Below are 57,671 nucleotides of genomic sequence, written 5' to 3'. Positions count from 1 at the left end.
ACTTTCCCAACCGCTAGAATATCTTTTACGTCTAAAATTTCTTGGTTACGCTCACGTAAGTCAGCTGACAAGTCTAGAGGTTGCTCAAAATACAAACCCTCAGGCTGCTTACGAACTTCTTGAATATTTAATTTCATACTTCCTCCATAAAGATTTACTCACTTGATTATACCATGAAAGGAGGTCAAGTAAAGCCTCTAAACTTTTAAAACATCTTTCTGTGTTTTTTGATATATTTATTATGACAAATTTATTTTTTGTGCTATACTATAGGCATCAATACATGAGCAAAGGAGGACGCTCATATGGAAGACAAAGCTCTTTTAACAGAAGCCTATCAACTCGTTACAGAATTAAACCAAACAATACAAAGCTGTAAACAGGGACTACCAGATGACCTACGCTTACAGCAAAATATAGACGAAATTCTCAGAGCACTTAAAAAAACTGAGAAACTAGATAACGCCATCTTAATTGAGCTGGAAGCCTTTTACCAACGTACTAGTCTTTTGATTGGACTCGGTAGCTTAAAACTAAACGACCAGGCTCGCACTGCTTGGCGAAACTATGATAAGTTCCACTACGATCACGTTAAACATACGCTGACGCTTTATGGACCTGTTTTCGGTCTTTAAAAAGTACAATCTCGTGCACTAAACTCATAAAAGAAACATCCAGAGAAAACCTCTGGATGTTTTTTACATATGTTTCAAACGCTCAATCCGTTCTGAAATGGGTGGATGCGTGTAAAATAGTTTTTTCAAGAAACCTGGTTTTTGAGGGTCATTGATATAAAGTGCACTACTAGCATCATCCACATGGTGAGTCATTGGTTGACTATTTTCTAGCTTAAGGAGGGCATTGATCATCCCTTGAGGATTGCGTGTTAATTCCACGCTTGAAGCATCTGCTAGAAATTCTCGTTGGCGAGAAATGGCTAACTGTACCAAAGTTGCTGCAAGAGGTGCCAAAACTATGGCTAGGAGAGAAATAACTAACATAATCACTTCAAGTCCTCCACTGTCACGGTCACTATTTCTTCTACTACGGGATGCACCTCCCCACCACATCATACGACCAGCCATACTCGATAAAAGTGTAATGGCACTGGCAAGAGCAACAGCAATCGTAGAGATTCGAATATCCAAGTTGCGTATGTGACTCACTTCATGGCCGATTACAGCTTCTAACTCCTCACGGTTCATAATATCTAGAAGCCCTGAAGTTACTGCTACAGCCGCATTTTGAGGATTTGAACCTGTTGCGAATGCATTTAAACCTGGGTCATCAATCACATAAACACGAGGCATAGGAATTTGGGCTACCATGGCCATATCTTCCACAACATGATAAAGAACTGGTTCTTCATTCCTGTCAACTTCACGCGCACCATTCATGCTCATGACGATCTCTGTAGATTGAAAAATCATCGTCAAGGCATAGATGAAGCCAATAATCATAGCTATCGTCACGCCCCCAAATCCTGAGTTCATGAACAGAAATCCAAACGCATAACCAACTATGGCTAACAAAAGAAAGAAAACAATTAATAGAAGCCAAGTTTTACGTTTATTACTAGCGATTTGTTTGTACAACATCTTAATCACCTAAACCACTAAAATCAACTTTAGGAACAGCCTTTTCTTCTTCAGGAGTTTGAAGGAAATCAGCTGCTTTAAAGCCAAATATAGCCGCAATCAGATTACTAGGGAAGGTTTCTAATTTAAGATTGTAGTTGCTAACGACGCTATTATAGAGCTGACGTGCATAAGAAATTTTATTTTCTGTGTTAGTCAATTCTTCTTGTAATTGTGCAAAGTTACTGCTAGCCTTCAAATCAGGGTAGTTCTCTGCAACCGCAAAGATACCTGATACTTGACGAGTCAGTGCATCACTAGCCTTCATAGCTTCTGCGGGTGTGGTTGCTGCTGCCACTTGTCTACGAAGTTCTGTTACTTTTTCAAGTGTAGAACTTTCATATTTTGCGTAGCCTTTAACCGTTTCAATCAAGTTTGGTAAGAGGTCATTTCGACGCTTCAACTGAACATCAATCTGACTCCAAGCTTCCTTGGTCTGCATACGATTTCTCACCAATTTATTATAGCAGTCAATCACCAAGAAAATAAATAGAGCAAGAACTCCAAAAAACATCCATTGCATCATAAAGCTCCTTTCTGCTTTTAGATTAGTACAAGTATATCAAATTTCCATGTTTTTGTGGTAAAATAAGATGATATACAAGAAGGACAGAACTATGAAACCAGAAACTTTTTACTCACTACTTGCTAAACAGAATATTAATCTTACTGACCAGCAAAAAGCACAATTTGAGCGCTATTTCGAACTCTTAGTCGAGTGGAACCAAAAAATCAACCTGACTGCCATTACTGAAAAGGAAGAGGTTTACCTTAAGCACTTTTATGATTCCATCGCTCCTATTCTACAAGGGTTGATAGAAAACCAAGAAATTAAGTTACTTGATATTGGCGCTGGTGCAGGATTCCCAAGTCTCCCTATGAAGATTCTCTACCCTCAGCTAGATGTGACCATCATTGATTCTCTGAACAAGCGCATTAACTTCCTTCAGCTTCTGGCTGAGGAGCTTGATTTAGAAGGGGTTCATTTCTACCATGGACGCGCCGAAGACTTTGCCCAAGACAAGAACTTCCGTGCCCAATTCGACATTGTGACAGCTCGTGCAGTTGCTCGCATGCAAGTTCTCTCAGAGTTAACCATTCCCTACCTTAAAGTTGGTGGAAAACTTTTAGCTCTTAAGGCCAGTAATGCTCCTGAGGAATTGACAGAAGCCAAAAATGCTCTCAACCTTCTCTTTAGTAAGGTTGAAGATAATATAAGCTACACACTTCCTAATGGAGACCCTCGCTACATCACCATTGTAGAAAAGAAAAAAGAAACTCCAAACAAATATCCACGTAAGGCCGGTATGCCAAATAAACGACCACTTTAGGATATTTTAAATAAATACTCACAAGATTATACCTCGCTTTTTTGTTTCTTGGCTCGGGAAAAAATGATTTACAAAATCAAACCTCGCTCTCTTATTTCTAGGCTCAGGAAAAATTCGTTTACAAAACGAATTTTTTCTGCTATACTATCCTAAGCAAAGGTTTTTAATGTCATCCCGTGAGGTGACGAAGACGCAGATATATATGAAATTCTTTAAATATTGGGATAACCATGTTTTAAAGATGTCTTACTCTGAGAGCCTATTGCTGTAAAATAATGGGCTCTTTTTTGATGCCCAAAAAGTGAGGTATTTATGAAACAAGAATCAACTGTTGATTTGTTACTCGACGTTGACCAACGTCCTTCTTTTGGTAAGGGAATTCTACTCAGCTTCCAGCACGTGTTTGCCATGTTTGGTGCTACCATCTTGGTGCCATTGATTTTGGGAATGCCTGTATCTGTTGCCCTGTTTGCATCAGGTGTCGGAACACTGATTTACATGGTATCTACTGGCTTTAAAGTTCCGGTCTATCTCGGTTCTTCTTTTGCCTTCATCACTGCAATGTCTCTTGCTATGAAGGAAATGGGTGGCGATGTTTCTGCCGCTCAAACAGGGGTTATCTTAACTGGTTTAATCTACGTTCTTGTTTCAACTAGCATCCGCTTTGCTGGTACAAAATGGATTGATAAACTTTTACCACCAATCGTTATCGGACCTATGATTATCGTAATTGGTCTTGGTCTTGCAGGTTCAGCTGTAACAAATGCTGGTCTTGTTGCTGATGGCAATTGGAAAAATGCTCTTGTAGCTGTGGTTACCTTCCTCATCGCTGCCTTTATCAATACAAAAGGAAAAGGATTCCTTCGTATCATTCCTTTCTTATTTGCCATTATCGGTGGATATATTTTTGCAGTCTTTCTTGGTCTAGTAGACTTCACACCTGTTCTTCAAGCTAACTGGTTCGAAATTCCAGGCTTCTACCTTCCATTTAGCACAGGTGGTTCCTTCAAAGAATACAACCTTTACTTTGGTCCAGAGACAATCGCAATATTACCAATCGCGATCGTAACAATCTCAGAACACATTGGAGACCACACGGTCTTGAGCCAAATCTGTGGCCGTCAATTCTTGAAAGATCCAGGTCTTCACCGTACCCTTCTTGGTGACGGTATTGCAACATCTGTATCTGCCTTCCTTGGTGGTCCTGCTAATACTACCTACGGTGAAAATACAGGGGTGATTGGTATGACTCGTATCGCTTCTGTCTCAGTTATCCGTAACGCAGCCTTTATCGCAATTGCCCTTAGCTTCCTTGGTAAATTCACTGCTTTGATTTCTACAATCCCTAGCGCCGTACTTGGTGGTATGTCAATCCTTCTTTATGGGGTTATCGCTAGCAACGGTTTGAAAGTTTTGATCAAAGAACGTGTTGACTTCGGACAAATGCGTAACCTTATCATTGCAAGTGCAATGTTGGTACTTGGACTTGGTGGAGCAATCCTTAAACTTGGTCCAGTTACACTTTCAGGTACTGCCCTATCAGCAATGACAGGTATCCTTTTGAACTTGATCTTGCCATACGAAAATAAAGACTAAAAGCATTCATAAAAAAATCCACTCAAATGAGTGGATTTTTTGCTTAAGTTCTCCAAGTAATCAAGAGGTACAAGAGACTTGAACCAAACATATCTGCAAGAGCGTGCATGAGAAAGAATGGCAGTAAATTCTTGACTACATACTTGTACAAGAAATAATAGAATAGTCCGTATACAAGACCAATAACCAAGGCCCAGAGTAATCCTTGGTAGGTATGGAAAGAAATCCGTATGATTACCGAGTATACTAGAACCAGCCACTGATGCTTTTCTTTTACTGAAGTCAGTAAACCCAAGAAGAAAAATTCTTCGTAAAAACCATTTAAAAGCGCATAGCCAATAGCCATTGGCGTTAAGGACATGAATTTTCTAATGATTTCCATTGGGTCTATAAAAGGAATCAACTGAGGATTAAAGTAATTGTACTCACCACTAAGGGTTGTTACAATATCACCAAAAATACCAACAGTAGCAAAGATAAGGGGAACCCAGATGAAAACAGACCAGGAAAAACGTATAGGAAGTTGTTTAAAATCATAATTTCGAATCAAGAGATAAAGGAAAGTAATCCCTAACATCATCAGTTGAAAAGTAAAATTACTAGAATAAGCTGCTCCATCACTTGCAACATTTGTTGTAGTTTCCGCAACACTAGCAAGAGTTGAAGGTGATAAACTCTCCATAAATTGTTGAGTAGAACGGATGATAAACTCTCCAAACATTAAAACAGTGATGATTAAGATGTCGAACCATTTTAAGTATCTTAAAGGTTTAGCAGGATGAATACTTTGTATAAAATTCATATTTCCTCCGTTTAGCTTATTTTTGTACCTTTATTATAAACTTTTAATCTTAAAATTAATTAAATTGATACTAGAGTATAAAAAAACAACCTCTTTATAAGGTTGTTCTGTTCTTAAATGGACTTGTGTTTCTTTTCTAGCATTAAATCCTTTAAAGAAATAATAGTCACAGCCAATAAAATCATTGCCATACCAAGAAAATCTACAGGATAAAAGATATCTCCCATAATTATGAAAGCAAAAAATACAGCAGAGATTGGTTCAATAGAGGCCAAGAGACTAGATTTGACTGGCCCAACCAGACTTGCCCCCTTAAGAAAAGCCGTGTAGGCAAAAACAGTCCCGATGAGAATAATTCCAGCAAATGCTAAGAAAATATCAAAAGACATAGGAATACTGGCGCCAATAATCCCAGCAAACGGCACTGCTACCAACCCAGAGATGGTCATACCGACACCAATGACCAGAATGCTCCCCCATTTTTGAATGAGTTTAATGGGTAAAATAATATAAAGAGCATAGGTTAAAGCAGAGAACAAGCCCCAAAAGAGACCTGCTGGTGTCATAGAGAGCTGATCCATTTGACCGTGAGTCGCAATTAAAAATGTTCCACCTATTGCTAAAATCATAGAAAGGATTTCGGCTATAGTAGGTGCTACCTTATCCTTTATACATGTGTAAGCCAAGATTCCAACAGGACAGACATACTGAAGCACTGTAGCTGTCCCTGCATTTGTCTCCTGAATAGCCGATAAATAAGCCAATTGATTCAGAAAGAGACCAAATAAAGAAAATAGTAAGAGAGAAAACAGACTTGATTTATCTTTTAGAAAAGCCAAAAATTGTTCCTTAGACTTTATATAGGACAAGAGAACTAAGAGCAAACCTGCAACAATTAAACGAATATTGGTTAGGACTAGAGCCGATATCCCATGAACCATTAGGTACTGACCACTGGTCCCAGACAAGCCCCAAGCAATACCAGCAATCATTGTAAAAAGAGTTCCTTTAAGAGCTTTTGACATACTTCCTCCCTAGTCTGCTTCACGAATTAGGTCCATGACCTGATTACGGTCTATGATCCACTGCGCACGCTCGTCTTTTTCGTAGGTTCTATTGGACAAGAAAATCGCAGCTTTCTGCTTCTTACGATTCCACATGATAAAGGTTCCAGTATAGCCTGTATGGTCTAGCCAATCACCTTCAAGGTTCCAGGCTAAGGAGCGTTCCTTATCACTCAAATCTGAAAAATTTTGACTTAATCCTGCAGCAAAATCATCCTGTAAATAATGCTCAAGGAAGATTTTTAAATCTTTTACGGTTGAAAACAAGCCTGCACTCCCAGCATGTTTGCCTAGTAAACGTGCCTTAGGATCATGCACCACTCCTACCTTCTGTCCCCGAACTGTAGGAACAGCACTGCAAACTGGTCCAAACTGAGTTTCCTTCATCTTCCATGGATCGAAAACTTGCTCTTGTAAAATCTGGTCTAAGTCTTTTTCAAAGTAGTTCTCTAAGAGAAAACCGAGCAAGAGAAAGTGCACATCCGAGTATAGAAAAGCCCTCTTCTCTTGTCGATTCAAATGAAACATAGCTTCTTTCAATTCTTCGGCATTCAACTGGTCTCTATTGATGATAAACGGGTCCAAGTCCGTAGAATGTGTGAGGAGTTGACGAATGGTAATATCTGGATAATCAGAGTCAGGTAATAATTCCGTCACTGACTTTTCTATATCTAATTCACCTTGATGCCATAAAAAAGTTAAGACAGTTCCAACTCCGACGACTTTGCTCACACTTGCCAAATCATAGACTAAACCTTGACAAGTCTGCTCTCCAATTTCTGGATCTGCTTCTCCGATGTACCATTCAGACCATTCACCATCCCGATAATACGCAAAAGAGGCACCAGGATAAATCCCTGCCTCAATTTGTTGCTTTATTTTTTGAATGATTTCTTGTTTCATACTTCTTCAAACCACAATTCGATATTGTTGGCATCCTTGGTTAGGAAAAACTTCTCAGACTTAGGAATAAAGTAACCTGCAGTTTCAAAACGTTGACAGAGACTAGCCAATTCAAGTTCTTTTACTTGGAATTTCAACATAGACAAATCCCAAGTTACATTATTTTCAACAAGCAAATCACTACCTTGAGCTTGTTTAAAAGTAAGGCTAGTTTCGATTTCCTCTTTTTCAAGCAGGCTTGTCGTTTCTTCAGGCAAGTTAATCTCTACTGAAATATCAAATGCTGACAAATATTGCACTTTCTCATCTTTTGGGAAAGTAACAGTTTCATCAAACTTTCTCAAATCTTTGATGTCATCTTCCGCATGGATTAGGACAAGATCTCCTTCTGGTGAAAGGATTTCAAAAGCATATCCCTTGTTTCCTTTATAGAGTTGAGGAAGTTTTTCCATTCTAGCTAGTAAGGCTTCAATCTCGGATGGATTCGCTACTTTTACAATCAATCTAGCTAATTTTTTGATCCCTTCAACCTTACGGCTTCTCATACTTGGCGATTCTTCTAAAACCAATTTTTCAATGCCTGACTGGTCTCCTAGTGATAAGAAAGCAGACTCTTCAAGCAAGGGTTTCATACCCAAGGTTTGGATATAAAACAATTCGTTTAATCTTCTATTATTTATCTTTAGCGTCGGGATCATACGCACAATTTGATTTACATTCATAAATTCCTCCAACACATTTTATTTTAAAGGATTTTATTTCATTTTACAAGTTATTCAACTAAAAACTTTAACTATATTAACCCCTTGAATAAGGAACCCCCCTCGCATAAACGAAGGGGGACTCGTTTTATTTTAGTAAAATTCTTTGTTAGTTCTTCCAAGAAAGTTCTGCTTGAAGACCATAGTGATCACTGACATGCGGTCTTGCTTGTCCATCAAAGACAACATGCAACTTTTCTACCTGGATATCCTTAGTCGTAAAGACATAATCAATTCGAAGCGGTTCTGTATTTCCCTTCCAACCATCAATTTCTGGAGGAACAGTGTAGCTTCCACTTCTCTCTTTTGCAACTTCATAGGCATCCTGTAAGCCTAGCGGACTAGTTAGGATAGCTTGATATCCTTCCTGACCTGCAGGGTTATTAAAATCTCCTGCTAGTAAGAGCGGTTTATTCAACTCTTTTAAAACTGCTTCAAATCGTGCCCACTCCTCTTGGAAACCTTTATCCCACCAAGAGAGATGTACACTCGCAACTGCAAGCTCTTTACCTTCTACTACTGTTTCTACTAGTGCAACTCGACGAGTGTGATAATCAGTTGGATCATCTACATCTGAAACTAAAATCTCACGCGCCTCAATCGGTGTTCTAGATAGAATAGCCACACCCTCATGATAACGGTCATAACCGATATGATTGTAGGCCCAAGTCCAATAATATTCCAGACCTTTTTCAGCTAGTTTTTCTACCAAAAGACGCACATAATGGTCTTGGTGAATAGGTTCTGCTGAAGGTAAAGGATGATATAGCGGACCTGCTTCTACTTGTGTTGAAGTGATTTCTTGGTTGATTTCTTGAAAACAAATCAAATCATAGCTATTTTCAAGTATATCTTGTAACAAGAGCTGAAATTTTTCTTCGGGATTTTTTTCCATCCAACTATGAGTATTGAGTGTTAAAAACTTCATACTTTTCTCCTATAAACAAGAGGTTGGAAATAGATTCCAACCCCTAATCGATTACAATTCTACTTTCGCAACTGCTGTGTTAGCTGCAAGAGAACCGGTTTGTTCCAATTTAACTGACTTGATTGCGTCTCCATTTGTAAAGACAACTACAGTTGTAGTTTCACGACCTGCTGCTTGAATAGCACCAAGGTCAGCTTTAACTAAGAGATCACCAGCAGCTACTGCTTGCCCTTCTGAAACCTTCACATCGAATGGTTTTCCTTCCAAGCTTACAGTATCAAGACCGATGTGAACAAGAACTTCAAGACCATCTGCAGTCACAAGCCCAAGAGCATGTTTAGTTGGGAAGATACTTGATACAGTACCTGAAACTGGAGATACAATGTTTCCATTTGATGGTTCCACTGCAAATCCATCACCCATCATTTTTTGTGAGAAGACAGGATCCTTAACTTGTTCCAATTCGATAACTTGACCATCAGCAACTGAGTAAACTTCTTCAGTCACCCCTTTGTATACAACAGCATCTTGTTGAGCTGCTGCCATTTGACTTGGAAGAGTTTCAGGAATCACTTCTCCAGAATCAAGAATATCTTGAATATCTGATTTCAAAACGTCAGCTTTAGGTCCGTAGATAGCTTGAACCCCTTGTCCTTTCATGACAAGTCCCATAGCTCCTTCTGCTTTCCATTGTTCTTCTGTTCCAACTTTTTCAGCATCTTTTACAGTAACGCGAAGACGAGTCATACATGCATCCACATCGACAATGTTCGCACGTCCACCAAGAAGGTTGATGATGTTAACTGCTTGAGAAGCTTCTGCAACTTTAGTTTCACCGGCAGCTGAAGATTCAGAAGAACCATCTGCATTTTCGTAGTTACCGTTACGTCCTGGAGTAGCGTAGTTGAATTTCTTAATCATGAAGTTAGCGATAAAGTACATGATAAATCCAAAGAGCACTGTCACCCAGATAAAGTTAACAATATCCATACCAATACCAGCGTTGATAGCTAGCGGAGTACGAGTCAAGAATTCGATTGAACCGAATGAGTGCACACGAAGGTTCACAATATCAGCCATTGCAAAGGCAGCACCTTGAACAAGAGCGTAAACAAGGTAAAGAGGTGTTGCGATGAACATGAACATGTACTCAATTGGTTCAGTTACCCCTGTCAAGAATGTTGCAAGAGCAGTTGCGATCATCATACCTTTGTATTGGTGTTTCTTATCTGGATCAACGTTACGGTAAATCGCAACGATGACACCCATCAAGATACCAAACGAACCAATCATTTGTCCAACTTTGAAACGAGCTGGATGTACTGTATCTAACAAGTGTTGGTATTGGGCTGCGTCAGTACCTTTAAGGTTTACAAGGTCTGTTACCCATGCAAGCCAAAGTGGATCTTGACCAAATACTTGCGTTCCTTTTGCTGCACCAGTCATCACATCATAAGTACCACCAAGAGCTGTGTAGTTCATTGGGATTGTCAACATATGGTGAAGTCCAAATGGCAAGAGCAAGCGTTCCAAAGTACCATACAGGAATGGTGCTAGGACTGGAGCTGTTTCTTGAGAGTTAGCGATCCAGATACCAAAGCTGTTAATACCTGTTTGAACAAGTGGCCAGAAAATTGAAAGCAAGATTGCCGCAATTACTGAACGTAGAATAACTACAAACGGTACAAAACGTTTTCCGTTAAAGAATGAAAGTGCATCAGGAAGCTTACGGAAATTGTAGTATTTGTTAAAGGCAGTCGCCCCAATAAAACCAGAAATAATCCCTACGAAGACACCCATGTTCAATGCTGGAGCTTCAAACACACTGATGAAGTAATCAGAAACTTTGATAGAGTTACCAAAGATTGTTGAAACCATAGCATTAGGATCTTTCAACATATCACCACTAACACTAAAGATAGCACCAGTGATACGGTTGATCAAGATAAAGGCAAGTCCTGCTGCAAAGGCACCACCTGCACGTTCTTTAGCCCAGCTTCCTCCGATAGCTAGAGCAAATAAAATGTGAAGGTTAACGATAACTCCCCAACCGATTTGCTCAAGAATTCCACCTGTAACAACAAGTGGCGCAAAGTTAGGATTAATCATTGCAAGCGTCTTACCGATTGAAATCATCAAACCAGCAGCCGGCATAACAGCGATAACCACCATTAGAGCCTTACCGAATTTTTGCCAAAACTCGAAAGACAAAACATTTTTGAATGTATCTTTCATCATTCAAATCTCCTTATTTTTATTTTAATGCAAACGATTTACGAAAACGTTTGCACCAATCACACCTCTATTATACCACTTTAATTTTTTTTGTAAAGGATTTATATAAGATTTTTTGATTTTAAAAATTTCTTACTTCTCTTCAATTGTTTACTAACTTTGAGTTTACTGGGGTTTTCTGATATAATATTAGCTATGAAATCCTATAATACCTTGAATGATTATTATCGAAATTTATTCGGAGAAAAAACTTTCAAAGTTCCTATCGATGCCGGATTTGATTGTCCAAATCGTGATGGTACAGTGGCTCATGGGGGCTGTACATTCTGTACGGTTTCTGGCTCTGGAGATGCTATCGTCGCTCCTGACGCACCAATCCGCGAGCAATTTTACAAGGAAATTGACTTTATGCACCGCAAATGGCCAGACGTTAGAAAATATCTGGTTTATTTCCAAAATTTTACCAATACACACGAAAAATTGGAAGTGATTCGCGAACGCTATGAACAGGCCATCAATGAACCTGGTGTCGTTGGCATTAATATCGGTACACGACCAGACTGTCTTCCTGATGAGACTATTGAATATTTGGCAGAACTCGCTGAACGAATGCACGTTACTGTAGAGTTAGGCTTACAAACCACATATGAAGCAACTTCTGACTTGATCAATCGTGCTCACTCCTATGAACTCTACGTGGAAACAGTCAAGCGCTTGAGAAAGTATCCAAAAATTGAGATTGTCGCCCATTTAATCAATGGCTTGCCAGGTGAAACTCATGAAATGATGGTGGAAAATGTTCGCCGTTGTGTGACTGACAATGATATTCAAGGGATTAAACTTCACCTACTTCATCTCATGACCAATACTCGGATGCAACGTGACTTTCATGAGGGTCGTTTGCAATTAATGAGCCAAGATGACTATGTCAAGGTCATCTGTGACCAACTAGAAATCATTCCCAAACATATCGTCATCCATAGGATTACAGGAGATGCACCTAGAGATATGTTGATTGGTCCTATGTGGAGTCTCAATAAATGGGAAGTTCTAAATAGCATTGAATCTGAAATGAGACGTCGAGGTAGTGTTCAAGGATGCAAGGCTGTAAAACAGGAGTTTATGAATGAAAAGACCACTTGAAATGGCGCATGATTTTCTTGCCCAAGTCATCACTCGAGAAGATATTGTCGTTGATGCGACCATGGGAAATGGTTATGATACCCTTTTTCTCGCTAGATTAGCTAAACAAGTCTATGCTTTTGACATACAGGAACAAGCTCTGGAAAAGACTAGTCAACGCCTACTAGAAGCTGGCTTGACCAATGTTGAGTTAATTCTACAAGGTCATGAAACAGTGGATCAGTTTGTAACAGAAGCTAAGGCAGGTATTTTTAATCTCGGTTATTTACCATCTGCTGATAAGTCTATCATTACTAAACCTCAAACAACCATCGAAGCACTTGAAAAACTCTGTCAGTTACTTGTCAAGGGAGGACGAATAGCCATCATGATTTATTACGGGCATGAAGGTGGAGATATAGAACGGGATGCAGTCCTAGATTATGTCAGTCAGTTACCGCAACAAGAATATACCGCTACTATCTATCGCACCCTCAACCAAATTAACAATCCACCATTTTTAGTTATGATTGAAAAATTAGAAAGGTATCGACATGGATAAACAATACCTAAAAGATAAAATCGAAGCTCTTCGTCACAACTTTGTCGAATCAACCCAACACGAACGTGCAGTTGGTGTTTTGGATGAAGCCCATATGAGCAAAAAAATGCTGAAAATCAAGAAGAAAATGATATCACTTGAAATGGAGCGTTCTCAGAAGAAAATCGAGCATAGGGACTGCTCAAAAATTGATCAAAAAATCCAAGAACAAAAGGAACTTTTTGAAAATTATCGTAAACAAAAATAGGGAGGTGGAAAATGAATTTACTTTTTTATCTCTTGGTATTTTTACTAGTTCTCATTGTTTCTAGTACAACCAACAAGCTGCTTCCTTTTTTACCCATGCCTCTGATTCAGATTTTGCTGGGAATTGGACTTGGCCTTTGTTTACCCAACAACCAATATCACTTAGATACTGAGTTATTTCTAGCTTTAGTCATTGGCCCACTACTCTTTCGCGAGGCTCAAGAAGCAGACATTACTTCTATCCTAAAACACTGGCGGATTGTCCTCTACTTGATTTTCCCAGTTATCTTTATCTCAGCGCTGAGCATGGGAGGAGTCGCTCATGTCCTTTGGGCTAGCCTTCCATTAGCCGCCTGCGTAGCAGTTGGTGCCGCCTTAGGTCCTACTGACCTAGTCGCCTTCGCATCCCTTTCTCAACGCTTTTCCTTCCCAAAGCGGGTCTCTAATATCCTAAAAGGGGAAGGCCTTCTTAATGATGCTTCTGGACTCGTAGCTTTTCGGATGGCTCTCATCGCTTGGACAACAGGAACATTCTCCCTTACCCAAGCCGGAACTTCATTAGCCATTTCCATCGTTGGGGGATTTGCAGTCGGCTGTATAACAGCCTTAATCAATCGCTTCCTTCATACCTTTCTACTCAGCGTTCGTGCAACAGATATCGCAAGTGAGCTCTTGCTGGAACTAAGTTTACCTCTCTTGACTTTTTTCATAGCCGAAGAGATCCATGTTTCAGGCATCATCGCCGTTGTTGTTGCTGGGATTTTGAAAGCCAGTCGTTTCAAGAAAATAAATCTCCTTGAAGCACAAGTTGATACAGTTACTGAGTCTGTTTGGAATACTGTAACCTTTATGCTCAATGGTTCTGTCTTTGTCGTTCTTGGAATGGAACTGGAAATGATTGCAGAACCAATTCTCAAGAGTGCTTTCTACAACAAAGTGCTTCTCTTACTCAGTGTGTTCCTCTTGACCTTCCTGCTTTTTGCGATCCGATTTGTCATGATCTATGGATTTTACGCTTTTCGGATTAAGAAGCTTCATAAAAGTTTAGACAAGTATGTCAAAGACATGCTCCTCCTTACATTTTCTGGTGTCAAAGGAACTGTATCCATTGCCACTATTCTCTTGATACCGTCTGATTTAGAGCAGGAATACTCTCTCCTTCTCTTCCTCGTAGCTGGTGTCACCCTGGTCAGTTTCCTTACAGGATTACTCGTACTCCCGCACCTTTCTGAAGAGAAAGAACCCTCTAAGGATCAGCTCATGCACATCGCTATCTTAAACGATGTCGCCATGGAACTAGAGAAGGATTTAGAGCACACCAAAAACAAGGTTCCACTCTATGCAGCTATTGACAACTACCATGGTCGTATTGAAAATCTTATTCTTAGTCAAGAAAACAAAGAAATTCAGGAAGACTGGGAAGCTCTTAAACTCTTGATTCTTAGTATTGAAAGCGATGGTTTGGAGCAAGCCTATGAAGAAGGAAAGATTGGAGATCGTGCTTATCGTGTCTACCAACGCTATCTGAAAAACATGGAGAAAAATATTAAGCGAAACTTTGCTTCTCGACTAACCTACTACTTCCTTGTTTCCATACGCATTCTTCGTTTTCTACTTCATGAATTGCTCACATTTGGAAAAACATTGCGTTCATGGAAAGACAAGGAAAAACAAAGACTTCAGGCTATTGACTATGATCAGATTGCAGAACTCTATCTCGCCAACACTGAAATTATTATCGAAAGTTTAGAAAACCTCAAAGGGATTTATAAAAGTTCTCTAATCAGCTTTATGCAGGAATCTCGTCTTTGCGAAACCAGTCAGATTACTAGTGGAGCCTTTGTGGAACGGGTTATCAATCGTATCAAACCCAATAACATTGATGAAATGCTCAGAGGTTACTACCTTGAGCGTAAATGTATTTTTGAATACGAAGCACTAAAACTCATCTCAGCTCAGTATGCTAAAAAGCTTCGCCAAAATGTCAATAATTTAGAAACCTATTCCTTAAAAGAATCAGCTAATACCTTACCTTATGATATGATGGAATTAGTTCGAAGAAATTAAAATCTATACTAAACAAGAAAGAAACTTGGAGGATTGTAACATGAAAAAGTTGTGGAAACAGCTGATTGATAGACCCTTATTAAAAGCTTTTATGCACTACTATCAAGCCTCTGATAGTGAGTTAACCAGCGTTGCTGTTGCCTACTATTGGTTGATTTCAATCTTCCCCTTACTCATGATAGTGGTCAACATCTTACCCTACTTTCAAATTCCAATCTCCAACTTTCTATTAACAATCAAGGAATTTTTACCAGATACAATCTATGAAGTGGTTGCAAAAATTGCCAGAGAAGTTCTGACTCAACCATCGACAGGTTTACTAAGTTTTGCTATCTTATCAGCCCTCTGGACCTTTTCAAAATCCATGGATTTTCTTCAAAAAGCCTTTAATAAGGCTTATGGCGTGGCAAAAAACAGAGGCATCATCTCTCATCAACTGATGAGCCTCTTAGTCAGCTTTGGTCTTCAAATTCTCTTTGCTTTGGCCCTCTTCTTAAGTATGTTTGGTCATATGTTACTGAACTTTCTTAAAAGCCACTGGCAAGTTGAGCATTCAATATTGAGTTATCTTCAGGACTTTACGGGTCCACTCATCTATGCTCTCCTTTTTGCAATCTTGATCATGCTCTATTACTTCCTTCCCAATGTTAAAGTAACTCGTATTCGTTACATTCTACCAGGAAGTACTTTTGTAGTCTTAACCATCATCAGTTTATTAAATATCTTTTCAGCCTATTTCAATAATTATGTCAACTACTTAGTAGACGTCCGTTTTTTCAGTTCTATTATCGTAGTCGTCATGATGTTCTGGTTCATTCTGATTGCTAAGATATTGATTCTTGGTGCAGTGATTAATGCTAGTGTTCAAAGCTTGAAGGATCCAAACTTTATAGCAAATCATTAATTTTTTATCGATTCATACTCAATGAAAATCAAAGAGCAAACTAGGACGCAAGCCGCAGGCATTACTTGAGTACGGCAAGGCGAAGCTGACGTGGTTTGAAGAGATTTTCGAAGAGTATAAACAAATCAATCCCCCAGTCATTTGATACTGGGGGATTTTTTGAATTTCGTACTTTATTGTCCACTAGTGAGGGCTTGCAATTCTGTTTTTAGATACTGAGCCAAATGTTTGTGTGCAAAGATATTGGCATTTTTTTCTGCAGTAGGGTTGTAGTTGGTGTTGGTATTTACATCATAAACATAAATGTCTCCACTCTCTGACTGAACCCATTCAATAGCAGCAACTTCAATCTGAGCATTTTTGAGGAATTTTTCATAGGCCTCTCTTCGAGAATCTGGTAGAGGTTCTGTAATCTGGAATTTCTCAGACGTTTCCAGTTGTTCTGGTCTCTTGCCGATTTGACAACCATCTGCGGGACAAAGTTGGAAACCATCAGAAGAATCAATCGAAACAGTATAGAGGAACTTTTGATTGATAAACTCTGAACGACGGATACGTCCATCACTTGGTTTGATGTAGGCTTGTAACAAAGTAATCCCATCCACCGAAGGTTCAAAGAGAGGACTATTGACATAAGCTTCCAGTTCCTCTTCATTTTGGAAGAGTTGAACTCCTAATCCTTTTCCTGCTCGATTATGCTTGGTAATCAAAGGATAGATATTTAACTTTCTTGCTGCCTCAATGATATTTTCTTGACCCAAAACTGCAACTGTCGCAGGCGTTTCAATACCAGACTCGTTTAACTTCAAATATTGTTTGACTTTACTAATTTCAAGGTTGATAGCACCGGTACCATTCACAACTTTGCGTCCGTGGGCTTCTAACCAAGTAATCACTTGCTCTGTAAATTCTGGCGCATAACGATGTCCTCTTGTGTGAGAAGAGGCAGACATGCGATTGTAAAAGATACCTTGCGGCGGTGGGCTTTGCAAATCTAAAATCCCACTAGACAGATCCCATAGTTCATAAGGGACTTCTAATTCTTCCAACCACTCCACTAAATGTTGAGTCCATTCTAGATTCTCATGAATCACATAAACTTTTGCTTCACTCATTACTTATAAACTCCTTAAGAAAAGCTGACTGATAATTGGCTTTCCTTTTCTTCTTCTAAAATATATCCTTCTGTTTTTTCAATAACGCTGACTGTTAAGATTTGTCCCAAAACATTGATCATAGTACGACCAGCATTAACAAAGAAATCAACTGCAAAAATCAAGGCCACTCCTTCAACTGGCAAGCCCAATTGAGGTGCTGCAGCTAATAAAACTACAATAGCTCCTGATGGCACAGTTGCCGCAGTTTTTCCAATCAAGGTCAAGAGTAAAACAGTAAACAAGAGACTTGATAAAGAAAATTGAATACCATAGGCGTGGGCGATAAAGATTGTCGCTACTGAGAAATAAACCGCTGCTCCTTCTAAGTTAAAAGTATATCCTAAAGGAACAACTAAATCAATTGTATGCTCGTCATGCCCCTGTTTTTTCAAATCTTTAAGAAGTGATGGCAAGACAACACTAGAACTACCCGTAATAAAAGCCAAAGTCAAAAGACTCCAATTTTCACGAAAGGCTGATAAATACGGAACTTTAAAGAATACAGCAATCAAAGGAAAAATAAGGAGAACCAAAACAGCATAAGCCAGATAAGTTCCAATTACAAACTGACCAAGCCCAATCAATTTGTCAACACCAGTAGTAGCAACATCTTTAGCGATAAATCCAAAAATTCCAATCGGTGATAGTTTGATAATTACTGCAACAATCTTGTAAATGGCTTCAATCCAGATTTGGAAACCTTCGATAATCTTCTGAGATTTATCAGACTTAAGATTCCCAATTCCGTAACCAAGAAAGATGGCAAAAACGATAATTGGCAATAGAGCACCATCTGAAAGAGATTTAACGATATTTGATGGAATGAAACCAAGCAAAAATTCGCTGAATTTGACATTGTTAGCAATCCCATCAAGGTTTCCACCAAATTGACCTATATTCACTCCTTGACCAAATCCTAAATAGTAACTAGCAAATACAAACAAGAGGGTAATAGCAGTTGTGACTGCGAAAAAGTAAACCAAACTCTTGGTCAAGATTTTTCCAAAAGATTTTTTTCCGATAACTCCAGCTACTGCAACAACGATGGTTGGGAAGATTAGCGGAATGATAACCATATTGATCAATTTAATAAAGGCTTGACCTAAAAATTGATAAAAGCCTGCAAATTGTGGCCAGATAAGGGCAGCGATAACACCCAAGACCAAAGCCACCAATAATTGAATGCCTAGTGAGAGTTTTGACCATAAAGTAACTAATTTCATAAGAAACTCCTTTGTTTTATTTGCTACTCATTCTACTACTATTCTTCTCTCCTGACTAATATATATTTTTTATTGTCACCATAAAAAAGATTTATCATGAAGGTTCAAACTACTCCAACTTTACAAAGTAAATCACATTGATGTTTGATATAGTATAAAAAATCAGTTTCTAAACAAAAATTTTTAGAAAAACACTGTTAAATCAAGGAATATGCTTTTCTTTTATTCAAATTTTATGATACAATATTGTTATGATTTTAATGAAACTCGCTTCCGTCTTGCTTTTGGTACTAACCTTGGCTTTGGCTATTATCTTCAGTAGATTTTTTAAGTTAAAGAAAAAGGGGATTAACTTTGCAGATTTGGCTTTTCCTTTTCTGATTTTTGAATACTATTTAATCAGTGCAAAGGTTTTTACCCATAATCAACTTCCCATTTTGGGGGCAGCCCTATCTTTGCTAGCCATTATTCTAACTTTTTACTTCCTGAGCAAAAAACGCAGCTTTTATTATCCAAAATTCCTTAAATTCTTTTGGAGAGCTGGTTTTCTACTCACATTGCTCATATACATCGTTATGATTGTTCAAATCTTCATGATGAAATAAAAATAAATCATGCCAGCACCTCAACAGTTGGCGACTAGTTCTTCCACATGAGGTGCTTTTCTAATGACATTTAAAAAAGAGATTATTAATAAAATAGGAGATCAAATAAGTGAAAAAAACGCTCTTGGCAAGTGCCATCACGCTTACTTTTCTAGGATTTGCAACAAATTCAGCTTTTGCTGAAGAAAAACACCTACAGACTACTTCAGCAGAAAAGACACAAGAAACTACAACTACAGAAAAAGAAAAAAAGAGCACCCCTTCAACCAAGGAAATTGCTCCTTCTACTGAAACAAGTTCAAGCCTCCCTACAACATCTACTACAACTACAAGTTCAGACAAGAAAGAAGAGACAAAAGCTCCAGAAGTCAAAAAGAATGGTTGGGTATTTGAAGAAAATATCTGGCGCTTCTATGAAGCAAACAAACCTGCTCTAAACTGGAAAAAAATTCACGGCAAATGGTACTATTTCGATAAAAATGGAATCATGCTTGATAATACTATTTTCAATGGATACATTCTAACTTCTAGCGGTGCTATGGTCGATAGTGGCTGGGGTAAAGTCAAAGATAAATGGTATTATGCAAAGCCATCTGGTAAAATCTCTCAGCAAAAATGGGAAAAAGTTGGTGGTGTATGGTACTACTTTGATAAAGACGGTATCATGCTCAGCAACACAATTTTCAATGGATATCTCTTTTCTAACAGTGGTGCTATGGCTGAAAATTCTTGGGTAAAACATGGTGGAAAATCATATTATGCCCTCTCTTCTGGTAAAGCTGCACAACAAAAATGGGAAAAAATTGGTGGTGCATGGTACTACTTTAACAAAGATGCCAGCATGACAAATAACCAATGGCAAGGGAACTACTACCTAAAAGCTAATGGTGTTATGGCTGAAAAAGAATGGATTTTCGATAAAGGCTATAACAGCTGGTTCTACTTGAAATCTAGTGGTACTTATGCTGCGCGTGAATGGATTGGCTCATACTACCTCAAGTCAGGTGGTTACATGGCTAAGAGTGAATGGATTGACGACAGTTACTACAATGCCCGTTACTATGTGGATGAAAATGGTATCTATGTCACAGGAACTCGCAAAATCGACGGAAAAGCACAGCAATTTCAAAGTAATGGGAAATGGATTGGCGAAATTCCTGTAAGTCGTGGATTTGAAAAAGGAAAATACACGAAGACTGTTTTCTTAGATCCAGGACACGGTGGTAGAGATCCTGGTGCTGTATACTATAACACGAATGAAAAAGACCTCACTATGCAAGTATACAAGAAACTTCGCAAGGAACTCGAGGGGCTTGGTTATACCGTTCTTTCTTCGAGAGATAGTGATGTCTATGTCGACTTTATCACTGAGCGTTCAAAAATGGTGAATAGTACAAACTCAGATATTTTCATTAGTATCCACTTCAATGCTAGTGGCAACCCTGCTTCTAACCGATCTGGTATCCAAACTTATTCTTACGAAGAAGATTCGGGCTATCGCGCTAAGATCAATCCTTACTGGCATAACCATCCTGATCGTATCAGTGAAAGTAATCGCCTTGCTGCTGATATCCACTCTTCACTCCTAGCTGAAACTGGTGCTAAGGATGCAGGTCTCCTCCAAAGTAGCTTTGCTGTCCTTCGAGAAACTGATAAACCAGCAGTTCTATTAGAGCTTGGTTACATTGACAATTTCAACGAAAACCAACAAATTCGTAGCGATGCTTACCAAAATAGATTGGTGGCTGGTATTGTCAAAGGAATTCAAAAATATTACGCAGGCAAATAAAGCAAAAACCTCGAGAAATCTCGAGGCTTTTTTATTATGCTTCTTTCTTATTAGCGTCAGGAAAGAGAAATCCAATTCCCACGCAAGCTAGCACTCCTGCACCGATAACCAAACCACTTGAAAGTGGCAAGATGTCAAAAATAGCATTTGCAATGATAAAGGCAATAATCAAGCTCATGAGACTAGCCTTATAATCTTTTTTAACCAAATTCTCAAGAGTAAAGAATAAGAAAAGACCTACTGGAAAAAGTGCCCAGATGTTAACATCCAAACTTGGCCATCCAACTAAACCAAAATACAAGACTGCTACTGCAAGGACTAAAAATCCGATACCTACTACTTTTTTCATGATATAACCTCATTTTCTATTTTGTTAGGAAGTTTTATCTCCCTTTGACAATTACTACTATAACAGAAATAAAAAACACAAACAATAGGTTTTGCCTATGTGGTAGACATGGCAGACTATGTGGTCAGAAAACGGATAGAAAGAGAAAAGAAGTCCGATTGGACTTCTTTCACACTGCCGATTGCAGGGATCGAACCTGTGACCTTCGCGTTACGAGTGCGGTGCTCTACCAACTGAGCTAAATCGGCGTTTACCCTTATAGTATAGCACTATCAGGAAGGATGTCAAGAAATTTTCATCACCAATAAAAAAGCCTGTCCTAAGACAAGGCTTTGAGATTCTTGCTCTTAGGATCCAGCACTTTCGTAAGCATCCAAACCCCTATCCCAGAGTTTGAGGGAAATAACAAAGAAGACAAGTGAAATCAGAATCAAACCACCGATATTAAATAAGACATCCTTGCCCTGCAAGAAATAGCTAGCTGGATAATAAGCCGTAAAGGCAAAAGGCACGATAAAGCTAATCAACCAACGAAGGAGCGAATTGTAAATAGAAATAGGATACTTGGCAAAATCATTGAACATATAGAAAATGTATATCATGGCGCCTGACTGCTTGGTCCAAAAAGCGATGCTAGCTGTCGCAATTTTCAAGGAAGTATAAATTAAGGTCGCAAAAGGAATACAAACTAGAAAAATCAGGAATTTTGGAAGAGTCCAAGCTATGCTAGTCGCCGTTGTTGCCAGTAAGATTCCACCAACCAAGAGTTCGCCCAAGGCATCAATCTGGAAGGTCTCAACGAGGATGTGAAAGAGAGGATTGATAGGACGAGTCAGATATTTATCAAACTCCCCTTTTCGGACTAGGCGTTGACCTAAAGCCCAGAGATTGTCAAAAAAGAGATGATCTAATCCCTTTGGAATTAAAGAAAAACCATAGATAAAGGCTATCTCTTGAAAAGTCCATCCTTCTAGGGATGGAATGTGTTGAAAGATGACATTGAGAAACAAGAGGTTCAGACCTTGAGTCAGAAAGACTCCCAAGACACCAACCACAAAATCCACCTTGTATTCCATGATTTGCTTGATGTATTGCCTGATAAAAATCAGATGCATGCGTTGATATTTTTTCATACTAACCTCCTTGAATGGTGATGAATGACTGGACTCGTTTCCAAATTAACTGAGACAAGCCCACCATCACTAACAGCCAGAAAAGCTGAAGCAAAAACGCTTGAAGAATCTGACTAGCATCGTATTTCCCAACGATAATCATGACAGGAGTATAAATCAAGGATGAAAATGGCAAGAAGGACAGAATATCTGAAACCACCTTCGGAAAGAAAGCCAAGGGAATTAAACTTCCAGACATAAAGGATACTAGTGAAGCCTTAAGTACTTGAGAACCCCATAAATTTTTAAACACAAAGGCTGTAAAACCAAAACAGATATTAAAGAAAAAGTTAATTAGATAAGCCAGAGTTAAGCTAAAGAGATAAAGAATCGTTAATCCCAGCGCTTCTACAATACCTTGCCCAGATAAGATTTTCATCAAAACAATGACACTTAAAAATGGCAGGCCAACAGAGATAAAAATCAACCACTTGGAACCAAGCTCAGTGAAAAGATACGAAGCCGCAAAATGCACCGGTCGCAACAAACGCATGATAATGGAACCTTCCTTGACCTCATCACCGATCATAAAGGAGCTATCTGACTCAGTTAATAAATTAGTCACAAAACTCATGATGATGTAGAGTGTGATATCTGCCATACTGAAGCCCTGAATCAAAGACTCCTGCGAGGAATCAAAGACAGCCTTCCAGAGATAAAATTCCACAAAAGCCCCCATGACATCACCAATCCGATAGAGAATAAAGTTGACTCGATAGGTAATCAACTCCTGAATCCCTGCATTGATAAAGGGTTTATACCGTCTCCACAATTTGACCATCTTAGAGCTCCTTTCGGTAGAAGCGACGGATAATATCCTCAATATCCGTATCTACCATCTTCAAATCGCGGATTTCAAAATCAGACAGGGTTTGTTTGATAATATCAGCTGATTGGTAGCGGGAACTATCAAACTCAATAGTCAGGTTATTTCCTTGTCTATCAATGGATATATCTGGAAGGCCTTCATAGTGAGAAAGGAGATGACTTTGACCTGGTAGCAGTTCAAAGGAGAGAGTCTTCATCTTGCCAAAGGTCTCCTTGAGCTGGCTAACCGTCCCATCAAAAATCTCCTGCCCTTTGTCAATCATAAAAATCCGATCACAGAGTTGCTCAATGTCGCTCAGATCGTGAGTGGTCAAGAGAATAGTAGTCTCTTCTTCTTGGTTAATCTGAGTAATAGCCCGACGAATGTTATCCTTGACCGAAACGTCCAAACCAATAGTTGGCTCATCTAAAAAGAGAACTTTGGGATTGTGAAGCAAGGAAGCCGCAATATCCGCCCGCATCCGTTGGCCTAGTGAAAGAGTCCGCACAGGATCCTTGATAAATTCCTTCAAATCCAAAACTTCATTCAAAAAGTCCATGCGTTTATGGAAAAGCGAGTCTGGCACATCGTAAATCTCCTTCAAGACCGTGTAAGTCTCTTGCAGTGCCAAATCCCACCATAGCTGGGTACGTTGTCCGAAAACGACCCCAATATCCTTGACATAATCTTGGCGATTATCCTGTGGAATCTTGCCGTTAATCCGACAAAAACCAGATGTCGGTTTTAAAATCCCTGTCAGCATTTTGATAGTGGTTGACTTCCCAGCACCATTTGCCCCTATAAATCCTAAAATCTGCCCTTTTGGAACTTCAAAAGTTAAATCCTTGACCGCTTCAAAGGTCTGCTTTTCAGGATGAATAAAGGAACGCAAAGCCCCCTTCAAGCCCGGTTCCTTAACAGTCTTCACAAAATTTTTCTGAAGATGTTGCACTTCTATCATTGCCATATTTATCTCCCTTTAATAAGAAGCAACATTGTATTTTTGACTACAAAAATTCTAAATCCTTACTTTCTACACCTTCTCAATATTATTACAGAAGGCTTTATACCAACCTATTATAATCTAATAAAAAAAGGAATGCAAGCGTTTGCTTATAGATTATGAAATTAGAGATTTCTCTCTTAAAATAATACTTTTGAATCAGAAATTCTGGTTTAATAGTTTCCTTAAGACACCAAAAAACCTGCCCCTAATGGCAGGTTACGAATTGTAAAAAGGCAAACTATTTTGATCCATATGAATCACTATTTAATCAAAGAACTAATCTTTCATAATTCTTTTCACAATCCCATTTCTATCAATTAGAAAACAATCTGGAAAGGTCATCTGCTCCCATTTTTCATAATCAAAACTGGAATCAAAGTGATGTAGTAGTATTCCTATCAAATTCCCGTGTGAACTAAGTAAAATCGTTTTTTCTGAGTATCTCTCTTCCAATTCCATTAAAAAATTTAGTACTCTAGCTAGTGCATCTTGATTTGATTCCCCTCCTGAAAGAGATTCACTGGGATTTTGCCATAAATATTTAATACTGTCTTCAAACTCCGAATCTTTTATAAAGGTTGAAGATAATTTTCGCTCTCGTAACCGATTATCAAGAACTATTTTATCAAATTGAATTGGCGAGCTATTAATCGTTTCAAATGCTCGTTTATAAGGACTAGAAAAATAATGATCAATATTAAAAGAATTCAAAAACTCTAACTGGTCAAGAGATGAAAATCCTTTTTCTGACAAAGTTCTATTAAAATCATCACTTGAAAATCTTGAATGAGCATGTCTAAGTAAAATATAAGTGTTCTTCATAAATTGTCACCCTTCAATTATTGTCATCAGTCTAAAATGATTTTTATCCCCTCAATTACTCTTTAAAAAATCTTCAATCTGAGAAACTATTTCATGACTTTGATAATGATAAAGTTCGTGTGGTACATCCATATAGATAACTTTCACATTAGACTGTTCTCTAGCAAACTTCTCTGCATAGCGCTGCCACTCGGATTGACTAAAACTTGTACCTTGACCGTTAGAAACTAGTAGCAAGGTAGGGATTTTTGGATTGATGCTAGAGGGAACTTTCTTAGCATTTTCCTTTACCATACGAGATTCATGAAGCATGGCTTGCGACATCAACTGCTTGTAAGCTAGGAGTTTATATTGTTGTCGTTCACTTTCGGTCAGAGTTGGATTTTTTATATAAAAAGACTCTGGGAAATAGCGTAACAAACCAATCTTGCTGCTCCAATAGGCCACGGTAAGCAAGGCCTGATTGACCTTTAAATTCTCATAACTTGACGGCAGTGCCCAATCCAGGCCAATCAAGGCTTTCACTTCATCAGGATATTTTTCCTGCCAAGCCAGACTCTCAAGACTAGCCATGGAATGAGATAGAATAATAAAAGGCCCCGTGACATTAGCCTGAGAAAGAGCTTGACGAGTCTCAGACAATACCTCCATCACGTTTCTTGAATGATTGCTATCATCACTATAACCATAGCCAGCTCGCTCCACGATGACTATCTTATATTTTTTCGATAAGGAATCCGACACATTCTTAAAGTCCAAGATTGGAGAGGCAATTCCAGCACCCGAGAGAACGACTATAGTTTCTGGACCATCCCCCTCAACGTACACATTCATTTCATGCCCATTAACGAGAACTCTTTGACCCATAGGGGTTAGGGAGGCTTGTTCCTTTTCTAGACTAATACAGTGAAAGATAAATGTAGCCACTAAAAACAAGATAAGGAAAGTAAGAATGACAAGGGCTGATTTTTTCAGTGTTTTCATAGCATTATTGTACAAAAATTAAACTCTTTTAGCAACTTAAGTTAAAGAATTTTCCAGTATAATCTGTATATATCCAGAAACCAAAAAACCCACCCTCAGGGCAGGTTTCTTATTATATGGTTAAGCTAGATTAAGCTTTACCTTCTGAACCGAATACGTCGATACGTTCTTCAACAGCTGCAGTAATTGCTTCGAAACCTGGTTTCAAGAATTTACGTGGGTCGAAGAGTTTCTTCTTGTCGTATTCTGCTTCGTTTGCATCGTATTCACGTACGAATTGACGAGTTGCATTTGCAAATGCGATTTGGCACTCAGTGTTAACGTTAACTTTCGCAACACCAAGTTTGATCGCTGCTTGAATTTGAACATCAGGGATACCTGAACCACCGTGCAATACGATTGGGAAGCCTGGAAGAGCTTCTGTCAATTTTTGCAAGTGTTCAAGGTCAAGACCTTCCCAGTTTGCTGGGTAAGGACCGTGGATGTTACCGATACCAGCTGCCAAGAAGTCGATACCAGTTGCAACCATTGCTTTAGCGTCTTCGATTGGAGCCAATTCACCTTTACCGATGATTCCGTCTTCTTCACCACCGATAGTACCAACTTCAGCTTCTACTGAGATACCTTTAGCGTGTGCTTTTTCAACAACTTCTTTAGCCAATTTAAGGTTTTCTTCAACTGGAAGGTGTGAACCGTCAAACATGATTGAAGTGTAACCAACTTCGATACACTCAAGTGCATCTTCGTAATGACCGTGGTCAAGGTGGATAGCTACTGGTACAGTGATACCCATTGATTCTACAAGGTTAGCGATCAAGTTGCGAGCAACTTTGTAACCACCCATGTATTTAGCAGCACCCATTGAAGTTTGGATCAAAACTGGAGCTTTTTTAGCTTCTGCTGCACGCAAGATAGCTTGAGTCCACTCAAGGTTGTTTGTGTTAAATCCACCAACTGCATAACCGTTGTCACGAGCTGCTTGGACAAATTTTTCTGCTGAAACGATTGCCATTTTATCAGGCCTCCTGTATATTTTTATGGGTCATCCCATTTACATTGTTCATTTTATCACTTTTTAACAAAAAAAGCTAGTTTTTCCTGTAGTTTGAATTGAATTTCTTCTATCTTAAAATATGTAACTTTCCTCAAAGTCCTATTCTTACAGGTCTTTAGGTAGGTTCATATAAAAGACTAAGTGATCTTCATAGCGTTCAAATCGATAGTCAATTTCTTCGCTTTCCAATAAACTTTTGACTACAAATAGTCCCAAGCCAGCTCCCTTACTTTGTCGACTAGAAGCTGTGAAGGACTGTTCAAATTTATCTTGTTCATCAGGTGTACAGGCGTTCTCTATAAATATCCAACCATCTTTTTCTCCGATTTTCAGATAGCTACCTTGAACAGAGTGTTTCACCGCATTGCTGATAAGATTGGAAAGAATCAGCTTGAGTACTGAAGGATTTAGATAAGTTTGTTGAACAGTGAGTTGATTCACTACTGATATTTCTCTCTCTTTTGCTAATAAGTTATAATCCTTTAATAGAAGATCTGTCATTTCAAGAAGGTTGATTTGTTCTTTCTTATCTCGCAATTCTTGCACTGAAGAAAGGGATAAGATTTGCTGAACGTGGTGAGTCAAATCATCCACAATACCCAAAGAAACTCCCAGATAATGGTCTCTATCTTTGTAGCGTCCAATATTTGCTTGCATATTTTCCAAAAGAATCTTTAGACTAGCAAGAGGTGTTTTCAGTTCGTGGGAAGCTCCTCGCAAAAACTCAACCTTCATCTTTTCTAGTTGGAGGATGGCCTCGTTTTTCTCATGCAAATCTGCAATCACAGTCAAGAGATGCTGATAAAGGCTGTTGATTTGTTCTTTAAGATCGCCAATTTCATCCTTAGAATCCACGTGCAACCTCACTTCTGCATCCAAATCCATCATACGTCGAGTCACTCGTTTGATTTCCAAAATAGGAGCAACAATGGTTCTAGCATAGATAAAGGCGATGAGGAGCGAAATGATGAAGGAAGCTAATAGCGTATAAGGCAAAAATTGCAGACTGATGTCTTCTGCTTCTTTCTGCAAATCCATAGAAGCTAAAAACTGTAAGGTCATCGTCTGACCATCCTTAGTTTGAACCTCTCTTTCTTCAATGACCAAGGAAGCCGTCTGTCGTTCTTTATTAATGGGAAGATTATCATTGACTTCCAACTTATCCTGAGTCATCTCTCCCTTAACAGCTCCCTTAATATCACTGCTTTGAGAATAAAGTTCAAGGACTTCCTGAATATCTTGACTGTCCTTTCCTTGGAGAGACTGGGCAATTTCTGTAGCCTTTTGCCCGATGCTTTCCTGACGGTGACTGAGATAGGTCAGGGGAAAGAGGAAATAGATGGCCAAATGCAAACAAATGACCAAGGTAGAAAATACCGAGAAGGTATAGATAAAAATTTTTTTAAATAAACCTGAACGTCTCATTTTCTCTCCAATTTATAACCAACATTGCGCACGGTAAGAATACAGTCTAAATCCAATTTTTTCCGTAGTTCCTTGATATAGACATCAATCACTCTGTCAAAAGGGATCTCATCTGTCATCTTCCATACAGCATCGATAATCTGCGACCGTGTTAAGGCTCGACCTTCATTTTTAACCAGATAGTCTAAAATTTCCAGTTCTTTTGCATTCACTGCAACTTCTTGACCAGCCACTTTGGCGCTATAGCTGTCAAAGTCTACCTCGGTGTCTCTATAGGTAAAAATACGACCAGTATCATAATAACGTTTAAAGATGGCATCCACTCGTACTTTTAACAAAGATAGAGAAAAAGGCTTTTCCAAATAACCATCTGCTAATGCAGCAAAGGCACTCATCTTATATTCTTCGTCCTGAAAGGCTGTCAACATGAGGACTGGAACTTGACTACTTTTACGGATTTCTGACAAAACCTCTAAACCATTGAGTTTAGGCATTTGAATATCTAAGAGAATCAAGGCAACTTGGTGATTGGAAAATTGTTCTAAGGCCTCAAGACCATCTGCAGCCTGAATCGTTTCATAGCCACAATCCGTCAAATAATCACTGATTCCCTCGCGAATCATATCTTCATCTTCTACAATTAGAATTTTCATATAAATCCTTTTCTATCAAAAATGCTACCTATATTATATCTCATTTGAATGAGAATAGGTAGCAGGTTTTTTTATTCACTATCTATCAAAAGTTCTTTTGGTTGTTTAAAGAGGAGATTGCTTGAAGCAAGCGCCATAACTAGTACTACTAGAACCAAGCCAAGTACAAAGATGATAGCAAAGTCAGAAGGTTGAATGGAAATATCCAGACTTGAAAGAGTCTTACTAAAGCCGTCAACTTCTGCACCACCACCAAGATTAGAGGCTTGTGCTGCCTTACTAGCTTGCTTAGCCACATCTGATGTGACATTTGCAAGAACTGTATTTCCAATAGTACGAGCAGTATAGTTGGCTAGGAAGTAAGCTGAAATTAGTGCTGGAATTGCAATCATAACTGCTTCTGTGATAAATTGTCCTAGAATACTTGCTTGTTTTAGACCAATTGAAAGGAGGATTCCAACCTCTTTACGACGGGCGTTAATCCATAGTGTCAGTAAGAGAGCCAGTAGAAGAACAGAGAAGCTCAAGCTACCCCAGAAGAGAAGATTAGCCATCTTGTACATTCCTGAGATAGATTGTTCAAGGGCAGGATAGTTAGATGAACTCTTAATCAAGCTATACATCTTCCAGTTGATGCCGTTGATAGACCCTAGTTCTTGCATGACAGTATCTAGGTTCTTATCTCCAGCCACAAAGAAGGTAGCATCTCCATAAATAGCTGTATCTTCTGTATAACCATAGAGTTGGGCTGCTGTGTGAATATCTGTGATAGCTGTATTCTCATAAAGTTCTTGTGAGTAGGTTACAGCAGATTTGTTGTGTCCATCAAAAAGTCCTTTGATCGTTACTTCTACTGTTTCCTTGGCTCCTTTTTCATTATCTGCATCGTAGATATTGGAGTTCAGTTTGACCTTGTCCCCTACCTTCCAGCCATGTTTAGCAGCCAAGTCTTTGTGCATGAGAATCTGGTATTTGTCATCGTTTGTTAAATGTTCTCCTTCAACCAGTTTGTAAGAGCCTGACACAAACTTGTCTTCTTTAGAAGAGTCATTGACACCTGTTATCATCAAGCTACTTCCAAAACGTTGAGCACGATCTGGAGTTAGATTTTTCTTGGTTTCAGGCGTTTCAATCAGTTCATAGCCTGTCAAATCACCGATAGCATTAATCCGTTTGATGTAGGATTCAATGGCCTTGTTCTCCGTAATTTTTTTGATATCTTCACCCTTGATATTCCCAGCACCACGTGGAGTTCCTTGATTGACCCTACGGTTGATTTGCATGGAGAAACTATTGGTGATATTTTTAAAGGTTTCTTGGGAAGCCTTGGCTGTCGCTCCCTTGATAGACAAGCCGACCAAACTCAAACTAGCCATCAAGAGAATGATAAGAAAGATCACAATAGACTTGAAAAATTTTCTTGTGACGTAGGCAAATGCGTTGTGTAACATAAGATTCCTTTCTAGATTTACTTCCGTTTTTAATATGTTTAAAAGTTTTAGTTACTATTTTTTTCTTGTTTCAGTCAGTTTCTTATCCTTCAATTCAAGTGTAATATCTGACGCCTGTGCCACTTCCTTACTGTGGGTCACAACGATTACACACTTGCCTGTTTTCTCAGCGAGAGATTTGAGCAAATCGATGATATCTCCAGCAGTCTTAGGATCCAAGTTTCCTGTTGGTTCATCCGCTAAAATCACTGGTGCTTCAGATACAAGGCTACGAGCAATGGCTACACGTTGTTGCTGCCCACCTGATAATTGGAGAACATTTCGCTTGATTTGACTTTCATCTAAACCAAGTTCAAGAAGGGTATCCTTGCTAGCTTTTTTATTAACCAAGCGGATATTTTCCAATGGAGAAAGATAATCAATCAAGTTATAGTTTTGGAAAACCAAAGAGATATGGTGCATGCGATGATAAGAATAACCTTGTTCACGAATATCCTTGCCTTCGAATAAGATAGCTCCTTCGACTGGGCTATCAAGTCCTGCTAATAGAGATAAGAGTGTGGATTTTCCAGCTCCGGATTCTCCGATAATACTATAAAACTTGCCAGGTTCAAAATCGTAATTGATTTTATACAATACTGCTTCTGCAGTGTTCTTGTAACGATAAGTAAGATCTTGTAATTGTAGTAAAGTCATGATTTCTCCTTTATTAACTGATGGATGATAAAATTTCTTTCGGTGATTTTCTAAATAAAAATAGGAAACAAAGTGCAACTGACAAGCAGCTAATTATAAGTAGGAAGATATAAGATTCTCCAAATGATAGAAGACTTGTTGAAAAATTCGTTGCTTTTGACAGAGTATCTTGTAGGGCAGCTTGGTCGCCACTTGCTAGTACAGTCTTCAAGAGATAGGAAGTAATAGCATTCCCAGCAACAAATGCAGGCAAAATAGATGCCAATGAAACTATGATGATTTCCAGGCAGAATTGACTAAAGATTGCTCCTTTTCCCTTACCTAGTGCCAATAAAATACCAACCTCGTAGACTCGCTCTCGTAACCAAAGTGACAAGACCAAGATCAGCGCTCCTACACCAGCAATCATAATACCATAGAGGAAAATCTGTAGGAAGGTTTGGAAGGTCGAAACTGAATCCTTGATTTGTTCAAAAGCCTTATTTTCCTTCTCGACTTGGTAACCTTTCGTTTCCAGGGATAACTTTTCAACTTCTTGAATGATACTATCCATATCTTTTGGATTTTCCAGATAGAAACGAGCGGCAGTTACTTGAGCTTCCTTATTCCCAAGAAGAGTTTGGCTACTTTCGTAGTCTGTATAGACCGTATTTTCACTAAAGTCTGATGATAGACCGGTAAATTTCTCTTGTTTTTGACCTGAGAAAATACCTACGATTTCATAATCTAGATTTTGTCCACTACTAGCTTCTACTTGTCCAGGACTTAAGTTGATCTTATCTCCTACTTTTAGATTGTTTTTCTTGGCTAAATCTTCGTGGATTAAGATTTTTTTACTGTCCCCTTTTTCGAGATGTCTTCCTTCTTTAAGACTAAAGGCAGAGCTTGTAAAGGAAACATCCTTGGATGAATCTTTCAAAGCAATCAAACTAATGAGATTTTTTTCAGCTTCTGTTAAATCATCCCTTTGGATACTTTGTTCTCCAGTGACCACTTCTTTGTCAGTTAACTTGGCTATTGTCTTAAGCTCTGGGGAAATCTCCTCAAGACCCTTTATCTTTTTAAGGTCATCTAGTTGAGACAGTTGAAAGGTCTGATCTGCTTCTATTCTTTTAATAGAAAAAGATGTATTCAATGAGCGATAGAGATTATTTTCTACTGTTTTGTTGGACTTCATGAGCGTCAAACAAGCCGATATTCCAGCCAATAAGACAAATAGAATCAGGAATAATATGAGACTTCTCAGTCGTTTTCTGCTGACGTAAGCCCAAGCTCTTTGAGTGGGATTCATATAGCACCTCCATATTTGTAAAACCATTATAATATTCAAATATGAAATGTTTATGAAATACCAAAAAAAGAGCAAAAATATTTTTGCTCTTTTTGATGAAAAATAAAAAGCTAGCCAAAGCTAGCTCACTACTATGCGGAGAGAGGGACTTGAACCCTCACGACCTAAAGCGGTCACAGGATCCTTAGTCCTGCGCGTCTGCCAATTCCGCCATCCCCGCGTCGATTACTTTACTAGTATATCAACTTTGAAAAAAATTGTCAAGACTTTTTTCAGATTTTTTCATCTTGAAATGTATTATTCTGTAATTTCAAGCAAATTTTCATCAACCAATTTCGCACCAAGTGTATTCTTGAAATGTCCAAGTGCAAAGGCATGATTTTCAGGCCAAATGGATGCAACTGCTGGTTTGACCACTTCTATTTGATAACCAAGATTATAAGCATCAATGGCCGTATGCAAGACACAAATGTCAGTAAGAACTCCTGTCAAAATGACTGTATCTACCCTACGCTCTCTGAGACGGATATCCAAATCAGTCCCAGAAAAAGCCGAATAGTGACGTTTGTCCATCCAGAAAACACGACTATCATCAGCATATTCCTGATAGAACTCGGCTAGTTTGCCATACAAGTTTCGTCCACTAGTTCCAATAATATTATGTGGTGGGAATAGTTTACTTTCAGGATGAAAAACATCATTTTCATCATGGGCATCGATGGTAAAAAAGATATAATCTCCACGTTCAAACGCCTTTTGGGTCACCCCATATATATCATCAGATATTGCTTGAGCTGGAGCGCCTGCAGTCAGTTTCCCATGATCCGCTACAAAATCTTCTGTATAATCAATCGAAATCAGCGCTTTAGCCATTAATAGTCCCTCTTTTTCACTTCTTCAAAAATATCTGGAATTAAAACTTTGAGATAGGTTCCCTTCATACCAAGAGAACGACTTTCAATAATCCCTGCAGATTCAAGTTTACGAAGGGCATTTACAATGACAGAACGAGTAATACCGATACGGTCCGCAATGACTGAAGCTGTTAATTGACCTTCATTACCATTTAATTCAGCTAGAATAGCTGATACTGCTCTAAGTTCAGAGTAAGAAAGGGTATTAACCGCCATAGTTACAGCCGTACGACGACGAATATTTTTCTCATCTTCCTCACGTTGGAAGTTCAAGAGTTGAATTCCTACTACTGTACTGGCAATCTCAACCAGAATCAAATCATCTTCTTCAAACTTTTTATCATTACGCCAAATGATCAATGAACCCAAGCGAATACCAGAGACATGGATTGGAGCAATCGTTGTCAAACCATCTGGGAAATCAGAACGACTCTCAGTTGGGAAAATTGTCAAATCATGCTCTACTGGAAGATTGGCCTCCGTATCGTAGATCATGTTCGCACCTTGCACATAATCTTCTGGGAAAGTCTTTGATTGGAAGAATTGCTCTACTCGGTCATTATTAGTTTTGTAGCGCATAAAGTAGCCCAACAAACGACCCTTGCTATTCACAATACAAGCGTTACAGTCAATAATATCTGCTAATTGACGTGTAATGGCATTATAAGGAAGCTCATCTTGTAATTGCTCCTCCGAACGCTTTAAAATTGATGTGATTTTTCTTGTTTTTTCTAATAAATGTGCCATTTTTTACCTCGCATATAATCGCTTTCATTATATCATAAAATTCTGACTTTTTCAACAATTATCTGAAAATTGTTTATTGAATTGCAATTCAAGTGTATTCGAAAATTTTTCCTATTTTTTTATTATTTTCTTATTGACAGCTTCCTGATTTTTTGATAGAATAATATCACAAGATAACAAATTTATAAATACAAACTTCTCGTATTACTTTTCATATGACTCTCGGTCTCCTTATATATAAAAGCGATCCACCTCAGTGAATCGCTTTTTTTGTTATTTATCTCCTTTGTTACGAATAACAAAGCCTGTTTTCTTCTCGCTTGAAGTATTGCGTGGTTTTTTAGTATCCTTACGGTAACGCTTCTCTTTATCAAAGCGATCCTTTGAACGTCCACCTTTACGATAGTCATCACGACGTCCATTGCCACGGCGATCACGGTCTCGACGGTCATCCCCACGACGGCCTCCTCGACCACCCTTGCCTTTGCCACCGAAGCCACCACCAGATGGTTTAAATGGTAAAGGTTTTTCACGGGCAATCTCAACCTCAGGAAGACTGTCTGGGTCTTGAACAGTTAGACTGAGAATATACATGGCCAATTCTTCTGGGCTGAATTCTGAGGCCAATTGACGAGCATCCTTGCCAAACTTCTCAAAGTTGCTACGAATCTCCTCATTCGCAAAATCACGTTCAATTTTCTTAAGAGCTACTTGCTTCTTAGCTTGGAAGGCTTCTTCTGCACTTGCAGGTTTAAGACCTTTCATGCGTTTCTTAGTTAAGTTCTCAATGATTTGTAGATACCCCATTTCATTAGGTGAAACGAAGGTAATAGACTGACCTGACTTACCTGCACGTCCTGTACGACCAATACGGTGAACATAACTCTCAGGGTCTTGTGGGATATCGTAGTTGTAGACATGAGTCACACCTGAAATATCCAAACCACGAGCAGCTACGTCTGTTGCAACGAGGACATCAAGATTGCCATTTTTAAAATCACGAAGGACACGAAGACGTTTGTTTTGGTCCAAATCTCCATGAATTCCTTCTGCACGGAAACCACGGATTTTAAGCCCACGAGTCAATTCATCCACACGACGTTTGGTACGACCGAAGACAATAGACAACTCAGGTTGATCAACATCCATGAGACGAGTCATGGTGTCGAATTTTTCTTGTTCTTTAACACGGATATAGTACTGATCTACCAGTTCTGTAGTTAATTCTTTGGCAGCAATCTTCACATGCTCAGGTTCTTTCATGAACTGAACACCAATCCGTTTGATAGCATCTGGCATAGTCGCTGAAAAGAGCAAGGTTTGACGATTTTCCGGTACACGAGAGATAATATCTTCAATATCTTCAAGGAATCCCATGTTCAGCATTTCATCTGCTTCATCTAAAATCAAGGTTTCAATATCATGTAATTTCAGAGCCTTGCGTTTAATGAGGTCAAGAAGTCGTCCCGGTGTTCCTACTACGATATGAGCCCCTGATTTAAGAGCCTTGATTTGTTTTTCAATACTTGAACCACCATAGACTGAACGGACTTTCACACCTTTACTACGACCAAATCGGAAAAGCTCTTCTTGACTTTGAACAGCCAGTTCACGAGTTGGGGCAATCACCAAAGCTTGGATAGTTGCTTCTTCTGTACGAATTTTTTCAAGGGTTGGTAAGCCAAAGGCTGCTGTTTTCCCTGTACCAGTCTGTGCTTGACCGATAACATCTTTTCCTTCAAGAGCCAAAGGAATGGTTTGCTCTTGGATAGGACTTGCTTCTACAAATCCTGCTTTTTCAACTTCTGCTAAAAGGTCGGCAGATAAGTTAAATTCATTAAATTTCACGTTTTTCTTCTTTCTAAAGGTGGTGCGAAGCCACCCTATAGCGCTTAATTTATACTTTTCTTTTCATGACGGTTTTTCATATCTTTATATGAAAGATCGTGTTGCTTCTTTTCCACTAAAGAAAAGTACTGCTTTCTTTGCAACTTATCTAGTATAACACAAGAGAGGGCCAAAAGATAGTCTAACCACTTGATTAAATCATGTAAACGATTTTTCTATTTTTTTGACTTGATTCTCCAAAGCTTTCGTGAGACTATTTTAGTCCAATATTTTTTCCCGTAGCAGATTTGTGCAAAAGTTTTTTTCTTGTGCTAGAATGAAATCAAATAGGAGGATTTAAAAATGTTAACATACGATTTAATTGTAATTGGATTTGGTAAAGCCGGTAAGACTTTGGCTGCTAAGATGAATGCGGCTGGTAAGAAAGTTGCTGTCATCGAGCGCAGTAAAGCGATGTATGGTGGTATTTGCATTAATTTTGCTTGTATCCCAACCAAGACTATGATTGTAGCAGCTGAAAAGGGCTGGTCATTTGACGATACCATGAAAGAGCGTGGTGCGGTGACAGGTCGTCTTAACGCTAAGAATTATAAAATGTTGGCAGACAATGGCGTTGATGTCATTGATGCAGAGGCACATTTCGTGTCAAATAAGGTCATCGAAGTAGTGGCTGGTGATGACCGCCAAGAGCTTACAGCTGAAACTATCGTCATCAACACTGGTGCTGTTTCAAATGTATTACCAATCCCAGGTCTTGCTACAAGTAAGAACGTCTTTGACTCAACAGGCATCCAAAACTTGGACAAATTGCCAGAAAAACTTGGAATTCTTGGTGGCGGTAATATCGGTCTTGAATTTGCAGGTCTTTATAACCGTTTGGGTAGCCAAGTGACTGTCTTGGATGCAGCGACTAGCTTCTTGCCACGTGTGGAGCCATCTATTGCTAAGTTGGCTAAGGAATACATGGAAGAGGACGGCATTGTCTTTGAGCAAGGTGTTAAAACATCTGAAGTTAAGAATGACGGCGATGAAGTTGTCGTTGTTACTGATAAAGGAGACTTCCGTTTTGATGCGCTCCTTTATGCAACAGGACGCAAGCCTAATATTGAACCTCTTCACTTGGAAAACACTGATATTGCCTTGACTGAACGTGGCGGTATCCAGGTTAATAAGCATTTGGAAACAAGCGTTCCAGGTGTCTTTGCAGTAGGTGATGTCAATGGTGGTCTTCAATTCACTTATATTTCATTAGATGATTTCCGTATTGTCTTTAATTACTTGACAGGGGATGGTAGCTATAATCTTGAAACACGTGGAGCTGTTCCAACCGCTATGTTCCTCAACCCACCTTTGGCACAAGTTGGTCTTACTGAAGACCAAGCCAGAGCAGCAGGTGGACCAGTTGCTGTCAAGGAACTTCCAGTTGCTGGCATGCCTCGTGGTCATGTTAATGGCGATTTGCGTGGTGCCTTCAAAGCTGTGGTAAACCCTGAAACTAAGGAAATCTTGGGTGTGACCCTCTTTGGTCAAGAATCTCATGAAATTATCAATTTGATTACTCTTGCTATGAACCATCATATCCCATACACAGATTTGGCTAAACAAATCTTTACTCACCCAACTATGGCTGAGAACCTAAACGATTTGTTTGCGATTTAATACTCTTCGAAAATCAAATTCAAACCACGTCAGCTTCACCTTGCCGTACTCAAGTACTACCTACGGCTAGCTTCCTAGTTTGCTCTTTGATTTTCATTGAGTATAATTTTAGAAAGCAGCCCTCGTCGGGCTGTTTTTTCTTCACTGAAATCTCAAATCTATCTTTTCTAGCTTTTATGATATAATAGAAACATGAAATTTAAAACTACTTTGGGCCTTCTTGCTGGGCGTTCTTCTCACTTTATTTTGAGCCGTCTTGGCCGTGGAAGTACGCTGCCTGGAAAACTCGCCCTTCAATTTGATAAAGATATTCTACAACATTTAGCAAACAACTACGAAATTGTTGTGGTAACTGGTACCAATGGAAAAACCTTGACAACCGCTCTCACTGTCGGTATCCTAAAGGAAATTTATGGTCAAGTGTTAACCAATCCAAGTGGTGCCAACATGATCACAGGGATTACGACTACTTTCTTGACTGCAAAATCTTCAAAAACTGGAAAAAATATTGCAGTACTTGAAATCGACGAAGCTAGTCTCTCACATATCTGTGACTATATCCAGCCTAGTCTTTTCGTTATCACTAATATCTTCCGCGATCAGATGGACCGATACGGTGAGATCTATACGACCTACAACATGATTTTGGACGCTATTCGAAAGGTTCCTACTGCTACTGTTCTTCTAAACGGTGATAGTCCGCTTTTCTACAAGCCTGCAATTTCAAATCCTGTTCAGTATTTTGGTTTTGATCTAGAAAAAGGTCCAGCGCAACTTGCTCACTACAATACTGAAGGTATTCTCTGCCCTGAATGTCAAAGTATTCTGAAATACGAGCTCAACACTTATGCTAACTTGGGAGCTTATATCTGTGAAAATTGTGGATGCAAGCGTCCTGACTTGGACTACCGTCTGACAGAATTGGTTGAGTTGACTAACAATCGTTCTCGTTTTGTTATTGATGGTCAGGAATATGGTATTCAAATCGGTGGTCTCTACAACATCTACAATGCTCTGGCTGCAGTTGCTATCGCTCGTTACCTAGGCGCTGATTCTCAACTGATTAAACAAGGATTTGACAAGAGTCGTGCTGTCTTTGGACGACAAGAAACCTTCCATATCGGTGACAAGGAATGCACACTGGTTCTTATTAAAAATCCTGTTGGTGCTACCCAGGCCATCGAAATGATCAAACTAGCTCCTTACCCATTTAGTCTATCTGTTCTCCTCAATGCTAACTATGCGGACGGGATTGATACCAGCTGGATTTGGGATGCTGACTTTGAGCAAATTACGGATATGGACATTCCTGAAATCAATGCGGGTGGAGTTCGTCATTCTGAAATTGCTCGTCGTCTACGTGTTACTGGCTATCCAGCTGACAAGATCACTGAAACAAGTAGCCTGGAACAAGTTATCAAAACGATCGAAGCTCAAGACTGCAAGCATGCCTATATCCTTGCGACTTATACGGCTATGCTAGAATTCCGAGAACTACTAGCCAATCGTCAGCTTGTTAGAAAGGAGATGAACTAATGGTTTATACTTCACTTTCCTCAAAAGACGGCAATTACCCTTACCAACTAAATATCGCCCACCTCTATGGGAATCTCATGAACACCTACGGAGATAATGGAAACATCCTCATGCTCAAGTACGTCGCTGAAAAGCTGGGTGCACATGTAACAATTGATATCGTTTCGCTTCATGATGATTTCGATGAAAATCACTACGACATCGCCTTTTTCGGCGGTGGTCAAGACTTTGAACAGAGTATCATAGCTGGTGATCTACCCGATAAAAAAGATAGCATTGACAACTTTATCCAAAACGATGGTGTCGTTCTTGCTATCTGTGGTGGCTTCCAACTATTAGGCCAATACTATATTGAAGCTTCTGGAAGACGCATTGAAGGCTTGGGTGTCATGGGACATTACACACTCAACCAAACCAATAACCGATTCATTGGTGACATTAAAATTCATAACGAAGAATTCGATGAAACCTACTATGGTTTTGAAAATCACCAAGGCCGCACCTTCCTCTCAGATGACCAAAAACCATTGGGGCAGGTTGTCTATGGAAATGGCAACAACGAAGAAAAGGTCGGTGAAGGTGTTCACTATAAAAATGTTTTCGGTTCTTATTTCCATGGGCCTATCTTATCTCGTAACGCCAACCTAGCCTATCGCTTGGTCACTACTGCTCTTAAGAAAAAATATGGTCAGGACATCGACCTTCCAGCTTATGAGGATATCCTTAGCCAAGAAGTTGCTGAAGAATATAGCGATGTTAAGAGCAAGGCAGAATTCGACTAATATTTAAATTCCAACATGCTATTAGCTGTTGGAATTTTTTTAGGTTCTTTTCCCCTTCTCCCTTGCATTTTCTCCTAATTTTTGCAAAAATAGAGGGGTAGAAAGAAGGTAGCATATGTCTAAATTACAACAAATCTTAACTTATCTTGAATCAGAAAAGCTAGACGTCGCTGTCGTATCTGACCCCGTCACAATTAATTACCTCACTGGCTTTTACAGTGATCCACACGAACGTCAAATGTTCCTCTTTGTCCTTAGAAACCAAGAACCGCTTCTCTTCGTTCCAGCACTTGAGGTTGAACGTGCGACTAGCACTGTCTCTTTCCCAGTAGTTGGCTACGTGGACTCTGAAAACCCTTGGAAGAAAATTCAAAATGCCTTGCCACAGCTTGATTTCAAACGTGTAGCAGTTGAGTTTGACAATCTCATCTTGACTAAATACCACGGTTTGAAAACTGTCTTTGAAACTGCTGAGTTTGATAACTTGACTCCATTGATCCAACGTATGCGCTTGATCAAATCAGCCGATGAAGTGCAAAAGATGATGGTTGCAGGTGTTTACGCCGACAAGTCTGTTAAAGTTGGTTTTGACAATATCTCTCTTGATAATACGGAAACTGATATCATTGCGCAAATCGACTTTGCTATGAAACGTGAAGGCTATGAAATGAGCTTTGATACTATGGTCTTGACAGGAGATAACGCTGCAAATCCGCATGGTATCCCTGGAGCTAACAAGGTTGAAAACAATGCCCTTCTCCTCTTTGACCTCGGTGTGATGGTGAATGGTTATGCATCAGATATGACTCGTACAGTCGCTGTTGGTAAACCTGACCAGTTCAAGAAAGATATTTACAACTTGACTCTGGAAGCCCAACAAGCTGCCCTTGACTTTATCAAACCTGGTGTAACTGCCCATGAGGTTGACCGTGCGGCTCGTGAAGTTATCGAAAAAGCTGGCTACGGCGAGTACTTCAATCACCGTCTCGGTCACGGAATCGGTATGGATGTTCACGAGTTCCCATCCATCATGGAAGGAAACGACATGGTTATCGAAGAAGGCATGTGCTTCTCAGTTGAGCCTGGTATCTACATCCCTGGTAAAGTCGGGGTCCGCATCGAGGACTGCGGTGTTGTTACCAAAGATGGCTTCGACCTCTTTACAAGTACTAGCAAAGATTTGCTTTATTTTGATTAGTCATAATTTTATAAATAAAAAAGGACGGGATATAAAATCTCGTCCTTTTCTGGTATTAACGCTTTGACGCAATAGCTATCTGGCTTGAAATACGTTTTTTCAAGCTTTTTCAAGCCTAGTCAGCCTTGCGGGGGTGGGATTACGAGATCGAACTCTTCGAGTTACCGAACCTACCTCGTTTTCCTGTTTCTATACTCGGGGTAAAAACCTCCCCCGGAGGTTATTCTTGCTTTCTAATTTCTAGGCAAGAAGGTAAAAGGTCCCTCGGACCTTTTTACTCCCAAAACGTATCAAACACTGTGATTGGTAAGTGGCGTTTGTGTTGGCCTTTGTGCCACCATTTTTCAATGGTTGCTTGGGCTTCTTGGCTGATTTGTTTACCTTCCAGGTAGTCATCAATCTCTGCGTAGGTTACACCGAGTGCAACTTCATCTGCCAATCCTGGTTTCTCTTCTTCTAGATCGGCAATCGGTACTTTTTCATAGAGAGCAGGATCAGCTCCGAGCTCCTTCAATAGTTGTTTTCCTTGACGTTTATTGAGGCGATAGAGAGGAAGAATATCTGCACCGCCGTCACCGAACTTGGTAAAGAAACCTGTGACATTTTCTGCAGCATGGTCAGTACCAATAACTGCTCCACTATGAGCTCCTGCGAGTGCATATTGGGCAATCATCCGGCTTCTAGCCTTGATATTCCCTTTATTAAAGTCTGACATTGGACTACCAGTAGCCTCTACTGCCGCTGCCATTGCATCTACAGAATCTTTAATATTAACGACTAGGCTAACATCTGGTTTGATGAAAGCAAGGGCTTTTTGGGCATCATCCTCATCTGCTTGAATTCCATAAGGTAGGCGAACTGCTATAAATTTATAAGAATCATCACCGGTTTCAGCTCGCATTTCTTCCATAGCTAGTTGGGCAAGGCGACCAGCTAAAGTCGAGTCTTGTCCACCAGAAATACCTAATACAAAAGTTTTTAGGAAAGGATGTTTTCTTAGGTATTTCTTTAGAAAATCTATCGAACGACGAATTTCTTCTTGCGGATTGATGACAGGTTTAACCCCTAGTTGTTGGATAATGGTATCTTGCAAACTCATTCTTCTTCTCCTTCGCCCAGAGCTTCCTTACGCATCTTATCGATCAAGTCCATCTTGTCTTGCCATACATCACGAGCCAAGTCAACAGGATAATGTTGTGGATTAAGTACGCGTTTGTATTCGTCCCAAAGCTTGTCAAATTCCTTACGAGCATAAGCTTGAATTTCAGGAAGACTTGGTAAATCATAGACTAGCTTACCGTCCTTGAAGATGTTTACCAAGAGAGGAACGGCATCAAAATTACGGACAGTCTTCTTGATGTAAGTATAGGTTGGATGGAACATCTTAATTTCAGTCATGCTAGCAGCATCGACACCGTCATAGGTAATGTAATCACCTTCTGACTTGCCTTTTTCACGACTGGTGATGCGCCAAACTTGTTTCTTACCTGGTGTTGAAACCTTCTCTGCATTGTTTGAAAGTTTGATAGTATTGCGCATCTGACCATTTTCATCTTCAATGGCAACAACCTTATAAACTGCTCCTAGAGCTGGTTGGTCATAGGCTGTGATGAGCTTAGTCCCGACACCCCAGACGTCAATCTTAGCTTTTTGCATCTTGAGGTTAAGGATGGTATTTTCATCAAGATCATTGGATGCATAAATCTTAGCATCCGTAAATCCTGCCTCGTCCAGTTGTTGACGAACTTTTTTAGAAATATAGGCGATATCTCCAGAGTCAATGCGGACACCAAGGAAATTAATCTTATCACCAAGTTCACGCGCAACCTGAATCGCTGCTGGAACACCGATGCGAAGAGTATCATAGGTATCTACTAGAAAGACACAGTTTTTGTGCGTTGAGGCATAAGCCTTGAAAGCCTGATAATCATTCCCATAGACTTGAACCAAGGCATGAGCATGAGTACCTAAAACCGGAATCCCAAAGAGCTTACCAGCACGCACATTACTAGTTCCATTGGCACCACCAATGACGGCGGCACGAGTTCCCCAGATAGCTGCATCCATTTCTTGCGCACGACGTGTACCGAACTCCATCAAAGGCTCATCTTCAATGACCGAGCGAATACGAGCAGCTTTGGTCGCAATCAAGGTTTGAAAATTGACAATATTCAAGAGGGCTGTTTCAACCAATTGACACTGCGCCAAAGGGCCTTCCACTTGAACGATTGGTTCATTGGCAAATACTAAGTCCCCTTCTTGAGCAGAACGTACCGTCAATTCCAACTTGAGATTACGGAGATATTCCAGGAAGGCACCATGATAACCCAGTGATTCTAAATAAGCAATATCACTATCAGAAAAGCGCAGGTTTTCTAGGTAGTTCACAATTCGTTCCAAACCTGCAAAAACAGCATAACCATTTTTAAACGGTTGTTGGCGGAAATAAACTTCAAAAACTGCTTTCTTGTTATGAATTCCTTGGTCGAAGTAAACCTGCATCATGTTAATCTGATACAAATCTGTGTGCAATGTTAAACTGTCATCTGGGTACATATACTGTCCTTCTTCCCTATTTGTAAAAAGATGAAAATGTTTCTTCTTTTCTCATAAATTAGTACTATTATAACACATTTTACCGAGATGGATAAAAAGTTAACAAGCTATTCTATGCTCTCGAGCTCATCCATATCTTCTTCATATTTTTTCTGGGCCCATTGACCATAGCTTTTCAAGCCTAAATTTCCAATGAAGCCCCAAGGAAGATAAAAGAGATAGGTAAAGCCCCAAGCAGAAAGGTATTTGAAGTTCAATGGATTATGCTGATAAATATCTTTATTGAACTGATAGTTTTGTAGCATTAAAATAGTTGTGATGAGTAGTGTCACTAATAAACATCCCTGAATCGTAAAATGAAACCGACTATAGTAGGTCACACCGAGATTGCGAGCTCGGTTGAAAAAGTAAAAAGTCCCAATAATGATAATGATGAGCATCATGCTCGGATTAAAAAGGCTTGGCGCAAATACTGCAATTAAGTAAGTTAGGAATAATAATCCTATAGAAATGTGAAAAGTTTCTGCACCTGCTTTATTCATCAGTTGTTCTTCTCTTTCATCAAGTAATTGATAATAAAATAATCTATTTTTCATCTTCTTCCTCCCAAAATAATTGATCTAAAGTTTTGCCTAAGCATCTGCAAATGGATTGGCAAAGTGAAAGCGAAGGATTGTACTTTCCAGCTTCTATCAAGCCGATAGTCTGCCTAGTGACACCCACAGCTTCTGCCAAATCACCTTGTGTCATGTCAAGCTCCACTCGAGCTAACTTTAATTTTAAATTCTTAACCACTTGTTACCTCCTCCTTAATTTTAAAAGTCGCGTTTCTTTTTCCAACTTTATTATATCATATATTTTACATTATGCAATATATATCTGTCATTTTGTGAGATTTTTTTTACAAAAAAACTCTACCACTTACATGATAGAGAGTTCTATGTTTACAAATCTTTTTGATAATAATGTCTTTGTCCAATGTAGGGATAATCTTTTAAGGTAAAGACTTCCTTGTAGCCCTGCTTTTGATAAAAGGCTGGCGCTTGAAACTGATAGGTATTCACAAAAGCAAAGCGACAGTTTCTCTTTTTAGCTTCACTTTCTGCTTGGTGCAATAGTTGGGATCCGATTCCTTGTCCTCGCAAGTCCTCCTTCACAAACAAATACTCAATTTCTAACCAATTCCCGAAAGTCTCTGCTACTAAGCCAGCCATGATTTCACCATGTTTATCTTCGACATAAAGGTTTAGTGGTTCACTTTCAGCAACTTCTCTTTTGGAACGATTATAGGAGCGAATCAAGTCTCCTATTATTTGCGATTTCTGAGACTCTGTATTTTCCAATCTTATCTGCATCCAAACCTCCTCGAAGATACTTATAGCTTGATTATAGTCTTATTACCAAGAGCTGTCAAACTAGAAAACTCATCAACCAGAGTTGATGAGCTTCTGACTTATTTTCTAAATTTCCATTGGCTATAAATACCAAAAGCAACAATCCAGATAGCTGAACCTCTTGCTCCCATTACAGTCGATTCTTGTAAGAAGAGAGTTCCAAATACAAAGATAAAGAAGAGCATAGTCAGAGGATTTAGCAAGCGATATTGGGGCATGAGATAGCCATCTGCCATAAAGTCTTTTGACTTGCGATACTTAAGATGGGCCACCATGATTAAGATGTAGATGGCGATATAAACACCTGATGAAGAAGCCGTAATCAAAGCAAAGGCATCTGATACGCCAGGAAGTACATTGATGAAGGCTGCAAGACCAATCAATACCGCAGAAGCAATGATAGCATTCTGAGGAACGTTGTGGCGTGAAAGTGTATCTGCCTTAATAGCTTTCAAGAAACGATTTGGTGAATCATGGGCAATTTGGTACAAGTGACGGCCTGTTGAGTAAAGAGTTGAATTCAAGGCTGACGCAGCGGAAGTCAAGACAACAAAGTTAATCAAGGCTGCTGCCCACTTAAGACCAACAAGTTCAAATACCGTTACAAATGGTGAATCCGTCGCAGAAAGCTCACGCCAAGGAATAATAGACATGATGGCTAAGAGAGCCCCACCGTAGAAAAAGATAATTCGCAAAGGAATTTCCTTAACCGCCTTAGGCAAGACTTTTCGAGGATCTTTGGTTTCAGATGTTGTAACGCCGATAAATTCAATCATCAAGTAAGCAAAGAAAACCATTTGAAAGGCCATGATAAAGTTCATCCCACCATTTGGGAAAAGAGAGAATTGATCACTGATATTGGCAAGACTTGCTGATCCATAAGGAGTTTCAAAGCCAGTCAAGACCATAAAAATACCCGTCGCAATCATGGCAAGAATAGCAACGATTTTAATCATGGCAAACCAAAATTCCACTTCACCAAATATTTTAACTGCAATCAGATTGACCAATCCTAAAATTGTTAAAAAGACAACCTGAATCAACCAAGATGGCCAAGACGGAAACCAAAACTGAACATAGTGAGCGATTGCTGTAATCTCAGCCATACCAATAAAGACTACTGATAACCAATAAGACCAAACCGAGAAATATCCCCAGCCCTTTCCAAGATAGCGAGTAATAAAATTGATAAAGGTGTGTTGCTCCGGGTCCTGGTACAACATTTCTCCGATAGCACGCATCATGAGATACATGAAGCCACCCGTAATCATATAGACCAAGACAATCGAAGGTCCTGTTAAACTAATCGAGCGACCTGCCCCGAGGAATAATCCTGTCCCGATTGTACCAGCAATGGCCATAACCTGAACATGGCGATTGGTTAGGCCACGCTCCATTTTACTCTTCTTTTTGTACTTTTTTTCTGAATTCATCTAGTCTCCTTAAGTTTTTAAAAAATAAGAAAAGGAGTGATGGAAAACGCTTTCCCTAAATTCACTCCTTCTTTTTATACCATTAAGCGGTTTTTTCAACCTTTAAGATTTTAACATCATAGCTTCCAGCAGGTGTTTCGATTGTAACAACATCACCTTTTTTCTTACCAATCAATGCTTGACCAATTGGGCTTTCATTTGACACTTTTCCTGCAAAAGCATCTGCTCCAGCTGAACCAACGATAATGTATACTTCCTTTTCGTCTTCTCCAACTTCTTGGATTGTTACAGTTTTTCCGATAGCAACTTCATTTTTTGCGACGGCATCACTGTTGACAATTTCAGCATAACGGATTTTAGTTTCCAAACTAGAGATTTGTCCTTCAACAAAGGCTTGCTCATCTTTCGCTGCTTCATACTCACTGTTCTCTGACAAATCACCATATGAACGAGCAATCTTGATACGTTCTACAACTTCTGGACGACGTACTAGTTTCAATTCTTCTAATTCTTTTTCGAGTTTTTCCTTTTCTTCCAAGGTCATTGGATATGTTTTTTCTACCATTTTTCTCAACTTTCTTTTGATTTAATTAATAAATATATGCTTTAAAGCAAAATTATGTGGAAAACCACATAATTTTAGTTTGTGCTATTTGATTGAGGTAATTTACTATTGATATGTTCTTGAACATTACGATCATGTTCTTCTAGTGTTGTTGCATAGTAAACTTTACCATCTTGAACATTGGCTACAAAATAGAGATATTCACTCTTAGTCTGATTGATACTTGATTCGATAGCATCCAAGCTTGGGCTATCAACTGGTCCAGGCATTAGACCTACTTTTGTATAGACATTGTATGGTGAATCAATAGATGTATCAATGGCTGCATCATCAGAGAGACTGATGTTTTGACCAAGTTTTCCTTCTGCGTAAAGGATAGCGATATTACTTTGAAGTGGCATACCAAGGTTTAAGCGGTTATAGAAGATTCCTGCAATCAGCTTACGATCTTCTGTTTTTGCCCCTTCTTTCTCAACAAGTGATGCAATTGTTAAGAGCTCATTTACGGTCAAGTTCTTTTCTTTGATCGCAGCATAGTGTGAAGAAAGGTTCTTATCCATAGCTGCAAGCATTGAATCAATTAAACTTTCAACAGTTGTACTTTCTTTGATCGTATAAGTCGCAGGGAAAAGATAACCTTCTAAACGGTAACGAACACCACTATCTTTTGCTGGCAAGCTTTCAAGCAAGTTTGGATATTTGGCAACCTCTTGAGCAATAAAGGTCTCATCTTGGGCCTTAGCCATGAATGCTTCCGCTGTCAAAGGTTCCTTAAAGTCACCTTGAAGTTGGCCAACAGTTTGAGCAATTTGTTCCAAAGTATAGCCTTCAGGAATAGTCAAGTCTGCAAGAGCAACTTCCTGAGGTTCAGGTGTACCACCCTTTTGCAACTCTTTAATGACATCTTCAACACTCATACTCTTTTGCAAGTTGTAATAACCAGACTTCAATCCAGTGTAGTTTTTATACTTGGCATAAAGTGTAAAGACCAAACCGTTCTTAATAACACCAGATTTTTCCAAAACTGAGCCAATTTCTTGAGTATTAGCACCATCTGGAATCTGAACTGACATATATTGTTTAGAACTTGGATCTACTGGTTGTAGAGCTGATTCAGCATAGCGAAGGCCAAAGAATCCACCAGCACCAATTAGAATCAATAATACCAAAACTGTTACTAAAAATCCTTTTAAGCGGGACTTCTTCTTTTTCTTGACTGGTTTCACAGTCTCTCTCCGACTTCTTCTAGGAAGGTCTGCTTCTTCAGTAGCTTCTTGACTTGTCAATTCTTCCTTGTGTGACGCAAGGTTTACTGTTTCTTTTTCTGGAACAGTATCAAATGCACGATAAGAAACTGAAACTCTAGTTGGAATTGAATTATTTTCTTCTTTTTCCGGAATTGATTGAGATGACTCAACTACTTCTTCTTGTACTGCTTCTGGAATTTCTTCTTGTACTTCCTCTGCAGCTTCTTCTGGAAATTCTTCTACAAGAACAGGACGCTCAGGAACAGTTGGGGCATTATCAATCAATTGATCAACAGCTGCAACTGATTTTGCAATCAACTCCTCTTCCGAAATACTTGGTTCCTTTTTTTCTGAAGTTGCTTCAGAAGGTTTTGCTAAAGTTGAAAAAAGGTCATCCGTTTGTTCAACTTCATTTGCTTCTTTTTTTAGTCGTTCTAAATCTCGCAAAATTTGCTCTTTAAAACTCAACTTTTCTTCATTTGAATTTTCGCTCAAAGGTATTTACCTCCTTGTTGATAATCCTTAATATTATATCTTAAAAACTAAAGAAAAGCAACCTTAGAAGCCTTTCTACTCACTAATTCTTGTTTTCCCAGACCATATCATACCATTCTTCTCCCGCAAATTGGGACTTAGACTTTCCTTCATTGACAAAACCATGCTTCTCATAGTATTCAATAAGGTAGTCATGACAGGTCAGATTGATCCCCTCTCGTTCATGCTTAAGAGCCACTTCTTTCAATGCGGTCAGGAGTTTTTTCCCTAGTCCTAGAGATTGAGCTTTTTTTGCTATCGAAAGACAAGTCACAGATATATATCCGCCTTTTTGACGACTGTGGTCTTTTATTTCTTCAGTGAAAGACTGGTCTTGTAAATAACGATGAGGGACTACTGGTCCTTCGATATAACCGAGTATCTCTCCCTCTTTTTCAGCCACTAGAAAGCTCGTTTTTATTTCCTTTAAATGTGCTTCAAAGACAGATCGAGGTATGGCTTCTTCAATAGAAAAATTCTCTAATTCAATCTCTAAAATACGGTCTAAATCACTCAGTCTAGCTTGTCGAATAATCATAATTCCTCCTGATAAAAGGGATTCTTCCAGCACATGAGAAAATTAACTTCATTTCCGAATCCCAGATCTACTATTCCTTGCTCTATAAATTCATTCATCTCAAAATAAGACAGCAATTCATCTTTACAGACCAGATAAATAGCTGGACTATTTTGTTGAAGAGCAACTTGTTTCATGGCTGCAAGCAACAAGGTTCCAAATCCTTGCCCTTGATAATTCGGATGAACAGATAAAGCATCAATAACAAGATTTCCATTACTAATAGCTTCTCCATCTGCCATCTCTGCTATCCATCTACTTACTGAGGATGTAGCAAAATCTGTCGCTAAAATATAAGCAATCACCTGATCATCCAAACTAGCTAAGAGAAACGTATCCGCAAAATTACGGATACGTTCTTCTATTATTTCTCTATTAAATGTTTCTTGGAAGTTTTGAGTACTCTCCTGTATCAAGCAAACCTGCTCGATATCAGATTGCTGAACTTCCCTTATTTTAATTGGAAATTCCATGGTGTTCCTTACTGAACATTACTTGTCAAATTTGACAAGAGACGTTCGAATGAGTATTCATATGATTGAATGTCACCTGCTCCCATAAAGACGTATACAGCATTATCATGGTCTAAGAGCGGAGACACATTTTCAACAGTGATAACTTGATGTTTTTTATCAATCTTAGCTGCTAAATCCTCAACCTTAACATCACCATGGTCCACTTCGCGAGCTGATCCATAGATTTGAGCTAAGTAAACTGCATCAGCCTGATTCAAGGCCTGTGCAAAATCATCCAACAAAGCAATTGTACGAGTAAAGGTATGCGGTTGGAAAATAGCAACGATTTCCTTGCTTGGGTATTTTTGACGTGCAGCATCTAGAGTTGCAATGATTTCAGTTGGGTGATGCGCAAAATCATCGATAATGACTGTATCGTTAACAATCTTTTCGGTAAAGCGACGTTTAACGCCTCCAAAAGTATTCAAGTGTTCACGCACCAAATCCAAGTCAAAGCCAGCAGTATAAAGCAAACCAATTACTGCTGTTGCATTCATGATGTTGTGGCGACCAAAAGTTGGAATGTGGAATTGACCCAACTCTTGTCCACGGAAATGAACTGTGAAGGTTGAACCTGTAGTAGAACGAAGCAAATCACTGGCTACAAAGTCATTGTTGTCTGCTTCAAAACCGTAATAATAGATTGGAGCATTTGCCGTAATCTTACGCAACTCAGCATCTTCACCGTAGACAAACAAACCTTTGGTGATTTGTTTAGCATAATCATTGAAGGCGTTGAAGACATCCTCTAAGCTTGTGAAATAGTCAGGATGGTCAAAGTCGATATTCGTAATAATAGAGTACTCTGGGTGATATGGCATGAAATGACGTTCGTACTCGTCTGATTCGAAGACAAAATACTTGGCATTTTCAGAACCACGACCTGTACCATCTCCAATTAGATAGCTTGTATCAGTGATGTGTGACAAAACGTGAGAAAGCATACCTGTTGTTGAAGTCTTACCGTGTGCTCCAGCAACTCCCATGCTGATAAAGTCACGCATAAAGCTACCAAGAAACTCATGATAACGTTTATAGCTTAGTCCATTCTTGTCTGCATAAGCAATTTCAACATTGTTGTCTGGACGAAAGGCATTCCCAGCGATGATTTCTAAATCCCCTTGAAGATTCTTCTCATCAAAAGGCAAAATTTTGATACCTGCTTGCTCCAATCCACGTTGTGTAAAGTAGTATTTCTCTACATCAGACCCTTGGACCTTATGCCCCATTTGGTGCAACATCAAGGCCAAGGCACTCATCCCTGATCCTTTAATTCCAATAAAATGATAGGTTTTTGCCATCTTTTTCCCCTTTACTCTGTCATATTTGTCAAGTTCAACTCTTGAGCAATTTTACGTTCTTTTTCTGATTGATTTTCTTTTTTGTTATAAATTTGGCTTTTCTTTAAAAAATCATAATTATTTTTCTTTGGTCCAAGATGCTCTTCTTTGGTTGTCTGTTGCATCTGTGGAGCCATTTCAGCCAAAATATAATGGTTCTGAGTTAGTTTGTCACTAAATTTTGCTAGTTCCCCAGGATTTTCCTTTTGGAATGGAGCTGTTGGCTGATTTGCCTGTCTTACTACATTATTTGAAGGTTTATAACGTTTCGTAAAACTAACATCTTGAGTCAAATATTTTGCTGAACGTTTCCGTTTTAGATCAGCTCTTGCTTCTTCACGAGCAAGTTCAGCATAGGATTTTTCCTTCTTTTCAGGTAGCTTATCTGATGCTTGAACCAGTGGTTTTTTTTCGGTAGTAATTGGTGACCATTCCAAGTAGTTTTTGTCCTGGTAATCTCCCTTGATATTACTAATGAGATCCGACTCATCATATAAATTCATAAATGGCATCTCTGTCAGCATGATCTCATCATCTGACACTATTGGAAATCGTACTTGTTTCATTTTTATTCCCTTTCAATACTCCATTATAACGTAAAGTCTTGATTTTTCAAGTCTTGGCTTCAGAAATTCCTAATATTTCTTGAATTTCAGTAAGTGTGAGACTTCCACGAGACTCTGTTCCATCCAATACTTCTGAGACCAGATTCTTTTTCTCTTCCTGCAACTCTTGAATCTTCTCCTCAATTGTGCCTCTAGTTACCAGACGATAAACCTCAACAGCTTGGTCTTGTCCCATACGGTGGGCCCGGCCAATAGCCTGCGATTCAACAGCTGGATTCCACCATAAATCTACCAGAATAACTGTATCCGCACCAGTAAGGTTGAGACCAACTCCACCAGCTTTTAGAGAAATCAAAAACACATCGCGCTCACCTTGGTTAAAAGCCTTGGTCATTTCTTGACGCTCCTGTGATGGTGTAGAGCCAGTAATCTTAAAGGAAGTTAAGCCAAGCTGAGGCAACTCCTTTTCGATGCGATCAAGCATTCCCCTAAATTGAGAGAAGATGAGTACACGATGATTTCCCTCAGCAATTTGACCTAGCAGATCTCGTAAACTATCAAGCTTCCCGCTATCTCCCTTATAATCTTCCATAAATAGAGCTGGAGTATCACAAATCTGGCGAAGACGCATGAGTCCTGTTAAAATTTCAACTCGATTTCGTTGAAATTCTGCATCGGTCACTTGTCCCAAACGCTCTTGCATCTGTTGAAGTTGAGCTAGATAGATGGCCTTTTGCTGATCTTCCAGTTCATTTTTATAAACGACTTCTATCAGATCAGGTAACTCTGTAAGAACATCCTCTTTTTTTCGACGCATGACAAATGGTTTGATAAACTGCGCCACTCTCTCAGCAGGCAATTTCATAAAGTCTTTTTTTGCTGGCAAAAGTCCTGGCAATACAATCTGAAAGATAGACCATAATTCCCCTAGATTATTTTCAATTGGTGTTCCGGAAAGAGCAAAAACTGATGGAACCACAAACTTTCTCAAAATCTTAGCAATTTTGGTTTGGGCATTTTTCATCACTTGGGCTTCATCTAGAAATAGAAAATCAAAAGATAAATTTCGATAGATTTCACTATCCTGACGGAAAGTGGCATAACTGGTCACATAGACCTGATGTTTTTCTGCTAAAATAGTCTCGCGATAAGGTTTCAATCCATGTACGACAGCCACATCCAAATTCGGTGCAAATTTTTTAAATTCATCAGCCCAATTATAGATGAGACCAGAAGGAGCAAGAATCAAGACACGGCTATTCTCCTGAAGTTGGCTACTTAAAAAGGCGATGGCTTGTAAAGTTTTTCCAAGTCCCATATCATCAGCTAAAATTCCACCAAATCCATAATGGTCTAGCATCTGAAGCCATTGAATCCCTTTTCTCTGATAATCTCTGAGCTGGGCTCGAATATCTAGGGACTTCATCGGAAAATCCTCTGGATGCGTTAAATGATGCGCCAAATGACGAAATTCATCAGTAAAAGTAACTTGATCCTGGTCCTTAAACAGATGAGATAAGGTATAAGCCAAAGACTTGCGAGCCTGGAAAGCAGCACTCTCTATCTCATCAATTCCTAAGTCTTCTAAATCTTGTCGAATACGTTTTGTCTGTTCATCAAAATAATAGACCTGATCAGACGAGCTAATATAATAGTCCTGCTTGGCAACGAGAGCTTTCATCGCTCGATTGATTTCTTCTTGATCAATATCCTGAAAATCAAATTGAATTTCTAAAAGACTTCCCTTGGATGATATCTGAACTTGAGGTTTTTGAACCTGATAAAGATCTTGCATGCTCTCTGAAATCTTTAATTCTCCAAGTGCTGCAAAGGCTGGTAAAACTTCCTGAAAGAAAGCATGGACTGCTTCAGCTTTCAAACTTTGACGCCATGAACGAAAATCCGCTTCAAACCCCGCAGATAATGCCAACTGAAAAATCTGTTTTTCCAGTTGAATATCACTAGCAAAAGGGAGGTTCTCTAGTTCATTACGATTGGTTACTAGGCAAGTTTCATATTGAAATTGCATATCTAATCGAATAGAACCATCCTCTTCACGATCCATGTAAAAAGACGGACGGAAGGATTGTATTTGTAGTGAATCAGGAGCCTCTACTTTTCCTAGGCATTTAAACTGTGACAAGGTCGAAGCTAAAAGATCTCGATCATGAGTATCAAACTGTAAGATCTTTCTGCCACCATTGTCTAAAGGAACTTTTCTAAGCGCATCTAATAAACTAGCCTGTTTTGTCGTCATCAGGAAAAAATTCCCCTTGTAGAATAATACTTGTCCCCTGTAAAAGAAATTAAGCCCTGTCTGTTCGAAAATTTCCATTTCAAAATAGTTGGATTTTTCTTCAATTCTAAATGAAAACAAACTTGCTTGGCCATCAAAATCTTGGAAGAGAAGATGATGATAACTCGAAAGTTGGTGGTCAAACTGAAAGGCGTCTAATCCCATCAGTAGATTAGCCCCCTGCTCAAAAAAGGTTTTAGGGAAGTAGAGATGTCGTCCTTGATTTTGGAAAAAAATATTGTAGTCAAGCTTCTCTTCAATCAAACCTAATAAAAAATTCAAGACGTCTTGACTGGCTTTATCAAACTGTTCGAGTCTTAATGAAGATTCGTAGTATTTTCCTATCATGTAGGGTTTAGCAAACTCTATGATTTTTAAGAAAAGAGGGATATCCCTAATCACATAAAACTTGTCTTGCTGAGCAAGGCCAATTCTTAAAGTCCAGATAATACGATTGGTTCCTGCTTCCACCTGCCCTTGAGCAGAAAGCCGATAGATGTTAGATTGACGCGGAACTTGGATAGACTTCAAGAATTCTCCTCCAAAAGTCACCTGTGTCTCAACAGTTTCCTTCTCTTCCTGATTAGCCTCCAGATTGAGTAAGATTTCCTGTCCTAGCTGGTCATTTTTCAAGTAATATTCTAGAGCTGCTAAATGAACACAGTAACCTCTTTTTTTGAAAAAATCACATGCACAAAAAATCAAGTCATCGTCTAAACTATAGCGAATTTCTTCATCCGCTACACGCGCATAGATGCGATGTTCTTGTTCTTTGATGATTTCAATCTGACCAGTTTCGTAGAGTTCTACTCCCTCCATACGAAGCTTTCCTGGAATCAATTTAGCCATAGTTTCCCCTTTACTTTATCTCTTAATTATACCATATTTCTGCCTATGAAAATAGCCTTCTAGGAAGACTTTTCTCCTAAAAGGCTAGTTTTTAAAGATTTGAAAAAGTAGAAATGATTCGTTGGCAAACTTCTTCTAGGACAGATGTCGGCATAGCTACATTTAAGCGAGCATGGAGGACTCCTTCTTCACCAAAGTCCAAACCTCTGTTCAGGATAACTTTGGCTTCGTCTCGTAAAAGCTTTCTTAGCTCTTCATCGCTAATATTATAGGCTGAAAAATCAAGCCAAATGAGATAGGTCCCTTGAGGTTTCATGACCTTGATTTTAGTTTCTTTGCCAAATACATCCACTACATAATTGATGTGTTCTTCAATCAGTTCTTTGAGTTCTGTCAACCAATCTTCACCATATCGATAGGCAGTTTCTGTTGCCAAATATCCCAAACCTGAGATTTCATGTTGATTATTAGCCAGCTGGCGTTTTTGGAAAGCAAGTCTCAACTTAGGATTTTCGATAATAGCGTAGGAATTTTTCGTTCCGGCAATGTTGAAAGTCTTAGTTGCACTACTTAAAATCAGTGAAAATTCTTTAAAATCTTCATTTACCGTATTGAATGACTGGTGCTTGTTTCCAAATAGAGCTAAATCTTGGTGAATCTCATCAGATACTATCAAAACTCCATGTTTTTGACACAGTTGTCCAATCTTCTCTAAGACTTCTTTTTCCCAAACGCGTCCACCAGGATTATGAGGATTGCAGAGAACGTAGAGTTTCACATCTTCTTCGACAAAGTCTTTCTCCAATTGATCAAAGTCAATCTCAAAAAGTCCGTCTTTTTCTACTAGAGAGTTGGTGATTAGTCTACGATTATTGAGCTTAATGCTCCGAGCAAAAGGAGGATAAACCGGTGTGTTAATCAGAACCGCTTCACCTTCTTTGGTAAAGGCTTGGATAGCTGTTGAAATAGCTGGCACTACCCCTTCGATAAAGACTAGAGCATCCTTTTCAAAGCGATAACTATGGTGTTTTTCCTCCCAGTTTTGAACGGCTTCAATCAATCCATCACTAGCATAGGTATAGCCATAGACTAATTGCTCAGCATAGTCATGGACAGTCTGACGAATCTCAGGTAAGACTTCAAAGTCCATATCAGCAATCCAGGCTGGCAATACTTGACGGTTAGTCTCTGCTTCTTTCCATTTGTAGGTATGATGTCCAAAACGATTGGGTAAAGTCGTAAAATCATATTTTCTCATAGTCTCATCCTTCCAAAGCTTGACGCAAATCTTCAATCAAGTCCCTTGCATCCTCAATACCAATAGACAAGCGCAAGAGGTCATCTGTCAATCCATAAGAATGACGAACCTCTGCAGGAATGTCTGCATGGGTTTGAGTGGTTGGGTAGGTAATCAGACTTTCAACACCACCCAGACTTTCAGCAAAAGAGAATACTTTCAAAGTGTTTAAGATATGAGGGATACGTTTTTCATCTGCCACTTTAAAGGAAATCATTCCCCCACGACCTGTATACAAAACTTCTTTGACTGCAGGTGATTGTTCCAAAAAGGCTACGATTTCTTGAGCATTAGCTGTTGAGCGCTCCATACGAAGTGACAATGTTTTAAGACCACGAATCAATTGATAACTATCAAATGGTGACAAAACAGCCCCTGTCGTGTTGAGATTGTAAAAGAGTTTTTCGTACAAATCAGCATTATCTGTCACAACTACACCGGCTAGAACATCATTATGGCCTGCAAGGTATTTTGTCGCTGAATGAAGGACAATATCTGCTCCATCTTCAATTGGACGTTGGTAAATCGGGCTATAGAAGGTATTATCGACGACAACTTTAGCACCCTTAGCATGAGCTAATTTAGCCAATTTTTTAATATCAAATTCCAACATCAAAGGGTTGGTTGGTGTTTCGATATAAAGTACATCCACATCCTTTTCTATCTCAGCAATCAGCTCTTCTTCTGTGTTGGCATAGGTAAAGTGGAAACGTCCTTCCTGCTCCACTTGATTGAACCAGCGGAAAGAGCCACCGTAAAGGTCACGGACAGCTAAAACCTTGCTTCCTACTGGAAAAACGCTAAAGGCTAACACAATCGCAGACATACCTGAACTAGTCGCCAAAGCATACTTGGCGGATTCAATAGCTGCCAAAACTTCCTCTGCCTTGCTACGAGTTGGGTTTTTGGTGCGGGTATAGTCAAATCCAGTTGATTGACCAAATTCTGGATGTTGATAGGTCGTTGAAAAGTGAATAGGTGTAACCAAAGCACCTGTTGCCTTATCAGACTTAATACCTGCTTGTGCTAAAATTGTGTTGATGTGAAATGATTTACTCATACAATACCTCCAAATCTATAGTAACTATTGTACCACTTATTTTGGATCCTTCGTTTTCTTGTTTTCAAGAGCTAGTTATAGTTTCAAACTATACAAAAACGATAGCTTCCTTAGA

At 39.1% G+C, this 57,671-nt stretch carries 55 protein-coding genes and 2 tRNA genes (1 of these 57 cut by a window edge); 14 read left to right on the top strand and 43 right to left on the bottom strand.

Translation table 11 applies throughout. The features are described 5' to 3' along the window. Positions 1-137: the 5' end (the start) of a YceD family protein gene (locus ACXYSM_RS02470; RefSeq protein ID WP_458634235.1), read on the bottom strand. 406 nt of this gene lie to the left of the window's left edge; the window shows 137 of its 543 coding nt (coding positions 1-137); its start codon is at positions 135-137; the stop codon falls past the left edge of the window. A 168-nt stretch (positions 138-305) separates the two neighbouring features. Between ACXYSM_RS02470 and ACXYSM_RS02465 the strand changes: the two genes are divergently transcribed. Further along, complete coding sequence (locus tag ACXYSM_RS02465) at positions 306-635, top strand: helicase BlpT (RefSeq protein ID WP_458634234.1); 330 nt, start codon at positions 306-308, stop codon at positions 633-635. A gap of 63 nt (positions 636-698) precedes the next feature. On the opposite strand, the gene htpX is transcribed toward ACXYSM_RS02465, so the two are convergent. Both htpX and ACXYSM_RS02455 read right to left on the bottom strand, forming a co-directional pair. Further along, positions 699-1,598 carry a zinc metalloprotease HtpX gene (htpX, locus tag ACXYSM_RS02460; protein ID WP_458634233.1) on the bottom strand — a complete coding sequence of 300 codons (900 nt, stop codon included), beginning with the start codon at positions 1,596-1,598 and terminating at the stop codon, positions 699-701. Between the two features lies 1 nt (position 1,599). Then, the gene (locus ACXYSM_RS02455) at positions 1,600-2,160 is read right to left on the bottom strand and encodes a LemA family protein (protein ID WP_458634695.1); all 561 of its coding nucleotides are present in this window, start codon (positions 2,158-2,160) and stop codon (positions 1,600-1,602) included. A 94-nt stretch (positions 2,161-2,254) separates the two neighbouring features. Between ACXYSM_RS02455 and rsmG the strand changes: the two genes are divergently transcribed. Continuing rightward, positions 2,255-2,968: a 16S rRNA (guanine(527)-N(7))-methyltransferase RsmG gene (gene rsmG / locus ACXYSM_RS02450; protein WP_458634232.1), complete on the top strand. Its 714-nt coding sequence runs from the start codon at positions 2,255-2,257 to the stop codon at positions 2,966-2,968. 312 nt (positions 2,969-3,280) lie between these two features. Next, the gene (locus tag ACXYSM_RS02445) at positions 3,281-4,564 is read left to right on the top strand and encodes a uracil-xanthine permease family protein (RefSeq protein ID WP_458634231.1); all 1,284 of its coding nucleotides are present in this window, start codon (positions 3,281-3,283) and stop codon (positions 4,562-4,564) included. 43 nt (positions 4,565-4,607) lie between these two features. Here ACXYSM_RS02445 and ACXYSM_RS02440 read toward each other — a convergent pair whose 3' ends face one another. From ACXYSM_RS02440 to ACXYSM_RS02415, 6 genes are all read right to left on the bottom strand, one after another. Next, positions 4,608-5,366, bottom strand: coding sequence for a CPBP family intramembrane glutamic endopeptidase (locus tag ACXYSM_RS02440; RefSeq protein ID WP_458634230.1), 759 nt, complete (start codon positions 5,364-5,366; stop codon positions 4,608-4,610). Positions 5,367-5,479: 113 nt separating this feature from the next. After that, positions 5,480-6,391 carry a DMT family transporter gene (locus tag ACXYSM_RS02435; protein WP_458634229.1) on the bottom strand — a complete coding sequence of 304 codons (912 nt, stop codon included), beginning with the start codon at positions 6,389-6,391 and terminating at the stop codon, positions 5,480-5,482. A gap of 9 nt (positions 6,392-6,400) precedes the next feature. Continuing rightward, positions 6,401-7,333: a serine hydrolase domain-containing protein gene (locus tag ACXYSM_RS02430; RefSeq protein WP_458634228.1), complete on the bottom strand. Its 933-nt coding sequence runs from the start codon at positions 7,331-7,333 to the stop codon at positions 6,401-6,403. Then, on the bottom strand, positions 7,330-8,055 hold the full coding sequence (locus tag ACXYSM_RS02425) for a CppA N-terminal domain-containing protein (RefSeq protein ID WP_458634227.1): 726 nt from the start codon (positions 8,053-8,055) through the stop codon (positions 7,330-7,332). The genes ACXYSM_RS02430 and ACXYSM_RS02425 overlap by 4 nt, the downstream gene beginning before the upstream one ends. Positions 8,056-8,203: 148 nt before the next feature. Beyond that, positions 8,204-9,022, bottom strand: a complete 819-nt coding sequence (locus ACXYSM_RS02420; RefSeq protein WP_458634226.1) for an endonuclease/exonuclease/phosphatase family protein — start codon at positions 9,020-9,022, stop codon at positions 8,204-8,206. Between the two features lie 51 nt (positions 9,023-9,073). Beyond that, positions 9,074-11,260, bottom strand: coding sequence for a PTS transporter subunit IIBC (locus ACXYSM_RS02415; RefSeq protein WP_458634225.1), 2,187 nt, complete (start codon positions 11,258-11,260; stop codon positions 9,074-9,076). 192 nt (positions 11,261-11,452) lie between these two features. Between ACXYSM_RS02415 and ACXYSM_RS02410 the strand changes: the two genes are divergently transcribed. Genes ACXYSM_RS02410 through ACXYSM_RS02390 form a run of 5 tightly spaced genes read left to right on the top strand, consistent with a single transcriptional unit; the run spans position 11,453 to position 16,158 of the window. Continuing rightward, positions 11,453-12,400: a TIGR01212 family radical SAM protein gene (locus tag ACXYSM_RS02410; protein WP_458634224.1), complete on the top strand. Its 948-nt coding sequence runs from the start codon at positions 11,453-11,455 to the stop codon at positions 12,398-12,400. After that, positions 12,384-12,941, top strand: coding sequence for a tRNA (mnm(5)s(2)U34)-methyltransferase (locus ACXYSM_RS02405; RefSeq protein WP_458634223.1), 558 nt, complete (start codon positions 12,384-12,386; stop codon positions 12,939-12,941). The genes ACXYSM_RS02410 and ACXYSM_RS02405 overlap by 17 nt, the downstream gene beginning before the upstream one ends. Beyond that, the gene (locus ACXYSM_RS02400) at positions 12,934-13,188 is read left to right on the top strand and encodes a hypothetical protein (protein ID WP_458634222.1); all 255 of its coding nucleotides are present in this window, start codon (positions 12,934-12,936) and stop codon (positions 13,186-13,188) included. Before ACXYSM_RS02405 ends, ACXYSM_RS02400 begins: the two co-directional genes overlap by 8 nt. An 11-nt stretch (positions 13,189-13,199) precedes the next feature. Continuing rightward, on the top strand, positions 13,200-15,254 hold the full coding sequence (locus ACXYSM_RS02395; protein ID WP_458634221.1) for a cation:proton antiporter: 2,055 nt from the start codon (positions 13,200-13,202) through the stop codon (positions 15,252-15,254). Between the two features lie 40 nt (positions 15,255-15,294). Further along, positions 15,295-16,158: a YihY/virulence factor BrkB family protein gene (locus ACXYSM_RS02390; RefSeq protein ID WP_458634220.1), complete on the top strand. Its 864-nt coding sequence runs from the start codon at positions 15,295-15,297 to the stop codon at positions 16,156-16,158. Positions 16,159-16,331: 173 nt separating this feature from the next. Here ACXYSM_RS02390 and ACXYSM_RS02385 read toward each other — a convergent pair whose 3' ends face one another. Next, complete coding sequence (locus ACXYSM_RS02385; protein ID WP_458634219.1) at positions 16,332-17,273, bottom strand: ATP-grasp domain-containing protein; 942 nt, start codon at positions 17,271-17,273, stop codon at positions 16,332-16,334. A gap of 14 nt (positions 17,274-17,287) precedes the next feature. Continuing rightward, a complete protein-coding gene (locus ACXYSM_RS02380; protein ID WP_458634218.1) occupies positions 17,288-18,538 on the bottom strand; it encodes a dicarboxylate/amino acid:cation symporter in 1,251 nt (416 codons plus the stop codon). 245 nt (positions 18,539-18,783) lie between these two features. Between ACXYSM_RS02380 and ACXYSM_RS02375 the strand changes: the two genes are divergently transcribed. Both ACXYSM_RS02375 and ACXYSM_RS02370 read left to right on the top strand, forming a co-directional pair. Beyond that, positions 18,784-19,143, top strand: coding sequence for a DUF3397 domain-containing protein (locus ACXYSM_RS02375; protein ID WP_458634694.1), 360 nt, complete (start codon positions 18,784-18,786; stop codon positions 19,141-19,143). A gap of 109 nt (positions 19,144-19,252) precedes the next feature. Beyond that, positions 19,253-20,932, top strand: coding sequence for an N-acetylmuramoyl-L-alanine amidase (locus ACXYSM_RS02370; protein ID WP_458634217.1), 1,680 nt, complete (start codon positions 19,253-19,255; stop codon positions 20,930-20,932). 34 nt (positions 20,933-20,966) lie between these two features. Here ACXYSM_RS02370 and ACXYSM_RS02365 read toward each other — a convergent pair whose 3' ends face one another. The 17 genes from ACXYSM_RS02365 to ACXYSM_RS02285 form a co-directional block, all read right to left on the bottom strand. Continuing rightward, entirely contained in the window at positions 20,967-21,281 is a 315-nt protein-coding gene (locus ACXYSM_RS02365; RefSeq protein ID WP_458634216.1) for a hypothetical protein, read from the bottom strand. A 175-nt stretch (positions 21,282-21,456) separates the two neighbouring features. Continuing rightward, a tRNA-Thr gene (locus tag ACXYSM_RS02360) sits at positions 21,457-21,529 on the bottom strand. 99 nt (positions 21,530-21,628) lie between these two features. Then, positions 21,629-22,414, bottom strand: coding sequence for an ABC transporter permease (locus ACXYSM_RS02355; RefSeq protein ID WP_458634215.1), 786 nt, complete (start codon positions 22,412-22,414; stop codon positions 21,629-21,631). A 1-nt stretch (position 22,415) separates the two neighbouring features. After that, positions 22,416-23,234 (bottom strand): ABC transporter permease, encoded by an 819-nt coding sequence (locus ACXYSM_RS02350; RefSeq protein ID WP_458634214.1) that lies wholly within the window; start codon positions 23,232-23,234, stop codon positions 22,416-22,418. Between the two features lies 1 nt (position 23,235). Beyond that, complete coding sequence (locus tag ACXYSM_RS02345) at positions 23,236-24,228, bottom strand: ABC transporter ATP-binding protein (protein ID WP_458634213.1); 993 nt, start codon at positions 24,226-24,228, stop codon at positions 23,236-23,238. Positions 24,229-24,543: 315 nt separating this feature from the next. After that, entirely contained in the window at positions 24,544-25,089 is a 546-nt protein-coding gene (locus ACXYSM_RS02340) for a histidine phosphatase family protein (protein WP_458634212.1), read from the bottom strand. A 51-nt stretch (positions 25,090-25,140) separates the two neighbouring features. Beyond that, positions 25,141-26,073 (bottom strand): alpha/beta fold hydrolase, encoded by a 933-nt coding sequence (locus ACXYSM_RS02335; RefSeq protein ID WP_458634211.1) that lies wholly within the window; start codon positions 26,071-26,073, stop codon positions 25,141-25,143. Positions 26,074-26,203: 130 nt separating this feature from the next. Then, a complete protein-coding gene (locus tag ACXYSM_RS02330) occupies positions 26,204-27,085 on the bottom strand; it encodes a class II fructose-bisphosphate aldolase (protein WP_458634210.1) in 882 nt (293 codons plus the stop codon). A 147-nt stretch (positions 27,086-27,232) separates the two neighbouring features. Continuing rightward, positions 27,233-28,552 (bottom strand): sensor histidine kinase VncS, encoded by a 1,320-nt coding sequence (vncS, locus tag ACXYSM_RS02325; RefSeq protein WP_458634209.1) that lies wholly within the window; start codon positions 28,550-28,552, stop codon positions 27,233-27,235. Next, positions 28,549-29,205, bottom strand: coding sequence for a response regulator transcription factor VncR (vncR, locus tag ACXYSM_RS02320; RefSeq protein ID WP_458634208.1), 657 nt, complete (start codon positions 29,203-29,205; stop codon positions 28,549-28,551). The genes vncS and vncR overlap by 4 nt, the downstream gene beginning before the upstream one ends. Positions 29,206-29,276: 71 nt before the next feature. Next, complete coding sequence (gene vex3, locus ACXYSM_RS02315; protein WP_458634207.1) at positions 29,277-30,656, bottom strand: ABC transporter permease subunit Vex3; 1,380 nt, start codon at positions 30,654-30,656, stop codon at positions 29,277-29,279. Between the two features lie 54 nt (positions 30,657-30,710). After that, on the bottom strand, positions 30,711-31,352 hold the full coding sequence (gene vex2 / locus ACXYSM_RS02310; protein WP_441348393.1) for an ABC transporter ATP-binding subunit Vex2: 642 nt from the start codon (positions 31,350-31,352) through the stop codon (positions 30,711-30,713). Between the two features lie 13 nt (positions 31,353-31,365). After that, a complete protein-coding gene (locus ACXYSM_RS02305) occupies positions 31,366-32,643 on the bottom strand; it encodes an ABC transporter permease (RefSeq protein ID WP_458634206.1) in 1,278 nt (425 codons plus the stop codon). 134 nt (positions 32,644-32,777) lie between these two features. Next, positions 32,778-32,863, bottom strand: a tRNA-Leu gene (locus tag ACXYSM_RS02300). Positions 32,864-32,940: 77 nt separating this feature from the next. Then, a complete protein-coding gene (locus ACXYSM_RS02295; protein WP_458634205.1) occupies positions 32,941-33,516 on the bottom strand; it encodes a cysteine hydrolase family protein in 576 nt (191 codons plus the stop codon). Further along, positions 33,516-34,304, bottom strand: coding sequence for a GTP-sensing pleiotropic transcriptional regulator CodY (gene codY / locus ACXYSM_RS02290; protein WP_016466100.1), 789 nt, complete (start codon positions 34,302-34,304; stop codon positions 33,516-33,518). The genes ACXYSM_RS02295 and codY overlap by 1 nt, the downstream gene beginning before the upstream one ends. Positions 34,305-34,577: 273 nt before the next feature. Next, the gene (locus tag ACXYSM_RS02285; protein ID WP_036753502.1) at positions 34,578-36,152 is read right to left on the bottom strand and encodes a DEAD/DEAH box helicase; all 1,575 of its coding nucleotides are present in this window, start codon (positions 36,150-36,152) and stop codon (positions 34,578-34,580) included. A 342-nt stretch (positions 36,153-36,494) separates the two neighbouring features. On the opposite strand from ACXYSM_RS02285, the gene ACXYSM_RS02280 reads away from it, so the two are divergent. From ACXYSM_RS02280 to ACXYSM_RS02265, 4 genes are all read left to right on the top strand, one after another. Then, a complete protein-coding gene (locus ACXYSM_RS02280) occupies positions 36,495-37,811 on the top strand; it encodes an FAD-containing oxidoreductase (protein ID WP_458634204.1) in 1,317 nt (438 codons plus the stop codon). Positions 37,812-38,003: 192 nt separating this feature from the next. Beyond that, positions 38,004-39,347, top strand: a complete 1,344-nt coding sequence (murT, locus tag ACXYSM_RS02275; protein WP_458634203.1) for a lipid II isoglutaminyl synthase subunit MurT — start codon at positions 38,004-38,006, stop codon at positions 39,345-39,347. After that, on the top strand, positions 39,347-40,129 hold the full coding sequence (gene gatD, locus ACXYSM_RS02270) for a lipid II isoglutaminyl synthase subunit GatD (protein ID WP_458634202.1): 783 nt from the start codon (positions 39,347-39,349) through the stop codon (positions 40,127-40,129). Before murT ends, gatD begins: the two co-directional genes overlap by 1 nt. 115 nt (positions 40,130-40,244) lie before the next feature. Continuing rightward, positions 40,245-41,327, top strand: coding sequence for a M24 family metallopeptidase (locus ACXYSM_RS02265; protein WP_458634201.1), 1,083 nt, complete (start codon positions 40,245-40,247; stop codon positions 41,325-41,327). 274 nt (positions 41,328-41,601) lie between these two features. Here the strand turns inward: ACXYSM_RS02265 and nadE are convergent, their stop codons facing one another. The 15 genes from nadE to ACXYSM_RS02190 all read right to left on the bottom strand — a co-directional run bounded on the left by nadE (position 41,602) and on the right by ACXYSM_RS02190 (position 57,556). Continuing rightward, entirely contained in the window at positions 41,602-42,426 is an 825-nt protein-coding gene (gene nadE, locus ACXYSM_RS02260) for an ammonia-dependent NAD(+) synthetase (protein WP_458634200.1), read from the bottom strand. Further along, positions 42,423-43,883, bottom strand: coding sequence for a nicotinate phosphoribosyltransferase (locus ACXYSM_RS02255; RefSeq protein ID WP_458634199.1), 1,461 nt, complete (start codon positions 43,881-43,883; stop codon positions 42,423-42,425). The genes nadE and ACXYSM_RS02255 overlap by 4 nt, the downstream gene beginning before the upstream one ends. Before the next feature lie 107 nt (positions 43,884-43,990). Next, positions 43,991-44,479, bottom strand: a complete 489-nt coding sequence (locus tag ACXYSM_RS02250) for a DUF6773 family protein (protein WP_458634198.1) — start codon at positions 44,477-44,479, stop codon at positions 43,991-43,993. After that, positions 44,469-44,678 (bottom strand): helix-turn-helix transcriptional regulator, encoded by a 210-nt coding sequence (locus tag ACXYSM_RS02245; protein WP_006151491.1) that lies wholly within the window; start codon positions 44,676-44,678, stop codon positions 44,469-44,471. Before ACXYSM_RS02245 ends, ACXYSM_RS02250 begins: the two co-directional genes overlap by 11 nt. A gap of 149 nt (positions 44,679-44,827) precedes the next feature. Next, positions 44,828-45,238: a GNAT family N-acetyltransferase gene (locus ACXYSM_RS02240; protein ID WP_458634197.1), complete on the bottom strand. Its 411-nt coding sequence runs from the start codon at positions 45,236-45,238 to the stop codon at positions 44,828-44,830. Between the two features lie 98 nt (positions 45,239-45,336). Beyond that, entirely contained in the window at positions 45,337-46,710 is a 1,374-nt protein-coding gene (locus tag ACXYSM_RS02235) for an amino acid permease (RefSeq protein ID WP_458634196.1), read from the bottom strand. An 82-nt stretch (positions 46,711-46,792) separates the two neighbouring features. Beyond that, a complete protein-coding gene (gene greA, locus ACXYSM_RS02230; RefSeq protein WP_006148148.1) occupies positions 46,793-47,275 on the bottom strand; it encodes a transcription elongation factor GreA in 483 nt (160 codons plus the stop codon). A 74-nt stretch (positions 47,276-47,349) separates the two neighbouring features. Then, positions 47,350-49,017 (bottom strand): endolytic transglycosylase MltG, encoded by a 1,668-nt coding sequence (mltG, locus tag ACXYSM_RS02225; RefSeq protein WP_458634195.1) that lies wholly within the window; start codon positions 49,015-49,017, stop codon positions 47,350-47,352. Positions 49,018-49,099: 82 nt separating this feature from the next. Further along, on the bottom strand, positions 49,100-49,594 hold the full coding sequence (locus ACXYSM_RS02220; RefSeq protein ID WP_320693853.1) for a GNAT family N-acetyltransferase: 495 nt from the start codon (positions 49,592-49,594) through the stop codon (positions 49,100-49,102). After that, positions 49,591-50,106, bottom strand: a complete 516-nt coding sequence (locus tag ACXYSM_RS02215) for a GNAT family N-acetyltransferase (RefSeq protein ID WP_458634194.1) — start codon at positions 50,104-50,106, stop codon at positions 49,591-49,593. Before ACXYSM_RS02215 ends, ACXYSM_RS02220 begins: the two co-directional genes overlap by 4 nt. An 8-nt stretch (positions 50,107-50,114) precedes the next feature. After that, a complete protein-coding gene (murC, locus tag ACXYSM_RS02210) occupies positions 50,115-51,449 on the bottom strand; it encodes a UDP-N-acetylmuramate--L-alanine ligase (RefSeq protein WP_006151975.1) in 1,335 nt (444 codons plus the stop codon). Positions 51,450-51,460: 11 nt separating this feature from the next. Then, positions 51,461-52,054: a cystathionine gamma-synthase gene (locus ACXYSM_RS02205; protein ID WP_458634193.1), complete on the bottom strand. Its 594-nt coding sequence runs from the start codon at positions 52,052-52,054 to the stop codon at positions 51,461-51,463. Positions 52,055-52,100: 46 nt separating this feature from the next. Beyond that, positions 52,101-55,199: a DEAD/DEAH box helicase gene (locus ACXYSM_RS02200; protein ID WP_458634192.1), complete on the bottom strand. Its 3,099-nt coding sequence runs from the start codon at positions 55,197-55,199 to the stop codon at positions 52,101-52,103. Positions 55,200-55,290: 91 nt separating this feature from the next. Further along, a complete protein-coding gene (locus tag ACXYSM_RS02195) occupies positions 55,291-56,457 on the bottom strand; it encodes a MalY/PatB family protein (protein ID WP_458634191.1) in 1,167 nt (388 codons plus the stop codon). Positions 56,458-56,461: 4 nt separating this feature from the next. Next, a complete protein-coding gene (locus tag ACXYSM_RS02190) occupies positions 56,462-57,556 on the bottom strand; it encodes a cystathionine gamma-synthase (protein WP_458634190.1) in 1,095 nt (364 codons plus the stop codon). Positions 57,557-57,671 lie beyond the last annotated feature (115 nt).

The sequence above is a fragment of the Streptococcus sp. V940 genome (genome assembly GCF_054353495.1).
Note: the sequence above shows the minus strand (reverse complement) of the source record. Positions and strands in the feature narration are given on the sequence as shown.

What these genes read in the sequence shown, in the direction of transcription:
- ACXYSM_RS02465 (WP_458634234.1), top strand. Translation starts at nt 306, where the DNA reads ATGGAAGACAAAGCTCTTTTAACAGAAGCCTATCAACTCGTTACAGAA.
- htpX (WP_458634233.1), bottom strand. Translation starts at nt 1,598, where the DNA reads ATGTTGTACAAACAAATCGCTAGTAATAAACGTAAAACTTGGCTTCTA.
- ACXYSM_RS02455 (WP_458634695.1), bottom strand. Translation starts at nt 2,160, where the DNA reads ATGCAATGGATGTTTTTTGGAGTTCTTGCTCTATTTATTTTCTTGGTG.
- rsmG (WP_458634232.1), top strand. Translation starts at nt 2,255, where the DNA reads ATGAAACCAGAAACTTTTTACTCACTACTTGCTAAACAGAATATTAAT.
- ACXYSM_RS02445 (WP_458634231.1), top strand. Translation starts at nt 3,281, where the DNA reads ATGAAACAAGAATCAACTGTTGATTTGTTACTCGACGTTGACCAACGT.
- ACXYSM_RS02440 (WP_458634230.1), bottom strand. Translation starts at nt 5,366, where the DNA reads ATGAATTTTATACAAAGTATTCATCCTGCTAAACCTTTAAGATACTTA.
- ACXYSM_RS02435 (WP_458634229.1), bottom strand. Translation starts at nt 6,391, where the DNA reads ATGTCAAAAGCTCTTAAAGGAACTCTTTTTACAATGATTGCTGGTATT.
- ACXYSM_RS02430 (WP_458634228.1), bottom strand. Translation starts at nt 7,333, where the DNA reads ATGAAACAAGAAATCATTCAAAAAATAAAGCAACAAATTGAGGCAGGG.
- ACXYSM_RS02425 (WP_458634227.1), bottom strand. Translation starts at nt 8,055, where the DNA reads ATGAATGTAAATCAAATTGTGCGTATGATCCCGACGCTAAAGATAAAT.
- ACXYSM_RS02420 (WP_458634226.1), bottom strand. Translation starts at nt 9,022, where the DNA reads ATGAAGTTTTTAACACTCAATACTCATAGTTGGATGGAAAAAAATCCC.
- ACXYSM_RS02415 (WP_458634225.1), bottom strand. Translation starts at nt 11,260, where the DNA reads ATGATGAAAGATACATTCAAAAATGTTTTGTCTTTCGAGTTTTGGCAA.
- ACXYSM_RS02410 (WP_458634224.1), top strand. Translation starts at nt 11,453, where the DNA reads ATGAAATCCTATAATACCTTGAATGATTATTATCGAAATTTATTCGGA.
- ACXYSM_RS02405 (WP_458634223.1), top strand. Translation starts at nt 12,384, where the DNA reads ATGAAAAGACCACTTGAAATGGCGCATGATTTTCTTGCCCAAGTCATC.
- ACXYSM_RS02400 (WP_458634222.1), top strand. Translation starts at nt 12,934, where the DNA reads ATGGATAAACAATACCTAAAAGATAAAATCGAAGCTCTTCGTCACAAC.
- ACXYSM_RS02395 (WP_458634221.1), top strand. Translation starts at nt 13,200, where the DNA reads ATGAATTTACTTTTTTATCTCTTGGTATTTTTACTAGTTCTCATTGTT.
- ACXYSM_RS02390 (WP_458634220.1), top strand. Translation starts at nt 15,295, where the DNA reads ATGAAAAAGTTGTGGAAACAGCTGATTGATAGACCCTTATTAAAAGCT.
- ACXYSM_RS02385 (WP_458634219.1), bottom strand. Translation starts at nt 17,273, where the DNA reads ATGAGTGAAGCAAAAGTTTATGTGATTCATGAGAATCTAGAATGGACT.
- ACXYSM_RS02380 (WP_458634218.1), bottom strand. Translation starts at nt 18,538, where the DNA reads ATGAAATTAGTTACTTTATGGTCAAAACTCTCACTAGGCATTCAATTA.
- ACXYSM_RS02365 (WP_458634216.1), bottom strand. Translation starts at nt 21,281, where the DNA reads ATGAAAAAAGTAGTAGGTATCGGATTTTTAGTCCTTGCAGTAGCAGTC.
- ACXYSM_RS02355 (WP_458634215.1), bottom strand. Translation starts at nt 22,414, where the DNA reads ATGAAAAAATATCAACGCATGCATCTGATTTTTATCAGGCAATACATC.
- ACXYSM_RS02350 (WP_458634214.1), bottom strand. Translation starts at nt 23,234, where the DNA reads ATGGTCAAATTGTGGAGACGGTATAAACCCTTTATCAATGCAGGGATT.
- ACXYSM_RS02345 (WP_458634213.1), bottom strand. Translation starts at nt 24,228, where the DNA reads ATGGCAATGATAGAAGTGCAACATCTTCAGAAAAATTTTGTGAAGACT.
- ACXYSM_RS02340 (WP_458634212.1), bottom strand. Translation starts at nt 25,089, where the DNA reads ATGAAGAACACTTATATTTTACTTAGACATGCTCATTCAAGATTTTCA.
- ACXYSM_RS02335 (WP_458634211.1), bottom strand. Translation starts at nt 26,073, where the DNA reads ATGAAAACACTGAAAAAATCAGCCCTTGTCATTCTTACTTTCCTTATC.
- ACXYSM_RS02330 (WP_458634210.1), bottom strand. Translation starts at nt 27,085, where the DNA reads ATGGCAATCGTTTCAGCAGAAAAATTTGTCCAAGCAGCTCGTGACAAC.
- vncS (WP_458634209.1), bottom strand. Translation starts at nt 28,552, where the DNA reads ATGAGACGTTCAGGTTTATTTAAAAAAATTTTTATCTATACCTTCTCG.
- vncR (WP_458634208.1), bottom strand. Translation starts at nt 29,205, where the DNA reads ATGAAAATTCTAATTGTAGAAGATGAAGATATGATTCGCGAGGGAATC.
- vex3 (WP_458634207.1), bottom strand. Translation starts at nt 30,656, where the DNA reads ATGTTACACAACGCATTTGCCTACGTCACAAGAAAATTTTTCAAGTCT.
- vex2 (WP_441348393.1), bottom strand. Translation starts at nt 31,352, where the DNA reads ATGACTTTACTACAATTACAAGATCTTACTTATCGTTACAAGAACACT.
- ACXYSM_RS02305 (WP_458634206.1), bottom strand. Translation starts at nt 32,643, where the DNA reads ATGAATCCCACTCAAAGAGCTTGGGCTTACGTCAGCAGAAAACGACTG.
- ACXYSM_RS02295 (WP_458634205.1), bottom strand. Translation starts at nt 33,516, where the DNA reads ATGGCTAAAGCGCTGATTTCGATTGATTATACAGAAGATTTTGTAGCG.
- codY (WP_016466100.1), bottom strand. Translation starts at nt 34,304, where the DNA reads ATGGCACATTTATTAGAAAAAACAAGAAAAATCACATCAATTTTAAAG.
- ACXYSM_RS02280 (WP_458634204.1), top strand. Translation starts at nt 36,495, where the DNA reads ATGTTAACATACGATTTAATTGTAATTGGATTTGGTAAAGCCGGTAAG.
- murT (WP_458634203.1), top strand. Translation starts at nt 38,004, where the DNA reads ATGAAATTTAAAACTACTTTGGGCCTTCTTGCTGGGCGTTCTTCTCAC.
- gatD (WP_458634202.1), top strand. Translation starts at nt 39,347, where the DNA reads ATGGTTTATACTTCACTTTCCTCAAAAGACGGCAATTACCCTTACCAA.
- ACXYSM_RS02265 (WP_458634201.1), top strand. Translation starts at nt 40,245, where the DNA reads ATGTCTAAATTACAACAAATCTTAACTTATCTTGAATCAGAAAAGCTA.
- nadE (WP_458634200.1), bottom strand. Translation starts at nt 42,426, where the DNA reads ATGAGTTTGCAAGATACCATTATCCAACAACTAGGGGTTAAACCTGTC.
- ACXYSM_RS02255 (WP_458634199.1), bottom strand. Translation starts at nt 43,883, where the DNA reads ATGTACCCAGATGACAGTTTAACATTGCACACAGATTTGTATCAGATT.
- ACXYSM_RS02250 (WP_458634198.1), bottom strand. Translation starts at nt 44,479, where the DNA reads ATGAAAAATAGATTATTTTATTATCAATTACTTGATGAAAGAGAAGAA.
- ACXYSM_RS02240 (WP_458634197.1), bottom strand. Translation starts at nt 45,238, where the DNA reads ATGCAGATAAGATTGGAAAATACAGAGTCTCAGAAATCGCAAATAATA.
- ACXYSM_RS02235 (WP_458634196.1), bottom strand. Translation starts at nt 46,710, where the DNA reads ATGAATTCAGAAAAAAAGTACAAAAAGAAGAGTAAAATGGAGCGTGGC.
- greA (WP_006148148.1), bottom strand. Translation starts at nt 47,275, where the DNA reads ATGGTAGAAAAAACATATCCAATGACCTTGGAAGAAAAGGAAAAACTC.
- ACXYSM_RS02220 (WP_320693853.1), bottom strand. Translation starts at nt 49,594, where the DNA reads ATGATTATTCGACAAGCTAGACTGAGTGATTTAGACCGTATTTTAGAG.
- ACXYSM_RS02215 (WP_458634194.1), bottom strand. Translation starts at nt 50,106, where the DNA reads ATGGAATTTCCAATTAAAATAAGGGAAGTTCAGCAATCTGATATCGAG.
- murC (WP_006151975.1), bottom strand. Translation starts at nt 51,449, where the DNA reads ATGGCAAAAACCTATCATTTTATTGGAATTAAAGGATCAGGGATGAGT.
- ACXYSM_RS02205 (WP_458634193.1), bottom strand. Translation starts at nt 52,054, where the DNA reads ATGAAACAAGTACGATTTCCAATAGTGTCAGATGATGAGATCATGCTG.
- ACXYSM_RS02200 (WP_458634192.1), bottom strand. Translation starts at nt 55,199, where the DNA reads ATGGCTAAATTGATTCCAGGAAAGCTTCGTATGGAGGGAGTAGAACTC.
- ACXYSM_RS02195 (WP_458634191.1), bottom strand. Translation starts at nt 56,457, where the DNA reads ATGAGAAAATATGATTTTACGACTTTACCCAATCGTTTTGGACATCAT.
- ACXYSM_RS02190 (WP_458634190.1), bottom strand. Translation starts at nt 57,556, where the DNA reads ATGAGTAAATCATTTCACATCAACACAATTTTAGCACAAGCAGGTATT.